Raw genomic sequence first — 57671 nt, 5'->3', positions numbered from 1 at the left:
TCTTTGCCGATGATTGGATGAAGACGATGCTCGACGCCAGGAAACAGAACACAGACACGCTGAGGACACCGGATTGGTACAAGACTGCGACACGCTGGACCCAGCTCACTTTCGTCGAGGATGATCCGGAAAAATACGACCCCGCCTTCTGGATCGATGTCTTCAAGCGAACGAAATCCAATGCCGTCTGCCTCAGCGCCGGTGGTTACGTCGCCTACTACCCGAGCAGGGTTCCTTATCACTACGTCAGCAAATATCTGGGAGACAAGGATATCTTCGGCGCTCTCGTCGATGCGGCACGCAAGCTCGACATGCATGTGATGGCCCGTGTCGATCCGCACGCCATCCACGACGATGCCGCCAAAGCCCATCCGGAATGGGTCATGGTCAATGCCGACGGCACGCCCCGCCGACACTGGGCCTATCCGGATGTCTGGGTCACCAACGCCTACGGCGACTACAACACGGTCTTCATGCCCGAGGTAGTGAAGGAGATCGTCCGCGAGTACGATATCGACGCGATCTTCGCCAACCGCTGGCAGGGCCACGGCGTCGATTACAGCGAAGACAGCGCACGCTGCTTCAAGAACATATCCGGCTACGATCTGCCGCGGAAGGCGGATGCGGACGATCCGGCCTGGCAGGCCTGGCTGCAATGGCGTCGCCAGGTCCTGACGGGCGTCATCGCGCAATGGGATGACGCGATCAAGGCGATCCGGCCACATGCGAGCTTCATTCCCAACATGAGCGGGGCGTCGCTGATGGAGTTCGACCTTTCCGTCATCACGAAACATTGCCCCTTCCTCGTCGTCGATCACCAGGGTCGCAAGGGGCTGGAAGTAGGCTGGTCGGCAGGCCGTAATGGCAAGCGCATCCGGGCGACCTTTCCGGATCGCCCGGTCATGCTCATCACCTCGATCGGTCCAGAAGAGGAATATCGCTGGAAGGATGCCGTGACGTCGCCGGAAGAAATCCAGCTCTGGATCAACAACGGCACGACCCACGGGCTTTATGCCTGGTTCACGAAATTCAACGGCGTAGTGCCTGACAGGCGCTGGGTGGAACCGGTCGCCGATGCCTTCAACCTGCAGGCTGCGGTCGAACCGGTGCTGGAAAGCATGAAGCCGACCGCGGAAATTGCCGTGATCGATCCCTCGACGACGCTGCGGCACTGGGCGCCGGAAGAGCGGCACGGCGCAGAAAAACATGATCTCGGCTTCTACCATGCGCTGGTCGAAGCCCGCCTGCCCTTCGAGCTTCTCTCCGATCAGGTTCTGACCAAGGACAACCTCGATCGTTTCAGAGTAATCATCCTCGCCAATGCCTCCTGCCTGTCGGACGCGCAGAACGCGGCGATCCGTGCCTATGTGGAGCGTGGCGGCAGCATAATCGCCGCCTATGAAACCTCGCTGCGCGACGAGAACGGCAAGATGCGGCCGGAATTCGGCCTTGCGGATGTCTTCGGCGTCAAATTCGTCTCCGGCCCCCGCGGCATTGTCAAGAACACCTATCTTGCGCTTTCGGGAGACCATCCGATCGGCGAAGGGTATGAAGGAGCGAGCCGCATCATGGGCGGCACGCGGCTCATCCATGTCCAGCCGGTCACCAGCACCGCGACGCCCTTTCTCTACATCCCCGACTTCCCGGACCTGCCTATGGAGGAAGTCTATCCACGCAAGGCACCGGAAGGAACCGCCGTCATCGCCCGCGAAACCGGCAGGGGCGGTCGGGCGGTCTATATTCCCTGGAATATCGGCGAGATCTTCTGGGAGGTGTTCGCGGTCGACCACGCGCGACTTATCGCCAATGCCGTGCGCTGGGCGCTCGGCAAGATGCCGCGCGTCATGGTCGAAGGGCCTGGAGTCATCGATATGGCGCTGCGCGAAAACGACAAAGGCATCGCACTCAGCCTTTTCAATCTCACCAACCCGATGATGATGAAAGGGCCGATCCGCGAAAATTACCCTCTGGCAGGCCAGACAGTTTCCGTGGAAATTCCCATGGGCAAATCGGTAGCGAAGGCTTGGCTCGTTATCGCCGACCGCGCAGCGGATTTCGGCGTCACGGATGGCCGCGCGATTGTGGAAGTGCCTGGCATCGAGCGGCTGGAGGTGCTGCATCTCACCTGGACTTGAGATGCTCGACTGAAACGGAAGGCGCTGCCGGCCTGGAGGGGTCGGTGGTGGGTGGAGATCCGAAGGAAGCGCCGGTCCCGCGCTCTCAACGGGAGGAGAAACATTCCGATGCTTGGCTATATCTTCAAGCGCGTGCTTTACATGATCCCGACCCTGTTCGGCATGTCGCTGATTTCGTTCCTGATCATCCAGTTGCCGCCGGGCGACTATCTGACCTCGATGATTGCCACGATGAGTGACAGCGGCCAGGCGGTCGATCCGGCCGAGATCGAGCGGCTGAAGGAAATCTACGGTTTCGATGATCCGTTCTACATCCAGTATCTGAAATGGATATGGGGCATTCTAAGCCGCGGCGATTTCGGCCGATCCTTCGAATGGAATCAACCGGTTGCTGACCTCATCTGGGCTCGCATGGGATCGACTCTGGTGATCTCGCTGCTGAGTCTTCTTTTCGTGTGGGTCGTCGCACTTCCGATCGGCATCTATTCAGCCGTGCGGCGCCATACCGTTGGCGATCACATCTTTACCTTCTTCGGCTTCATCGGCCTTGCGGTTCCGAATTTCATCCTGGCGCTGATCCTGATGTATGTCGCCTACAAATATCTCGGCCAGAGCGTCGGCGGCCTCAACTCCCCAGAATTTGCCGAGGCGCCATGGAGCCTTGCCAAGGTCGGCGATTTCCTGGCGCACTTATGGATCCCGATCATCATCATCGGCGCCTCCGGAACTGCCGCACTGATCCGCATCCTGCGTGCCAACCTGACCGATGAACTGCACAAGCCCTATGTCATCACCGCCCGCGCCAAGGGCCTGCCGGAATACAAAGTCATCCTCAAATATCCAGTGCGCATCGCGCTCAATCCTTTCGTTTCGGCGATCGGCTGGGTCCTGCCGCATCTCGTTTCCGGTGTGACGATCACGGCGATCGTGCTCAATCTTCCAACGGCCGGGCCGCTTCTTTTCCGCGCGCTGGTTTCCCAGGACATGTATCTCGCCGGCAGCTTCATCCTGCTTTTGAGCGCCCTCACCCTTGTCGGAATGCTGCTTTCGGATCTGCTGCTTGCGCTGCTCGATCCGCGCATCCGGTTCAACTGAGGAGGCCGGCATGGGTGCACGCGATACTCTCGGAAAACACATCGATCCGGCACTGATGGTCGTCGATGGACCATCGATCAGCCCGCTCAAGCAGGGCAAATCAGTCTCGATAGCGACAATCGGACCTTGGCGGCTGATCGCCGGCAAACTGATCCGCCAGAAGGTGGCAATGGCGGCGGGCGCTGTCATCCTTTTCCTCTATCTGGTCGGTCTGTTCGCCGAGTTCTTGGCCCCTGCCCTGCCCTCGACGTCAAAGCCGCAATATACCTATGCGCCGCCGCAAGGGATCAGTCTCTTCGTGACGCAGCCGGACGGCAGCACAGAGTTCAATCCGCATGTGAAGGGTTATAAGATCGAAATCGAAAAGGTAGCGCTGAGACGCACATTCGTCGTTGATGACAGCAAGGTCGTGCCGATCGGCTTTTTCGTCAAAGGCCCGGCCTATGAACTGTGGGGACTGATCCCCATGGATCGTCATCTGATCGGCCCGCTTAACCCCAATGATCCTATGTACCTGCTCGGTACGGATCGTCTCGGGCGCGACGTCTTCTCGCGACTGATCTACGGAACGCGTGTCTCAATGTCGATCGGCCTCGTGGGCGTCGCCGTATCCCTGGTTCTGGGCGTGGTCTTCGGCTCCATCTCCGGTTTCTATGGCGGCTGGGTCGATACGGTCATCCAGCGGATCATCGAAGTGATCAGCGCCATGCCGACCATCCCGCTCTGGCTGGGGCTGGCGGCGGCCATCCCGCTTACCTGGTCGCCGGTCAGCGTCTATTTCGTCATCACCATCATCGTCTCGCTGCTCGGATGGACCAGTCTGGCGCGCGAGGTGCGCGGGCGTTTCCTGGCGCTTAGAAGTGAGGATTTCGTCACCGCCGCAAGGCTCGACGGTTCGAGCGAGGCGCGGCTGATCTTCCGGCATATTCTGCCGTCGCTGACGAGCCATATCCTCGCCGTGGTGACGCTCGCCGTGCCCACCATGATCGTCGCGGAGACCTCCCTCTCCTTCCTCGGCATCGGGTTGAAGCCGCCGGTCGTCAGCTGGGGCGTGCTGCTGCAGGACGCCCAGAATATCCGCACGGTCGCGACCGCGCCCTGGCTGCTGATCTGGCCATCGCTCGCGGTTATCGTGGCCGTCCTTTCCTTCAACTTCTTTGGCGACGGCCTGCGCGATGCGGCCGATCCCTATGACAATTGAGGAGGAAGCGATGAACGATCTTCCCGATGACGTCGTCCTCTCGGTAGAGAACCTCTCGGTCGATTTCCGCTTGCGCACCCATATTCTGCATGCGGTGGAAAAGGTGAGCTTTCAGCTGAAACGCGGCCAGACGCTCTGCCTCGTCGGAGAAAGCGGTTCCGGCAAGAGCGTTACGGCCCGTTCGCTGCTGCAGATCATCGACCGCCCTGGCCGGATCGTCGGTGGACGTATCCTGCTCAAAAACGGCGACGCAATCACCGACATTGCCACGCTTTCTCCCGACAGCAACGCCATGCGCGCGATCCGCGGTCGGCGCATCGGTCTTATCTTTCAAGAGCCCATGAGTTCGCTTTCGCCGGTCCACACGATCGGCTCGCAGATCGTCGAAGCGATCCGCCTGCATACCAACCTCGACAAGAAGGCGGCGCGCGAGCGGATGATCGATCTGTTGCGCCAGGTCGAAATCCCCAATCCGGACAAGATGGCCGATCGCTATACGTTCGAGTTTTCCGGCGGCATGCGCCAGCGCGCGATGATCGCCATGGCGCTTGCCGGCGATCCGGACATCCTGATTGCCGATGAGCCGACGACTGCGCTCGACGTCACCACGCAGGCCGAAATTCTCGATCTCATCAAGCGCCTGCAGGTGGGGCGCGGTATGGCCATGCTGCTCATCACTCACGATATGGGCCTGGTGGCCGAAGTGGCGGATGAAGTCGCCGTCATGCGTTTCGGCCGCATCGTCGAACATGGAACCGTCGATGCGATCTATCATGCGGCCGGCCATCCCTATACCCGCCAACTGCTTGCTTCGACCGTGAAGCTCACTCGTCAGGCGAATGTCGGCAAACCGGCGGTGATGCTGTCGGCCGAAGCGCCGTCGCCTGTTCTGTCTGTCCGCAATCTCGGCAAGACTTTCGGCTATGCGGGCAACAATACGCTCAGGGCGGTCGACGACGCCAATTTCGACCTCTATCCGGGTGAGAACCTCGGCATCGTCGGGGAGAGCGGTTCCGGCAAGACCACACTCGGCAGGCTGATCCTGCGCATTGTCGAGCCAACGGCCGGGACCGTTTTCTACCGCAACAAGAACGGCAGCGAAATCGAGGTCACCAGGCTTGGCAAGAAGGGACTTCGGGACTTTCATCGCGAAGTCCGCCTTGTCTTCCAGGACCCGTTCGCTTCCCTCAATCCGCGCATGACGGTCAAGGAGGTGATCGGCGACCCGCTGATCGTCAACGGTCTTGCCAAGGGCAAGGAACTGGAGGACCGCGTTGCCGAGCTGATGCGCCTCGTTGGACTCGACCCGATGGGCATGGAGCGTTATCCGCACGCCTTTTCCGGCGGCCAGCGGCAGCGCATCGGCATCGCTCGGGCGCTCGCGCTCGAACCGCGCATCATCATCGCCGATGAGGCGACCTCGGCGCTCGACGTCTCCATCCGCAGCCAGATCCTTGACCTTCTGCTCGATATCCGCAGGCGGCTGAACCTCAGCTTCATCTTCATCTCGCACGACATTTCCGTGGTGCGCTATTTCTGCGACCGCGTGGCCGTCATGCACCGCGGCAGGATCGTCGAGCTTGGCGAGGCCAAGCAGATCTGCACCGCGCCGCGGGAGGCTTACACAAAAAGCCTCATCTCTGCGGTTCCTAACCCCGATCCTCGCGACAAGCGCATGATGCACCGGCAGCGTTTCGTCGCGCCCATCAATTCATAAGGATGTTCCAGTGCCGAAATTCTCAGCCAATCTCTCCTTCCTCTATCAGGACCTGCCCTTTCTCGACCGTTTTGCAGCCGCAGCGAAAGACGGTTTCGGAGCACTGGAATATCTCGGCCCCTATGCCGAGCCGAAGGAAAAAGTCGCGAATGCCTTGAAGGCAAGCGGTCTCGAACAGGCGCTTTTCAACGTGCCCTCCGGCGATTGGGCCGGCGGCGAGCGCGGCATCGCCTGCCTGCCTGACCGCGTGCAGGAATTTCGCGATGGAGTGGCGCTGGCGCTCGATTATGCCAAGGCACTCAGTTGCCGGCAGCTTAACGTCATTTCAGGTCTGGTGTCGAAGGACGCCGACCCCGACGTGCTGGAAAACACGCTGGTCGAGAACCTGAAATATGCCGCGCCGCGCTGCGCCGATGCCGGCGTCAAGCTCTTGATCGAGCAGATCAACCTACGTGACATTCCCGGCTTCTTCCTGTCGACGACGAAGCATGCCGAGCGCATCCTCGATAAGGTCGGCTCCGACAATCTCTTTATCCAATACGACTTCTACCACATGCAGATCATGCAGGGCGACCTGATCCCCACCTTTACACGGCTGAGGGAGAAGATCGCTCATGTGCAGATTGCCGACAGTCCCGGCCGCAACGAACCCGGCACGGGCGAGATCAACTACGGCTTCATCCTCTCCGAACTCGACCGCCTCGGTTACGACGGCTGGGTCGGCTGCGAATATAAACCGAAGGCTGGTACCAGCGGGGGCCTCGGCTGGATGAGGCCCTATCTAAAATGAGGTTGTCATGAATATCGGATTCATCGGATTGGGCGTCATGGGCCGCCCAATGGCGGAACACCTGATCGATGCGGGTCACACGCTGCATCTCAGCCGCGTGAAGGAAGCTTCCCAGCATCTCGTCACCAAGGGCGGCAGGGCGGCAGCCAGTGCAAAGGCCGTGGCCGAGGCCTCGGATATCATCATCCTGATGCTGCCCGACACGCCGGATGTCGAGGCGGTCCTCTTCGGCGAAAACGGCGTCGCCTCTGGCCTGTCCAAAGGCAAGCTGGTCATCGACATGAGTTCGATTTCGCCGGTGGAGACAAAGCACTTTGCGAGACGCATTGAAGCGCTCGACTGCGATTATCTCGACGCGCCGGTTTCCGGTGGCGAGGTGGGAGCCACGGCCGCGTCGCTGACCATCATGGTCGGCGGCAAGGATACGGCCTTCGAACGGGCCCGGCCGCTGTTCGAGAAAATGGGCAAGAACATCACGCTGGTCGGCGGCGTCGGCGACGGCCAGACGGCCAAGGTCGCCAACCAGATCATCGTCGGCCTGACGATCGAAGCCGTTTCGGAAGCCCTGCTTTTTGCAAAACGCGCCGGCGCCGATCCGGCCAGGGTCCGCGCCGCACTGATGGGCGGCTTTGCGGCCTCCCGCATCCTCGAAGTGCATGGCGAGCGGATGCTCAAGGAGACCTTCGAGCCCGGCTTCCGCATCCGCCTGCACCGCAAGGACATGACACTCGCCGTCGATGCCGCCCGGGCGCTCGACCTTGCCCTGCCCAATACCGCCGCGACCCAGCAGCTCATGAATGCCGCGATCGCCAACGGCGATGGCGAACGCGACCATTCCGCCCTCATCCGCACGCTCGAACTCCTCGCCGGAGGACCGCGCTAAGACCAACGCTTTTTAGGACTGCCGGACGATATCTTCGCTTGCTTTCAGCCGGAGGCCTCTTTCTCCGGCCGGCGAAGCTATGCCCGAACTGAAGAAGGATAGGACAATGCTCAGAAACGATATTCAATTCCCTTATGGCGCCGTTTATTTCCGCAAGTCGAACCCGCCGCGGGAAGATTGGGAACGCGACTACAGCATCGCCGCCGAGGATGGGCTCAATATCTTCCGCCACTGGTTCATGTGGGGCGCGATCGAGGTGGCGCCCGGCGTATACGATTGGGAGGAATACGACCGGCAGCTCGATCTCGCGGCGAAGAACGGCCTTAAGACGGTCATCGCCGAACTCATCCACGCGGTGCCGGACTGGGCGGTTCGCAAATTCTCTCATGCCCTGCAGGTCAACGCCGACGGGACGAAGCTCGGCTCCTGGATGGGTGTCTCGGCCGCGACCGGCGGCTTTTCCAACAATGGTGGCGGTGCTGGGGCGTTGACGCTCAACTGCCCCGAGGTGAAGGAAGCTGCCGGCAACTTCCTGACGGCGCTCGCCACCCGCTACAAGGATCATCCCGCCATCTACGGCTACGACGTTTGGAACGAATGCAACTATTCCGCGGACGTTGATTACTCCAGCTATGCCAAGGCCACCTTCCGCACATGGCTGGAGAAGAAATACGGCTCGCTGAAAGCGCTCGCGAAGGCCTGGCACCGTTACAGCTATGCCGAATGGGACGACATCGAGCCGCCGGTGCATATGGCGCCCTATTCTGAATGCATCGACTGGTTGCAATTTAAGCGCGACAATTTCTACGATCAGATGCAATGGCGCATCGACACGATCCGCGCCGTCGACAGCAAGAACGTTATCGCTGCCCACGGTATTTCCGGCGCGATCCCCAATATGGCGGCGAACGGCTGCGACGACTGGCTCGCCGCCTCCAAGGTCGAAATCTACGGCTTCACCTGGATTCAGGCGCGCAAGGGCACCGAGCCGTGGAAGTCTTGGTACGGCGTCGATATCAACCGCGCCGCTGCCCGCGGAAAAACCTTCTGGCATGCGGAGCGTCAGGGCGGGCCGCTGTGGCTACAGCCGCAGGTGATCGGTCGCGACAAGGAAGACGGACGCGTCGCCGAGCCGGAGGATATCCGCATCTGGAGCATGACCTCGCTCGCCGGGGGTGCGCGTGGCGTGCTCAACCTGCGCTGGCGTCCACTGCTCGATGGTCCGCTCTTCGGCGCCTTCGGCGCCTATGGCATGGACGGCTCACGCACACCGCGTTCCGACATGCAGAGCGCCATGGCGAAATGGGCGAACGATCCGGCACAGGCGTCACTCTGGGAAGCGAAGCCGGTACGCGGCGAAATCGGCATCCTGGTTGTGCGCGAGACGCAGGAATGGGACTATCTGCTCAATTACGACAGGAAGGAAAAGCCCTATCCGGAAGCCATGTGGGGCGCCTATCGGGCCTTCCTCGACAACGGGGTGCAGCCGGACTGGGTGCATATCGACGATATCGATGCCTACGACTTTCTCTATTTCCCCTACCCGATCATGTTTACCGCCGGACAGGCCGACCGGCTGAAGACCTGGGTCGAGAATGGCGGCACATTGATCACCGAAGCCTGCCCCGGTTATTTCGGCGATCGCGGCCATGTCGGTCAGGTGCAGCCAAACATGGGCCTCGATGCTGTCTTCGGTGCCCAGGAGGAAACCGTCGAATTCATGCCCGATATCGGCGATCGCATCCATTTCAAGTTCGGCGAGCTTGCCGTCGATGGCGGCGGTCTCCTGCAGTCCTATCGTCTCAACGGCGGTACGGCCCGGGGCAATTTCACCGACGGCCGCCTCGCGATCGTCGAGAACAATTTCGGCAAGGGGCGCACGCTGCTGATCGGCACCAACCCGTCCGTCGCCTATTACCTCAGCAACGGCAAGGCGAATACGATCTTCTTCGCCGAGCTCCTGAGGTGGAGCGGCCGCGAGCGTCATGTGATGCTCTCCAACAAGACGCTCTTCGCCCGCATTCACAAAGGTGAGAAAGGCAGCTTTCTATGGCTGGTCAATCCGACCCGTACGACACAGGCCACCGACGTGGCGCTGGCGGATCGCCATGGCAGCATCTGCTCCGGCAAGGCCGTTTGGCCGATTGGCCACGAACATGACGGCGGCCAGGTCGAAGTTCCCCCGCGCGATGTGGTCATCCTGCCGCTTGTGGGGGCATGATGCGCCATGTGGCCCGTAATCGAATTGCCTCGACAGGCTGCCTTGAGGGGATGCGAAGTGCGAACTTTCCCATAGGGCGTGGGAATTCTAGATGATCCCCCACGCCCGGAACCTCCCCCTGCCCGTCAGCTCGCGCAGGTTCAGTTCACCAGCGATCTTGAGTGCGCCCTGCGGAGTGACATCAAGCGCCTCTGCAATCATGCCGGCCGAGACCATCGGACGGGAGAGGACGAGCTCGATCAGCTTTGGCAGCTTGGACGATTGGCGACGGCCATCGAGTTTTCTCCGCATCTGCTGCTTTGCAAGCAGCAACCGGTCATGCTCCTTCAGGCCCAGTTCAGCCGCCATGCCGATTCCGTCGAGGATCGCGAGCAGTCGCGTGTTCCGGTCGCGGCTGGCGCGCCGCTCGCGTGAAACGTTTTTAAGGCCCAGGTTAACCGCAACAAGATGCGCGATAGTGATATCCGCCTTGCGGAGCAAGGAGGCCGCCAGCAGTCGGCCCAGCCAGGGCGCATGCTGGAGGACCTGCAACTGGTTCCAGGCATCGAGCAACAGTACAGCTCGCAGCGCCGCTGGCAACCCGTCCGTTTCGATCAGGATAGCGCGCCACTCCTCGAGGCGCTCGTCCTCATCCCAGCCTGGCTCATAGACGAGCGGGGCACGCTCCTGCCGCGGCAACTGTGATGGCCGAAGGGCACCGGAAAGAACGGCCTCGGAGCGAGCAAGAACGGCATCCATCTCCGCCAGTTCCTTCGCCAGCGGATCGTCATCCTCGGTGATCGATTCCCCGAATGCCTCCCCTTCCGCCAATGGAGCAGGCGGGGTCGCAGCGTCGTTGCCCCCTCCCCTGCCCCGGAGACTTCTGAGGCCATCGGGGCTCAGCGCCCAGCCGGGCGGATGGCTGGAAATGCGCCGACGGGTGCGCAGCACGTCCTGCGCGATGGTGAGCTCGTGCGTGGGTGCGCGAATGCCCATGCCGGCATCGTGCAGGACCAGATCCTCAAGGTGAACGAGTTCGCCGTCAATCCATAGCGAGGCGCAGGCGTCCGCAAAGTCGGTGCGGCTGATGCAGCCCTCGCGCAAGTCGGACCGGTTAAGGCGCTCGTCGAGGCGTACCAGGGCGGCGGTCGCCGTCGCTACGGGCGTGACAAGGGTCTGCAGCGGCAATGTCGAAAGATCGTAACGCATTGTTGTTGTTATAGATGATCTTCGTTACGAAAGCGATATGGCAGTTTGGTTTCGTTACCGCTGCATTAACCATAATTCATGCTGATTGTCGGTAGGTGCGGATTAAGGGCTTCTTCCTCGAAACGTGATGCCGGAGCGGAGCTTGATGCGGCAAATAACGAATCGATCGGCAGAGTATTTTCATCGCGATTTTACCCTGCCGATTGCGTGAGGCAAGCGGCGCATCGATTGGGCGGATCGCGACGCCGAGACGCCCCCTCCCCCACCTCGCTCGGAGGCGCCCGGCAAAAGCCGACGAGGCGGTCGAGCTGACGCATTTGGCGGCTGTGCCCTCAGGGGCATTTGCTGTCTGCTGTTGCCACCGGTGCGGCCGCATCAGGACACTGAGACTGAAGACGACACCGGACCTCTGTTGGTTGGATAGTCGGTAGCCGTGTTCCCGCAACCGCGGCAGCCGGCGAAATTGAGCAATGCTTCGTCTTGGCGGATTCCATCGACGGGTAATATCCATTGGTGCTGTTCTGTCCCGCAGTCGATCAACCTCCCTCCGCTTCGGATGGGCCAGATCGGATGCGTGGATTTAGGCGCGGGGACTGTGATCTGGTATCTTACTAAGGCAACTGGATCTCCGTGCGCTCGCTCCGAAGCGATGCAGCAATCGCAACGGGAGACGATCGGTCGGCTGCTGGCAGCCGGGGTAAGCAGAAGCAGAAAGGGGGCGAGAGTGCGGAGTTCGTCATCTGGTGGAGAGGTTACGGCAGCGTCAGTACCTTCGTCCCCATATCGAGTTGACAGCTGTCAACTCGTTTTTCTTCTCGCTCCTTGAGGAGATACGCTGCTGCGTGAGTCCTTGTCGGACAGAGTTGTCGGAGGGCTGCTCTCGTATCTTTTTCTATCGAGATCGCTGCCGATCCTTCATTGATGCGGCGGGAAGATGCCGGCCGGATAGCTGCCTGTCGTCCTCGATCAAGGCCATCATTTCACGAGTTGACAGCTGTCAACTCGCCTTTTCGGTCGCTCTATACCCTCGCCTCATCTTGCTGCGCGCGATTGCCGTTAGCCTGCGCTCGGCCTCTTGCATTGAACAGAAGAGTTCGATGCAAGTTCGGCCTTTGGTGCCGATGCGGCCCCAGTTGCGGGTCAGTGCCGTGCCTTCGAACAAATCAGGCTCGACGGTGAGCACATAGAAGCGAGCCATGTTGCGAACTGGGTCGCGGCGGGTAAGAAGAAGAGGTTCGGTATCCATGGCAGCAGAATCGCAAAGCCAGATTCCATCGTCCAACGAGATGATTGAATCGATCCGGCCCGACCGATTCATCCTGATGATGGATCGCCCCAGACAACCGAAAGGCGCCACGCTCCCGGGAGCGCGGCGCTGGAGTGTTCACCGAAGCCACCGTTCAGTGATCGATGCCAGACCCGCCCACGGCGACGATCGCGAACGGCATTCCTTCCACGGGAATGGTACGACTCTCGGAAAATGTTTCGATATCGATGATCCGCACCAGGCTATGACGCGGATCGGTGATGGCGATTACGTCGCCGGCGACTGCAAGCCGCGGCCGCGGGTCGCGCCAGTGACCATCCTTGCTATAAGGCTCGGTCACCCTGACCGTCCCGACGATCGAACCATTCAGCACGTTGAGCAGATGCAGATCGCCGTCCTCCGTCAGGATATAGGCGTTCTTTGCGCGGGCGGGGTCGAGCGCGAAATCTACCCGTCGGGTCGGCAGCTCGACCAACCGATAGGGTTCCTCCGCGTCCGGATCGATGACGACCAGCTTGTCTTCGCCGAAATTGCCCAGAAAGAACTGCATCGATTTGCCGCCGAGCAGGGTCGTCACTTTGCTCTTCGGAAGAGCGCCTCCATAGGGGAGCATCTCAAGCTTCGGGCCGGCGCTGCCGCCAGGGCGAGCCAACAGGACACCTTCCTCGCAACCGAAAGCCACCAGCCTCGCCGACAGAGCTTCGCCATGCAGGGCGGTGCAGGGGGTAACGTCGCCAACCTGCTTGCTACTCTCATCGAGAACACGCAGGCCCAGCCGCGGAGGCAGTTCGTCCGGCTTCACCTCTGCCTTGGTAGCCGGGACGGAAACCAGCGTGTGCCTGCCCATGGTCACCGCGACGCCATGATGCGGCGCAGTCGCATCGACGGCGCGGATATCCGTCTTTCCCTCCAGCAACGCATCTTCGCCGACGACATCCGCCCGTCCCTCGCGATCGAAAAACAGGATCATTCTGTCATCATGGGGCACTGCATGCACGGGCCGCCGACCTTCGAAGCTCACCGGCAGCATCTCCGGCGCCTTGATATCCACGTCTCGGTGCTCGCCATGGTCGGAAACTGCGATGCCGGTGCTGATCGCCTGCACCATGTCGGCTTCTGTCTGAACCGCGAAAACCGTTCTGCCCGATGCACTTGCGGTCAGGGCTGCGAAACCTTTGAGGTCGAAATTCCCGAGCCCGGTGCCGGTCTCCAGATCGATGGCACGGACAACCGGTGCCGTGTGATCGGCAACGAACAGCCGCCAGACCTCGCGTTCTGCGTTATCCGCGCCCGCAGGGGAGGCGGCGAGCCAGAACACTGCTGTCGAGGCCAGGGCGATTTTCTTCCATCCCTCTCTCGTACGTCTCATCGAAAACTCCTTATGGTATGTAATAACATTACGTTTATAGCGAATGGAGGGAGGGTTGTCTACTCGGGGAGGCGCGAAATCGAGAGAAGGGGAGGGGGCTTAGCGAAGCATGGGTTTGAGCGCTCTGGCCACGGCCCTGAGTGGCTCCAGATAACGCTCGGCCATCTGTTCAGCCGGAACGCTGGCTGCCGGGGCACCGATGTTGAGCGCTGCGACCACCCGGCCACGGTCGTTTTCCAGCGGTACGGCGATGGAGCATAGGCCGAGCTCGAGCTCCTGGTCGATAACGGCGAAACCCTGAGCGCGAACGCGGATAAGCTCCTCCATCAACCGGGCTGGGTCCGTCTTCGTGCGCGGGGTGAAGGCCTTCAGCACGGTCTGCCTCAGAAGCGCCCGTGCCTCCTCTTCCGGCAGGGCCGCAAGCAGCACGCGCCCCATGGAGGCGCAATAGGCGGGTAGGCGGCTGCCAGGCATCAGATTGATCGACATCACCCGCTTCTGTGAAGCACGGGCGATATAGACAACCTCCGTGCCATCCAGCACGCTCGCCGATGCGCTCTGCTGCACTTCCTCGGAAAGCTTGTCCAGAAAGGGCTGGACGATATGGGGTAGGGGTGTCGCGGAAAGATAGGCATGTCCGAGTCGCAGAATCCTCGGTGTCAGCGCGAAGAATTTCCCGTCGTAATCGGCATAGCTGAGCTCGGCGAGCGTAAGCAGGCAGCGTCGTGCTGTGGCCCGGTCGAGGCCGGTTGCCTTGGCGACATCGCTGATCGACAGTTTCGGCGTCGTCTCGCCGAAAGCCTCGATCACCTTCAGTCCCCGCGCAAAACCGCTGACAAAATCAGTTTCCCGCATGATGATTCCTCGATCTCTCTCCGTTTGATAGACGTTTGCCTCCGTCCCTCGTCTGCCTCAATGGCCCTGGCCATCTTGTGCGATATATGAACAAATGTCAAATATCGCACAAATTCCTTGCTGCTGATCCCGCCGCGATCTATGTCTGATCGAGGAGGCGCGGAGGACCGATTTTCCGGGCCTGAAGCGAGGCAAGGAGAAATCCCCATGGACAAGACAATCGGGAGTCTGGCGGAAGCCGTCTCCGAAATCGGCGATGGCGCGACCGTCATGATCGGCGGTTTCGGCGGTTCCGGTGCGCCGATCGAGCTTATTCATGCTCTGATCGACAAGGGTTCGAAGAACCTCACGGTCATCAATAACAATGCCGGCAATGGCCGCATCGGCATTGCAGCGATGATCGACGCGGGCATGGTCAGGAAGATGATCTGCTCGTTTCCGAAATCCTCTGATCCGCGGGCGTTCACGGATAAGTATCTTGCGGGCGAGATCGAGCTCGAACTCGTACCCCAGGGCACGCTCGCCGAGCGCATCCGCGCCGGCGGCGCCGGCATTCCGGCCTTCTACACCCCGACGGCCTATGGCACGGAGCTTGCGGAAGGCAAGGCGATTGCTGAATTCGACGGCCGGCATTATGTGCAGGAACGCTGGCTGAAGGCAGATTTTGCGATCGTCAAGGCGCATCTCGGCGACACCTATGGCAATCTGACCTACAATAAGGCCGGCCGCAACTTCAATCCTCTGATGTGCATGGCCGCCGCCAGGACGATCGTGCAGGTCTCGAAGATCGTGAAGGCCGGAGAGATCGATCCCGAGCACGTGGTCACGCCCGGTATCTTCGTCGATCGCGTTGTCGAAGTCGCGAACCCGAGCCAGGAGGAAGAGCTCATCCGCGCTGGAGTGGCCTACGCCGCCCCAGAATCCCAGGGAGCCCAAGCATGACCGTCAACACCCGTGAAGACATCAAGCTCTCCAACGCGCAGATCGCCTGGCGCGCCGCCCAGGATATCCTCGACGGAGCCTATGTGAACCTCGGCATCGGTTTTCCGGAGATGGTCGCCCGCTACCAGCCGCCGGGCCGGCAAGCAATCTTCCACACCGAAAACGGCATCCTGAACTTCGGCGAAGCGCCGCCGGCCGGTGAGGAGGACTGGGACCTCATCAACGCCGGCAAGAAAGCCGTAACACTGAAGCCTGGCGCTGCCTTCTTCCACCATGCAGACAGCTTCGCCATGGTGCGCGGCGGCCATCTGGACGTCGCGATCCTCGGTGCACTGCAAGTGGCGCAGAATGGAGACCTTGCCAATTGGCGCGTCGGTTCCAAGGGCGTGCCTGCCGTTGGTGGGGCCATGGACCTTGTGCACGGCGCCAAGCAGGTGTCCGTCATCACCGAACACGTCACCAAGAACGGCGATCCGAAACTGGTCGAAAAGTGCACCTTTCCGCTGACCGGCGTCGCCTGCATCACCCGTGTCTATACGAGCCATGCGGTCGTCGATATCAAGGACGGCCATTTCGTGTTGCGCGAAAAGCTCGCCGACATGACGATCGAAGAACTGCAGGCCATGACCGGTGCGAAACTGCATATCGAGGGGTCGGTTGCCGACCTCGTCGTGCCGGAACTTTGAGGAGAGACCCGTGACTGAAGCCTATATCTGCGATTACATCCGCACCCCGATCGGCCGTTTCGGCGGTTCGCTCTCCTCCGTCCGCGCCGATGACCTTGCCGCGATTCCACTTAAGAGCCTGATGGAACGCAACACATCGGTCGATTGGGAAGCCGTCAACGATGTGGTCTACGGCTGCGCCAACCAGGCCGGCGAGGACAACCGGAATGTCGCCCGTATGGCCGTGCTGCTTGCCGGCCTGCCGGTTTCCATCACCGGCACGACCATGAACCGGCTGTGCGGTTCCGGCATGGATGCCGTCATTACTGCCGCACGCGCCATCAAGGCGGGCGAGGCGGAATTGATGATCGCCGGCGGTGTCGAAAGCATGAGTCGGGCGCCATTCGTGATGCCCAAGGCGGAGACCGCGTTTTCGCGCAATGCCGAGATCTATGACACGACGATCGGCTGGCGTTTCATCAACCCGCTAATGAAGAAGCAATATGGCGTCGATTCCATGCCGGAGACCGGCGACAACGTGGCGATCGATTACAAGGTCTCCCGCGAGGACCAGGACGCGTTTGCTGTACGTTCGCAGGCCAAGGCCGCAGCCGCCCAGGCAAACGGCCGGCTAGGGAAGGAAATCACCTCCGTCACCATCCCACAGCGCAAGGGCGACCCTATCATCGTTTCCAGGGATGAGCATCCCCGCGCGACGAGCATCGAAGCGCTCGCCAAGCTCAATGTCATCAACCGGATTGAGGGCGCTACCGTCACCGCCGGCAATGCTTCCGGCGTCAACGATGGCGCAGCCGCCCTGATCATCGCCTCGGAGGCCGCGGCGAAGAAGTATGGCCTGACCCCGATCGCCCGCGTCATGGGTGGTGCGACCGCCGGCGTTCCGCCACGGATCATGGGCATAGGCCCGGCGCCGGCAACGCAGAAGCTCTGCGCGCGTCTCGGTCTTTCGCCGAAGGATTTCGATGTAATCGAGCTTAACGAAGCCTTTGCCTCCCAAGGCATCGCCGTGCTCCGCGAACTCGGGCTTGCCGAGGATGCGGAGCACATAAACCCGAACGGCGGCGCGATCGCGCTCGGCCATCCGCTCGGCATGTCCGGCGCACGCATCTCCGGCACGGCGGCACTCGAACTGTCGCTCCGCAAGGGCCGCTATGCGCTCTCCACCATGTGCATCGGAGTAGGGCAGGGCATCGCCGTCGCGCTCGAACGGGTCTGATCCGATCGCGCTCTTCTGATTTCCTGGTGGCCCGGCAGCAATGTCGGGCCATTGTTTTGTGGTACTATTCGGCATGAAGAAGCGCCATCGTATTGCGCTTGAGCTCATCCATTCGCCGCGGTGAAAGCCGCAGCGATCAACGACCAAAGCCTGAATGAATGGCTGGCCAGACGATTGCCGCTGTCTGACAGATCGTCGCAACCGAGAGTTCGGCCTTTGGTCCGGCATCGACAGATCCCATATCAGGTGAGCCGTAGATGGTGTCGGAGCCGCGGGGTTTTACATGAATAACGAACTACAGGGCCGTGCTGCGCATGCCGCAGAGATCCGCGAACGCGCCGCAGCGGAAATGCAAGCGATCGGTATTGATGAGATCTTCATCGGCAATCTGGTCGACACGTTTTACGGCCGGGTGCTGGCTCATCCGGAATTGGGGCCTGTCTTCGACGCGAGGCTTTCGGGGCGCTGGCCGGAGCATATGCAGAAAATGAAGAGCTTCTGGTCTTCCGTCGCCTTGCGCACGGGCGCTTATGGCGGAAAACCGGTCCAGGCGCATCTCGGCGTCGCCAATCTGACTCCGGAGCTTTTCCCGAAGTGGCTGGAGCTCTTTGCCGCGACGCTTGACGACATCGCCCCAAACGAAGAAGCAAAGGCCTGGTTCATGGCCACGGCGGAGCGCATCGCCAAGAGCCTGACGCTTTCGCTCTTCTACAATCCGGCACTCGACGACCCCGCACTCAAGCGTGCCTGATTGCCGATGCCTGTCGTTTTTAAAGACTGCGGCCGACATCCAGCGCTTCTTGAGCCTCGTCCAGCGACATCTCGAATACCCTTTTGCCGATATCGAAGCTGAAGCCCGCCCGGGCAAAGACGGAAAGCTCCTTTGCCTTGCGCTTTTCATCGAGCTCGCCTTTGCGGAACGGCCCGAAGGCGCGTTTGCGCGCAAGGACGAGAGCTGCATGAAAGTCGTCCACCTCGGCGATGGCAGCCGCGACGGTGCTTCGGGCGACGCCCTTCTGTGACAATTTCTGGGCGATTGCTCGTTTGGACCTGCCGCCGCGCATGCCCGAACGGCTGCTGATCTCGGCATAGGCCGCATCATCCAGCGCCTTGTTGTCATAGGCAAACTTCACAGCGGAGTCCGCCAATGCCCTGGCCTGTGCTTCGCTGATGTTTTCGAATTTCTGCCGAGCCTTTCGCCATATGGCGTCAAAGAGCTGCTTTTCCGTATGCATCCGCCGCTCAAGGCGATAGATCGTCGAATTGCGGGCCCATGACAACATCCGCGGCGTCGGAGTGTCGGGTTGCGGCGTTTCCTCGTCCAGCTCCAGCTTGCCCTCCAGCCCCTTCGCCTGTTTTTTGCGCCTTTGAGCGAAATCTACATGACCCGGCTGTGGTAAAACAGCAGCGGCCATATCAAACGGTGGAAACCGGCACCAGGGGCTCCTGGTGAACGACGATCGGCGCGTGGTACGGCACCCGCGTATAGAGATCGAGGACATCCTGGTTGACCAATCGGACGCAGCCGGAGGAGGTAGCCTTGCCGATCGAGTCCCATTCCGGGGTGCCGTGCAGCCTGTAGAGCGTATCCTGTCCATTCTGGAAGATGTAGAGTGCCCGCGCGCCAAGCGGGTTCTTGATCCCGGGCTCCATGCCGCCGTTCTCGACCGAATATTTTTCGAGATGCGGCTGGCGCGCGATCATCTCGGCCGGCGGCTTCCAGCGCGGCCAGTGCTGCCGCCAATGAATGATGCCTTCGCCCTGCCAGGCAAAGCCGTCACGACCGATGCCGACGCCATAGCGCATCGCGGTCCCTCCGGGCTCGACAACATAGAGGAAACGGCCGGGCGTATCGACGACGACGGTGCCGGGCGTCTCGCCGGTCGGATCGGCCACCCGCTGGCGGAAATATTTCGGATCCATCTTCTGATAGGGAATGGCGGGGATGAGATGATCGCCGTCCTCAAGGGCCGCATATCTCGTCTGCAACTCGGCTTCCGTCGGAGGACCGATCGGACGGCTGACCTTTTCGGGAAGAGGAGCCCGCTGGGCAGATGATGTCGTGGCGGCGCAGCCTGCGAGCGTCGCGGTCATTGAAACCGAGGCGAGAACGAAGGCTCGCCGCGACAGCCGATATTCGCTGAACATGGATCGAAAAACTCTCTGAAATCGGAACTTGAAAGCTAGTAGCCAGGTCCGGCACGGACCGGCAAGGCATGGCCCGATCACATCGCCGTCACCTCGCCGTCATTCGTCAGGAAGTGACGGAAGCGCCACAGTTGCCCTTGCAAAGCGGCAACCGATCGTGGGGCTTCGTAAACTTAACGGTCGCGAGATATAGCAGGTCGCCTGCGCCTCTGCAGGTTCATACCCGAGCAACATTAACCCACAAGCACATCGCGGCCGCGCAATGCTCGACACCAGGGGCCATCTCCCGTTTTTTGGCCATAGGATGAAGCTCGTCGATGATCATCACCCGCGGCGAGCGGCCGCTACCCTTCAATAGCTTGCGCATCAGATACTTGGCTGCTTTGGCGTTGCGACGGGTTTGGGCCAAATTCTCCAAAACTAAGCCGTCCTGATCCACAGCGCGCCAGCGCCAGTGTTTCTTGCCGCGGATCGAAACGAGATCTCGTCGACGTGCCATTTGTCGCCGAGCCGACTGGACGAGCGACTTTGGATCCGCGGCTTGGGGATGACTTCGGCAAGAAAGCGAAGCGGTCATCTAGGAGCGTTTTCTTCCAAGTCCAGAAGATAAGGATAAGCGATTGGTTGCTGGCGCCTCCGGAGGAAATGTCGCTATCGCTTCGAACGGATGCATGGATTATATATGCCAAAGTATCTATATGTTGCTGCTTCGTGAGAAGGGCTTTCGACTGGGACGACCTGAGGTCGACACACTCGAAGGCTCCAGGCATGCGAACATGAAAGAGCTGCGCGTCAAGGTGTTGGAGGCGCAATGGCGGTGCGCCTTTGCCTTGGATCCGGAGCGAAAGGCGGTTGTTCTCTGTGGTGGCGCGAAGAGCGGTGTGAGCCAGAAGCTCTTCTACAAACGGCTGATCGATCTGGCGGACAAACGGTACGACGAGCATTTGAGCGGGTTGGAGAAGAAACATGGATGATCTCGGCAGCTGATACAGACGCTACCTGAGGATGAACGGCGCGCCGTTGCGAGGCGTGCCGACGAGCTCGTCACGGCGCAGAATCTGCGCGAATTGCGGGCGCTTGCTGGAAGGACGCAGGAAGACGTTTCTGCGGCGACCGGGGTCAAGCAGACCAACGTCTCAAGGCTGGAGAGGCGCGCCGACGAAACGTAGGCGCGGCGTGTGTTGGCGGAGGAGGCTGCCTCGACATACGTGCGGGCGCGGTCGGTGAGGTCCTGCAGATGCGCCGGCAAGGGCAGTGCTTGCTTCCGCAATGGGCAGGGGGAGGGGAGGGCCACCTGGGGTGGTGTCGGCCGCGAACTCACCGGGGTGGGGAAGATCGACTGCTGGCGGTTCGGGGGGCGTTTCTTGGCCGTTCATGTCGGCGCCTCCCACGGGTTGATGACCGCCGCGTCCGTGTCTTCGAAATCCCTGACGTTGCGGGTGACGAGGATCAGGTCGTGGACGATCGCAGTGGCGGCGATCAGCCCGTCGATATCGCCGCGCGGTCGGGTCGCGGCGAGACGGCCCCATTCGACGGCGATCTAATCGGTCACCGGCAGGATACGGTCGGCGTGGTCGTGACGCAGCTTGCGCAGCCATTCAGCGAGGTGCGCTGCAGCCTTCGGGTCCGATTTCTGCTTCAGGGCGATGCCGCGCATAATCTCGCCAAGCGTCAATGCGCTCAGGTGAACGCTGAGCGGGTCGACCGAGCGCAGCCAGGCAACCGCCTGCGGCGTGCCGCGCCGCGCCTCCGAGACGATATTGGTGTCGACGAGATACATCAGAAGGCCACGTCGCGGCTCGGCGACTTAGAGCGCGTGTCGACCGCATCGGTGAACTCGTCGTCCCAGGCCGGACCGCCGAGCAGATCGTCGACCAGCGTCGGCCGCCCGGCGCGCAGGGCGTCATAATCGCGGGCGGACAGCACGATGGCGGTGCGTTCGCCGCGCACCGTAATTTCCTGCGGCCCTTCGTGGCGCGCCTTCTGCACCACCTTCGAAAACTGGTTCTTGGCGTCCTGTAGCGGCCACTCCATGCATTTTCTCAAATCTAGCTAGACTGTCTAGTCTTTATACGCAACTTTGCCGGCGGGCGAAAGCACTAAATTCCGCCGAGCCAGTGCGATTTTTCCCGATTCGCCGGACGGTTCTCCATAATGGAAAGAACGTCCGATAAGGCAACATTATCAGTCATTTAGCTGACCCCCTACAGCATTCGCGCGGCCCGCCCGCTTCTACGCGCCGTGTTGTTGTAGTAGCTCGATGCCTGCTGCACGGATCGATGCCGGGACTGCTCCATCGCTTCGGGAAGCGGAATGCCGCGATTGGCCGCTTCGGTGAGATAACCAGAGCGAAGCCCATGCGCCGAAAACTCCCCAGCCTCCAGCCCGGCCATCACAACGCGTTGCTTAACGATATCATTGACCGCCTTCGGATCAAGCGCCCGGCCCGAAACATTGCCCCAGCGATCGATCGCCCGAAACATACTGCCGCTGTCGATTTTCGCGGCCGCCAGCCAGGCGTTCAGGGCCTCGACTGGCCGGCCGGTGAGATAAACGACTTCGTCATGATCGGCGCCCGAGGTTTTGGTGCGACCGAGATGGATGGAAAGCGAGGGCAGGGCGCTTCCGTTCTCACCCGTGACTGGCGCCTCGACGGAAAGCTGCTCTTTGCGCAGGCCGGCCACTTCGCTACGGCGTCGGCCACCGGAGGCGAAAGCGACCATCAAGATCGCCTTATCCCTCACATCACGCAGGCTGTCGGTCCGGCACGTGCCAATCAGCTTAGAGAGGACGTCTGATGTCACGGCCTTGGCACTCTTGCGCCGTTTCGGGCGTGGCGTTGCGCGCACCGCCAGCCGGACGGCTGACTTGAGGGCAGGGGAGGTGAATGAACCCTGCAGCCCACGCCATTTGGTCAGGGTCGACCAGGTGGCGAGCCGCCGGCGGACGGTATCGGGTGCATGGGGGCCGACCGTCCGCAGAAATCCTTGGATCCGGAGCTTATCCTCGACATCTGCTGGCATCCCGTGTTCCGGATCCGTCAGGCGCTTTTCCGGATCCCAAAGGTGGTGAGCGACGAACTTCAGCAGCAGCGCTTCAGGCGCAGGCCAAGAAAGGGAACGTCCGGTCGCGGCGAGCGACCAGGCCTGCAGGTAAGCAAGATCGGAGGTCAGCGCGCGCAGCGTGTTGGCACCCATGCCCTCATTGACGAGATGGCGAAGGGTCTCGATGTCCTGATCGGTCAGCAGTTCCGCCAGCTCATCCCGTCGGTCCATGGGCAGAACGGAGGCAATCGTGTCGAGTGCTGCTATGCGGCCCGAGAGCTCCGTATGGTGATCAATGTTCATGCTCGGAGGGTCCAAACACCGCCACACCTTCTGCGCGGCCGGCTTCTGCCAGTCGACGGTCGAGCGTGGCAAGAGGGAGCTGTTCCAGAAGCGCGAGAGCAAGGTAGGCAGCGTCGTAAGCGCTGAGACGATATTTCCGGGACAAACGGATCACCTCCGTGTCATCGGCCGGACCGGTGAGTTGCAATGGCAATCCGCGAAACCGTGCCAATGCCGAATGGACAAAATCGGCTGAAATCCGGCCGCGCTTTTCCGCGCTCAACAGAATGCTGCGAATCTCGTGGCGCAGCAGATCGGGAGCCACCGCGTCTTCTTCGGCCAAGCGCCCCATCGCCTGTTCGGCAGTCGTGTTTTCTTCGTCCGGTAACAGCCAGGCGCCGGCGATCGAGGCATCGACGACAAACGCCATCAGCGGCGGCCCTCCTGCTTCCAGTCCTGGATTTCCTGGCTGGTGACGGGCTTGGCCTGGGCGCGCAGCGTCCGCACCGCTTCGATCGCCGCCAGCCGCTGCCGGCGTTCGTTGATGGCGACCAGACGGGCGACGGGATCGTTGCCGCGGGCAATGACGATGTCTTCGCCGGCCTCAACCCGCGCCAATAGCTCGGACAGATGCGTTTTGGCCTCGGCGACCTTGACGGTGACGGTCATGGTAATTCCTCTTTAGATAATAGCTTGTGCCGAGAATAGGTTTGACAGCGAGGTTGGTCAAGGGGTGGACTATATCACTTCCGATAAGGGATACTTATCGGTGGTTAGAAGCCCAACCCTCAATAATACCATGTGAGGAACCATAATATTCGTATAGAGTTCGTTTAGGAAATCATTTACCATGATTTCAATGGCTTACGATTTGACGAAAATCAGCATGACAGCCCTTTTGGAGCCAGCATTTCGTGCCGGCACAGAATTGGCGCGTGTTGACGAGCGCGTCGCCCGCTCACCGGTCGGTCAGGGATGGATCGAACGATCCCACTTCACCGACGCCTGCGCCTCGCTGTGGATTGACGGCGAGCTCGTCCATCTCGAGGACCTCGTCCTCCACGACGCTACCCGCGATATTCGCACACCGACCCATGAGCTGACAATCGCCCGCGACGTGCTGCGCACCCGCCGACGCATTGCTGTGCAGTCGCCGGATTGGGCGTTATCGACAGAGGGTATCCGAACTTTGCGACAGACGTCGGAAAACACGTCGGCCGGGGCTACCGAGACGGGCACGGCCCGCGTCATCCGGCCCGCGGTCCTGATCGATCTGAAAGGGGAGGGCGAGGAGGGTGACGACATCGAGAACCTTCCTGGTGTCGACTATGCTGCCATCGATGCCGTGCTCGCCCGATCGGAGGCGGCGATCGCAAACGCCACACGGCACGGCCGCGGCGGCGGGGCTGAAAAAGATCCGATGATCTATGATCTTGACTGGGACGAGGATTCCAGGCTCGACGAATGGCGCGGCGTGCTGCGCCAGGCAGAAAACCTGCCGGCTGTGCTGCAGGCGATTGTTGCCCTCGACGCCTGGAACGAGCTGTCCGTGCTTCAGCACGCGCCCTGGCTCGGCCGGCTATTGTGCGCCTCGATCCTGCGCCAGGCCGGCATCACCACCGGCGCCCATCTCGCCGCCATCAATCTTGGCCTGAAAACCATACCCGTCGATCGGCGGCGTCATCGCGACCGGGAGACCCGGCTTCTCGCCATCGCCCACGGCCTGATCGCGGCCGCCGATATGGGCATGAAGGAACATGACAGGCTGGTGCTGGCGCACACCCTGTTCGAGCGAAAGCTGGAAGGGCGCCGGGCGTCTTCGAAATTGCCGGAGTTGGTCGAGCTGGTGATGGCAAAGCCGTTGGTGTCGGCCGGGATGGTGGCGAAGACGCTCGAGGTGACGCCGCAGGCGGCGCGGCGGATCGTTTTGGAACTCGGCCTCAGAGAGATGACGGGGAGGGGGAGGTTTCGGGCATGGGGGATAATATAAACATCATCTTCCCTCCCCCTTCGGCTTAAATGACCCTTCTATTGACTGAAGGTTCTTACTGCCGTTATCGGGCATGCCTTTGCGCGCAATCGAACGCAATATACTCGAATTAAGACTCTATTGGGGGCGCCATGCACGAGACATTCCGCGCATTAACCGAAAACCTGCATCCGAAATTTGAAGCCCTTATGGCCCAAGCGCCGGTCACAGACGCGATCTTGCGTCCGGACTTCAAGGGATCGGGGATCTATATGTTTTCGGAAGGCGGAGATAGCCTCTATGTCGGCCGCACTCGCGATGTGCGCAAGCGCTACGGCCAGCATACCCGCGGATCCAGCGGCCACAACAGCGCTCCATTTGCCTTCAAACTTGCGCGCGAAACAACCGGATTTCTGAAGTCGGACTACCGGCCAGGAGAGACCTCGCGCTCCGGGCTGCTGCTGAAGCCCAAATTCGCATCGGCATTCGCCGACGCGATCGAGCGCATCAGGCGCATGGAGTTCCGTTTTGTTGAGGAAGCGGACCCAACCCGCCAGTGCTTGCTTGAGGTCTACGTCTCGGTCGTGTGCGGATCACCATACAACGATTTCGATACGCATTGAGCTGCATTTCATCCCAGCGCAGCAACAGTCGCCTTCCTCTCGTCCTCCAGATCCTTGAAGTGTTTATCGAGATCGGCAGGAAGGGCCTTATCAGGGGCTGGCAGCGACAAAAGGTGCCGCCAACGCTTGTCTATCGCATCAAGCGAAACTTCATCGATCAGTCCCCGCTTGGTCTGGCTGACAAACAGCTGTCGTAGCTCGGGGGGAACATCTCTCTTTTCCTCCAGACGTTTCGTAATCCATAGGGTTACATCCACCAATTCCAATCCAGCGCTTTCATCGCCGGCTGTGAAAGTCGGCGGGACTTCTGGCATCATTGAATAATCGAATTTTGGCATCCCCGGACCGAGATCGGTGTTGTGCTTGACGGCCCGAAGGCTCTCGTACCAGCTCGCAAGTTCGCCTTGCGCCTTGTTGAACTCGGTCTGGCGATCAACCGTGATCTTGCGGATGGAGCGCCCCTTCTTGTTCGACTGCACGGCCATGACCTGCATGACTTGTTGAAATCCGACTAGGTTCGGCGAAATCTGCAGGGCCGTGTCCTTGTTACCGACACCATAGTCAATCTCGAACGGGTTGGCTGCTGCCCATTTCAACGCGCCTGACACCAGTTCGCGGGAGCGTGCGTCGGGAAGCCGATCGACGCGAGAAAGGAGAGTATTGCAGATTGTGACCAGCGCGGACGCGCTCTTGGCCGAATTGGTTTCCTTCCGTGCCGCCCAAGCGTCTTTCCTCAGCTGATCATCGAAGAGGAACGCGACTTTTATTAGCATCGGGTAACGAAGGGGGGTGAAGTAATGATGCCAAGACACGGCCTTGTTCATTCCGGAGTCGAACACCTGATCGTAGAAGCTGATCACCGCATGATCCTCCTTGGCAACCTTGAGCAGGGAGAACCGTAGGTCGTGTTTCTTGCTGAAATCTGCAATCCGTTTTGCTACCGGGATAAGGCGGCCTACACCCAGTTCTGCGGCGTGGATGCGCTCCACACCTAGTTCCTTCCTAAGATCTACCAGCAAAGGCTCCGCAATCACATCGAGATTGGCCGGGCAGCCAAGCACCCCATAGAACAGCTTGGGTTGGTTTACATCGAACAGGTTAAGACCGGTGTTTCCGCTTTCATCGATAAAATAGTACATGGCAGGGTCTCCGGATTAAGTCGCGCAACCGCTGCAATGGTTGCATTTCAGGCAAGAAGCAACCTCAAATGTCAGTCTTTATCAACAGGTTTTTCGTGTCTTCGGGTTGGCGATGCCATCACGTTTAGTGAGCAATTTCATGTTGGTCATCGTATTCGGCGGATGGACTATCTGGCTCCGGACGGGGATATTCCCGGCATGGATGTGACGAGGGCGATATGGACGGTCGAGATTTTCTGCAAATCGCCGACAAACTGGAGGAATCATCCAGTAATTTCGAGCGACGTTTCAAGGCAAAACTCAAGAGGGTTTTGGATGCCGCTGTAGCGATCCATGAGGCGTGGAGCGGATCGAACTTGGGCTATCAAGCGAATGTTTATTACGACGGCTTTCGAAAGCCGCCGGCAGGTGCCCAGTTCAGCGTCATGCATGGGATCGGCGAGGACTGGCTGTCGGATACTTTGGGAGACTGGGGAGAGTTTAGTGCTGCCCAGGTGAAGACGGCAGTCTATCGGCTCGCCGGCAATCCAGAGATGGCGGATTGCGAAAGCGCATCTGGGGAGTCGCTAAGGGAGTTCAATCGAGCGAAGGGGGAGGTGTTGTCGGGGATGAACATCTTATTGGAAGGCCGGAAGGACGCATTCCTGAGCTCCTTGCTTAAGCAAGTGCACGGCGTCCAGATAGCCAGTGCCCAGCAGCTCTCTCGCGCCTTCCTAGGAGGGGGCCAGTTTATGACGCAGGACACGCGTGCCTTGAACGGTGGCGCGCGAGCCGCTCCCCACCAGCTTATAATTGCAGAAACTACCGCGCTTAATCAGCCTGCAGAGTGTGGCAAGCAACTTGCCGAGATCGTGCGGCAAATCGGCTCACACCTTGTCCGGGCTGAACGGAAGACCCGGGTCTCATCTCTAGTCGGGACAAACGTCTTCATTGGGCACGGTCGCTCATCATCGTGGCGTGAGCTCAAGGATTTCATTGAAGACCGCCTGCATTTGCCTTCGGACGAATTCAATCGCGTCCCCGTAGCAGGTATGAGCAACATCACGCGCCTGAACGAGATGCTTGAGGCTGCCGCGTTTGCATTCTTAGTCCTGACCGCAGAGGATGAGCAGCGCGATGGCAGGTTGAACGCACGTATGAACGTGGTCCACGAGGTGGGGCTGTTTCAGGGACGGCTTGGCTTCATGCGAGCGATAGTCTTACTCGAAGATGGTTGTGAGGAATTCTCGAACATACAGGGGCTGGGGCAGATCCGCTTCCCAAAGGACAATATCGTTGCGGCCTTCGAAGAGATCAGAATGGTCCTTGAACGCGAGGGTCTGGTTGGACGGTTAGCGTCATCGTAGCGGCACGAACATAGCGTTTTTGGGGTTTAACATGGGAAGATGTCCGGTCTGCAAGAATAGCTGTGATGAAGGTCGTGGAGATGACGGCCGCCAGTTCAATTGTCCGCGTTGCGGCCCGTTCGTTGCAACCGGTTCGTCCCTGGCCATGTTGACGTCGCGGCTCGCGGCGCAAAAGACAGCCCCCGCACGGCTGAGCCATGCGATCCGTCGACGAACTAGCTCGGACTCATGGTTCGAGCTTCAGAGTCGGGACCTTGATTCGCTGATTGCGGAGAAACTGCCGCCAGTCGCCAAACAGCTCATCAATCTCATCTCGTACTTCGAGGAGTTGGCTGGAGACGATCATTTCGAGGCGGTCGAGGTGACTGAGCCGGAGTTTTTGGCTGGCATAGTCGGCGTTGTGGACGGTGACGCAGTTGACGTGCTTTTGAACGAGGCGACGAGGCAAGGCCTCATCACATATGAACCAGAGGACCATTACGCGCTAACTCCTCATGGTTGGCACGAATTGGACAAAACACGCAGCGAACGGAGACCCGATATGAACAAAGGAAAAAAGATTTTCATCGGCCACGGGCGCTCTGCAGACTGGCGAGACCTCAAGGATTTCTTGGGCGATAGACTGGGCCTCGCATACGATGAATTCAACCGCGAGTCGGCTGCGGGTATTGCGACCTCAAACAGATTAGAGGAAATGCTCGAAAACGCGGCCTTTGCTTTCTTGGTGATGACGGCAGAGGACGAAAGCGCAGAGGGGCAGAAGCAGGCTCGGATGAATGTCATCCACGAAGTTGGGCTGTTTCAGGGAAGGCTCGGGTTCCGTAAGGCGATTATTCTTTTGGAACACGGGTGCGAGGAGTTTTCGAACATCGTCGGCTTAGGGCAAATTCGATTCGAAGCCGGCCGACTGCGAGACAAATCGGAGGAAATCCGCCAAGTCCTCGAGCGGGAAGGTATTGTCCGCGCCTGAACAGCTACAATAATCTCCGTTTCGTACCCGGCGTTTGCGCAGTTTGGCAGCTCGATTTCAGGGGGGGTAAGGGTATGCTGTTCGAGAAAGCGGTAGCACGCTCGTTTTCTATCGTGGACCGTGCTTTGCGCCGGTCCTTCCCGGCTGACTACCATAAACGATGCATGTACGCGGCCTTTGGCATGCAAACGCTGCTGTCAGACTTTGGACATGATGCATCGATCCAGGGTGGTGATGCAGTCACCTTCATGGTGTCTAGATCTGGACACCAGGCTGGCATGCAAGGTTTCGCACATGCGCAAGAAGGCCACGCGCACTACTGGGTGGTCGCGGCCGGATGGCTGATTGATATCGGGCCCCACTATTTGCCGCGGGACTCGGGTTATCCCGCAGCTGAGGTGCCTCTGGTTTGCTGGGAAATTGCGGGCGGCCTGCCTCCGTTTCTGCGATATCGCGTCCTCGAAGATTTCGGCCCTCTTACTGGATTGGCTGCGACCAACGAGATCCATGAGCGCATGGAATTGTTCATCGGACAATGCCGCAGTAAGGCGGGGAACCTGATTGGCCAGCCCAAATTGCCGACGTGGTTGCTGACCAGCCGAGAGGCGGTTGAAAGAAGTGCTAAACAGGGAGATGTTTGGGCGAAAGGCGCGCTTCGCTTCGCCTCCATGCCCGGAGTTGAGCAAAGTTTACCGTTCTAGATGCATTCTTCGACGTGAACGCAATTTTTCATGTTCAATCGGAAGCTGTCCCTTTTCAGCGCGATGCAAACGAGGAAGTAATACTGGATGTGAGTCGTGGGGGGCATTCAGTGTTCATCTCAGAAATCTTTGCGCAGGGTTTTCGATGCTTCGAACCCGGCTCGCCGTTGCAACTCAAACTGACCCCTGGCCTCAACATCCTTGTCGGTCCGAACGACGCTGGGAAAAGCGCGATCATCGATGCCGTCCGGTATACTCTATGGACGCGCGGAGACGACTATCTGCGACCTGATGAGTTGGATTTTCACGTCGATCCCACAGGGGCGCGTACCTCAGAGTTCACAATCACCTGCACGTTCGACGCACTGACAGCGGACGAGGAATCCCGGTTTCTTGAATGGTGCACAAACGAGAAGGGGACCCTCCGTCTCCACATCTGTATCCGAAGCGTGCGTCGCCTTTCACCGGGCGGAGGCAGCATTATCGCGACCCAGCATCGAGCTGGGAAGGATGGCGAAGGCCTACCGGTCGACGGAGAGCTGCGTGAATACCTCAAAGCGACATACCTGAAGCCCCTTCGAGATGCTGAGCGCGAACTCAGGGCGGGTCGCCGGTCCCGTCTTTCCCGCATCCTTGGCGCCATGCCGGAAATGGGGCCAGAAAGCAAACCGGGTGTTATTGGGGGAAACGCGACATTGCTTGATACGCTCAAAGCTGCCGACAAGGATGTCAGCGACAATACCGCCGTCCGCGGCATCGCGAGCAACGTCAACACCGCCTTCCTCGACAAGCTATCTTTTTCCGATGATCCGCTGGTCGCCACCCTTGATCTCGGCGCGCATGGTTCATTCGATCAGGTGCTTGAGCGTTTTGAACTCTATCTAAATGCCAAATCGGGCGAAGGTCGAGTTCAGCGAGGGCTTGGCTACAACAATCTCCTCTTTATGGCGGCTGAGTTGCTGTTGCTGCAATCCCACCCGGATCAAGTCCCGTTCCTGTTGATCGAGGAGCCCGAGGCGCATCTCCACCCACAGCATCAGACACTCTTCATGGAGGTGCTTGCTGCGCGCGCGGCGGCTGGGTCCGGCGACGCCCAGAAGCAGGTGCAGGTCTTGTTGACGACCCATAGTCCGCAGCTGGCAGCTGGCGCAGACCTCGAGACCATGACCATGATGGTCGGGCATCAAGCATTCCCTCTGGCCGCCACATATACCCGCCTCGATATCGGCGACTACGAGTTTCTTCGGCGGTTCCTCGACGCAACCAAAGCCAATCTCTTTTTCGCCCGGGCCCTGATAGTTGTCGAAGGCGATGGCGAGAACCTTCTTCTGCCAGCGCTTGCGGAAAAGCTGGGGCGACCACTTAGCCGGTACGGCGTTTCAATCGTCAATGTCGGGCATAGGGGGCTCTTTCGGTACAGTCGCATTCTCCAGCGCAAGGTCGGGCCGGCAGTGGGTATTCCGGTCGCTTTGATCCCGGATCGGGATATCCCGCCCAAGGAAGCCAAAGCATTGGTTGGCAAACGAATGACGGAAGATGAGCTGGACGCAGAGGTTATCGAAGCGCGCATGAAAACGCTTCGCCGTGACGTCGGCGATCCGGTCGACGCCTTCATTGCTGACTGCTGGACCCTTGAGTTTGATTTGGCTTTGCAGCCACTTCTGGCTGAAAGCGTCCATCAGGCGGTCCAGCTCGCGAAATCTTCCACGCGGAAGCCCGAACGGCGAGAGAAGATCATTGAGGCCGCGAACAAGGAATATCAGCAGTGGAAACACGACGGTCTCACCAACCTGGAAATTGCAGTGAAGATCTACGATCCAGTCTTCAACAGCAATGCGTCAAAAGCTGAAGTAGCTGAAGAATTGGCGGCCATCCTCCGGGCGCGGCCGGATACACCTGCTGACATGCGCGATCGTCTGCCTCCGTATCTTGTTCGCGCTATCGATTTTGTGACTCAACCTTATGAGGCAGGAAAGCCTCCCTTCGGAAATGACGTCGAGGAGGATGACGTGGCCGAACCGGCTCCAGTGGAAGGGGCGCGGTAGTCATGCTCGAAATCGCGCCGATCACGCCCCAACTCCTGGCCGAGCTTGGCGCCGAGCTCGGCGGCTGTGACTTTTCGGACAAGAGCCGTTCAGACTTTCTCGGAAGCATGATTTCCTGCGACGTGCAGGCTGCACCCGGAAACGGGAAAACCACTCTACTGGCAGCCAAGCTCGCTCTTCTCTCGCGAAGCTGGGACAGCCGCCGCCAAGGCGTATGCGTTATTTCGCACACAAATTCGGCGCGCACGGAAGTTGAGCAGCAGATTTCGCGCCACCCGACGGCTTCGCGACTTATGGCCTATCCCCATTTCACCGGAACGGTGACGGCGTTCGTCAACCAATTCCTGGCATTGCCTTACTTGCACGGCCTTGGCTGGCCGATCCGGCGCATCGATGATGATGTCTTCGCCGCGGAAGCGGCACGAGCGCTACCCCACTATTGGGAATTGAAAGCACAGGCCAAAAAAGCGCCTGCAATGGTGGAATCATGGGTCCGAGGCTTGGATCTTGACGTAGATTTCGTGACCGGTTCGGAACTGCCCGAAACTCTCGCGGTACGTCGCCGAAAACGGCAGCACGGTGCTGATACGTCCTGCGGCAAGGCGCTCGCTCGGCTGAAGGCGCTCATGGTAAAGAAGGGGCTCTATCGTTATTCAGATATGACTGTACTCGCGTTGCGTGCCCTCAAAGATAATCCGGAAATTGCAGAACGCCTGCGCTCCCGCTTTCCTGTTGTGATCCTGGATGAAGCACAAGACACGAACGGCGAGCAGATGAAGCTTTTGGAGCTCCTATTCGGCGGCGGCGGCGCAGCGTTCCAACGTCTCGGCGACAGCAATCAGACCCTCTACGAGGATGATGCGACCGTAGCGTCATACTGGACGCCCGGCGCGGATTGCATTCCGTTCAACGAGAGCCGCCGGTTCGGTCAGCCAATAGCCGACTTCGCGAGCCGGCTGACCACCAAGCTTCCCCAAAAAATACAAAGCGTTGGCGGCAAGCGAACCTCGATGGTCGTCATCGTGTTTGATGAGAAGACGATTGCCGGCGTGCTTACCGCCTTCGCTGAGGAGGCCAAGGCGCATTGGCCCGATTCCTTTTCGCGGCAGGAGATCTGGGCCGTAGCGTCACGGCACAACGTCACGGGGAAGGTCAAGGGAGCCTGGTACCCGAAGAGCCTTGTCGATTACCATTCCACATATCGCGGTGAAGCCGGTACGCCGAAAGAGGCAAATCTCCTTTGCAGGCAGCTTCAAAAAGCTGCGCTCCATCACGCGGCTGCTCGTCCACCGTCCGAAGTCATGGATCTGTTCTGTAGCGCTATCGCCGAGCTTTTGCGGCTTTACGATTGGACCGGCTCAAACGGTGGACCGATTACGGCAAGAAACCTTTGGGTGACTCTCGGTCGTCGCGAGGCTGAACTGCCTCGAAAAATCAGGTCGCTCCTCCACAGGCACATATTAACTGGCAAAGCTGCTTGGGAGAAGGTCGCCTGGGAGACATTTTGTGCAGCGTTGCTTGCGCTGTTTGATCCAGCCGACGGGCAGGCTGTTTCGGCGGGGGTGACGGAGTATTGTGGCTTCGTTCGGGGTAAAGAGGCAGAAGCGGTCGGGCCGGCAGCGCGAGCGACGAAGCAGGTCACGATCGGGGAAGCAACCATCCGCCTCGGTTCTATCCATTCAGTCAAGGGGAAGACGGTCGACGGGATTTTGGTCTTGGAGAGCGAGGTTTGGAAGGGGCACGCAAAAGACCAGTCATGCCTGGACCTTTCGACTGTCTTGTCGAGAGCGTTTGGGATCGAAGGGGCAACGCCCCTGTCTGAAATAGGGGTGGCAGCGGCCACCAATGTCTTCGTTGCCGTGACGCGGCCGCGTGAACTCCTGGGCCTCGCTTTGAGAAAGTCAGAGTTTGAGGCGGTCGCCGAAAAGGCTGAAAAAGAAGGTTGGAAGATCGTCGATCTTGTAGAAAGAGCGCGGATAGCTGCCTTGTTATAACTTAGATCATGGTCTGACGGGGATGTTGCGGCAAGCCGACCGTAACACGTTCTAAGCATTGCCATGGGGCGGGACAGGATCACTGGGAAGCAAAGTCAAGCCCTATAAAATCTAAGTTGGAATATTGTCTACCTAGGATAATCGCTGCGAATTACACCAACTTTCATCTTTTTGCTTTGACATTTAGGGCGTTAGGTTGACTTTCGCATTGCGCGCATCTCAGAATCAATCCACTTATTATAAGTAGCATTGACAAATCTTTCGTTGGCAGGTGTTCGCAGAATGTCCTTCAAGACGATCTATCTCACTGGTGCGCCTGCGGCCGGAAAAAGTTCCACAGCGCGCCTGCTGGCGGAAGCTGTCATACCTCTTGTGCTATGGGAATACGGTGCGCGGCTCACAACGTTTGTCCGTGACCGCGGCGCTGTTCTTAGTGACCAAAGTGATCTTCGGCGAAAATCCGCTAATATTGTTCTTCCCGAAGATGTCACGGCAGTTGATGAACTGTTGTTGCAGTTCATCGAAACACATCGCGCCAGCAGTCACGTTCTGATTGATAGCCATCCAGTGACAAAAGAGGACTACGGCTATCGCATCACGGCATTTTCGCTTGAGCAGGTCGGCAAGCTGAACCCTGATGAGATCTGGGTTTTCTACACATCGCCAGAAGTAGCCATACAGCGCATCGGAGATGATGCCAGCGGCAGACCGATGGTTGATATTGAGCAAGCAAGATTTCACACCACTCTGCAGGCATCGTTGGCAGCAACTTACGGCGCGATCACGGGCAAGCCTGTCTATTTGTTTGATACGAACATCGAGCAAACGGCGTTGGTGACGCGGCTTGCCCGACGCCTGGCCTGACCTACACGCTAAAATGCCGGGAACATTCATATTAGTCGAAGCTGGAGTGCGATGTTTGATGCGCGAACAAGTGGACTTGCATAAAGCCATCAATGCTGTGTCGGACGTCGTGCAAAATCGTCCCAGACCGTTAAGAGTGTTCGACCAGATCCATATGAAGACGGCCGATATGGTGATTCAAAGTGAGATTGTCGCCGATTGGGCAGACGGCAAACGTCTGGCTTTCATCGGCGACGGTGATGCGGTCAGCGTTTGCGTCGCATATCTCAGGGCTCGCGAGGTTCTCAGTTTCGGCCCTTCGAAGATCACTGTATTTGATTTTGACGAGCGTACCGTCAATGCTGTCAAGCGTTTCGCTGATAAGGAGCGGCTCGAACATCTGGATGCCGAGCTATATAACTGCCTAGACGCGTTCCCTGATCGCAACAAATACGACTGCTTTTATACGAACCCGCCTTGGGGTGCATCCAACAATGGGGAAAGTGTGAACGTTTTCATGGAGCGAGGATTCGACGCGGTGCACTACGAGGGTGACGGCATGGTGGTTATTGCCGACGACGATGAACTGGCTTGGCCAAAGAGGGTGTTGGCGAACGTCCAGGCGTTCGGATCCCAGCGTGGCTTTTACGTCTCCCGCATGCAGAGGAAACTGCATGAGTATCATCTCGATGACGCGCCAGACCTTCGTTCCTGCAACCTTTTTGTCAGCGCCCTTCCAGGCAATAGCGCTAAGCGCAGCCCGAGCATTGCGGCAAGTCAGGAACGGTTGACGAACTTCTACGGCAATTCAAAGGATCCTAAGGTAAAGTATGTCAAGGAACGAAAACGGCCTGACTACGGTATGGCTCCAGACGACGAATATGAGCTGGTGATGTTGGAGGACGGGAAGTGAGCAACATAATTCATCCAGGTGCGGGCATACTTTTCATGAAGGTCGGCACACACGCCCAGGAGACTCTCGAAGACATCATCAAGAGGAAATCGGAGGAGATTAAGCAGACGGGTTATGGGATGTGGGGCTACGGTGGCAACACCTGTCACCCGACTTCCATGGTCCAGCCTTTTGCGCGTCGATTCGCAGAGGCGGGCGAACCAATTCACTTGTGCATGGAAGCGATGACGTCAAATCACTTCGCAGAGCCGCTTTGCGCAGCGGAATACTCAGCTGATGGTGTGACCTGGCAGACCATTCCAGATACAATTGAAGTCCGTGGCTCGCGTTATGCGCTGGTTATCGCAGACCTGAGGGAAGATGTATTCGACTTGCCGCTCGATATGACACGAGTTCCCGTGGGGCCAAGCGCTGGTCGGCTGGGCAGTCGATACATAAATGGCCGCGTCGACAAGGCTTGCTTGGAGGTTCTTGATGGGCCAGAGCGCAGCAATGAAGCGATGGAGCAGCCTAAAGAGCGCCCTATTAATCTCGTAGCCGAGTTGAAAGCCCCATACGCTGTTTTTCTACGGAACTATCGCTGAGATATCGTCGGCCGCGACAAGCAGCCTAGGGGTCACAGCCCGAAGGTTCGCGATGTAGCTTTTTAGGCCAGCCACTATGGTTGCAGCTGGAACAGATGGGCTTGAGCATGAAAAGCAAATCGCAGCCGCACGATCAGCTGATGGCTCAGCGCAAATCCGGCCTCGTATGGTGGCGTTGTCAAAGACATTGAGGAAAGCCAGCAAGAGCTGCTCCAAGCAACCAACTGTCCCATGAGAGCTTGAAGGTGCGATTTCTTCCAACGCTTGGATAGCTCGCTTGTCGCCGGTCAGCAACAACGGCGCCGATCGCAGGATGAGTACAGCAAAGAGTTGACTCTCGCCGGTGTCCAATTGCAGTGACAGTTCGATTGCGCGAGTTTCAAAATCCGCAGCGAGATCGACTTCCTCAGAAGAAGGCTCGATTATTGTCAGCCGTGATACGAGTCCATCCCATTCTGTTTTCGCTCCCTGTTGGTCGGCAAGGACCTTCGAGCGTCCGAGGCGGCTGGAAATTGAGTGGCGAGCGACAGCCAGTATGCCCGGTGAACGATCGCTGATGGTCGCGATTTCTAGGAACTCCTGCCCACATCGGTAGGCGCAGATCTTTACGACAACATCGTTGTCAACGAGTACACCTTCAGTCATCGCTTCCCAACATTATATTGTGAAGATACTCGGCGGATTCCTCGTTAAGCTGCCCCCAGTCCAGTTGCTGATTTGCGATTGAATTCACTTCGTTCCAAACCGGCTTCGACTCAGTGTAAATGTGTCGCAGTGAAGCAATTGCTGTTGGCCACATCTTTTCGCGATAAGCTAGACATAAAGCCAGCGTTCCTGGCTCAATTCCATATCGTGGGGCCGCTTCCAGCACCGCCTTCGCAAGAGCCCTAGCCCCAAATTGAGAGATATTAGTCCGAATGTCTGGGGACGGTGTTGATGTCAGGAGCGTCAAAGCGTATTCGTCGGCTTCCTGTTCCTGCGGATCCCCATCTTCGAATTCTGTGGACTCTTCCAAGTCAACGATTGCTGAAGCGCCTTCCAGATGGCCGAGCATTATGTGGCCAAGCTCGTGAGCCAAAGTGAACGCGACTGGTGCTGGATAATTTGCATCTCTCCCGAGCAAAATTGCATGCCGGCCACGATCCTCGACCACCATCGCATGCATCGACTTTGTGTCGAGCGGAAACACGCGGAGGTGGATCACTGGGATGCCAATCGCCCAGCACGTGGCCAGCAAGGTTTGCAGATCGACATAATTGGCGTTTGAAAGCACCGCCTGGCGAAGCGAAGTCGCCGATATCGAGTTTATCGGGTGCGTCGCCATCGTTGCATGAAGTAACAGGCGTCCTACTGAGACGCCAAACGAGGTCATCGCGTCTTGCTGATTGAAGTCGTGAACGGAAAGGTGCTTGAATCGAGCTTTATCTTTCCAGATGAACTCGACGCGTTCTCCCAGCAGAGGTTTTGGGCTTAGTCCCAGCTTCCTTGCGAGTGCAAATCTAAGTTCTGCGCGACTTGACGGGCTAGCCGCCATGTCATCGGACCACCAAGCTGGCCACGCTGCTCGAATTGCGCGATCACCAAGGCCGGCCTTGCGCAACTCATTCAATAAATTTTTGGTATCTGGATCCACCGTTATCTCAAGCTGCAGTCGTTTCCCATATTACCTTAACATGGCGCGTAACGCCTGTGGACCAGGAACCTAAAACAGCGAAGGTTGGAAGTCGGGCTGACCTTCGACACCGACGCCAGCCCGAAGTTCCCTAACCATATCGAGCCATTCCGAACTTGTGTTGCAGGAGGTGTCGGCATAGATGGCAGCCCTTTTTTTTGTCAATCTCACAGGATCGACAAGGCGAATCCAATAGCTGCCTGCAAGGGTTGCTTCCAAATTGGCTTCGTATTGGGCTTCGCCAGAAGGCTTCGTAGCCTGCGTCAGTAAAGCCGTTACCTGAGAAGCGCCGACCGGAGCACCATTCGGTCCCGCATTTCGGTAGGCGTTATGATCGAACGGTATGCCACGCTTGATTTGCAACTCGTCCTGCGACCAACACATAAGTGCGTAGTGCTTGGTCTTGCGGGTGCCGCTGTCGCTATCGCCGCGACTTGTGATAAGGGCATGAGGCGGCAATGGTCGTTCCACCCCATACAGATCAACAAAGCGCCGCCACACCAGAAGGCTACTGGGGGATGAGTCCGCCACCTTCGGCCTGCTCTTCATGATTGAGAACACGACTGGAACGTCCTTCTTCATCCGGGCAAGGGCGCCAATCGACGTCGATGGTGCATTGCCAACCCCCCAAAAAAAGAGGCCGTCGCCTGCACGTCTTTCATTCTCTTTGCGAGCAAGAATGGAATTGAGTTCCTGTCCCGCCTCAGCCTGCATTCGCGACCAGCAGACAAAGTCAGCCGCACATAGGGACTGCACCTTCTGTTCAGCATTCTGGGACGAAGGGATCTGGGATAGCATCATCATACATTCCGTTTCTCAGTCGGAACTTGCACGGGACTGGCGCAGGCACAACCACCATTCGAGCCAGACGTGTTCACGTTAGTGGAAAAACAAAAATACATGTGAAAAACGCCGCTAGGAGGTTGCTATATTCCGCATTCGGTGAGCCATGCGAGTGGTTCCGTGAGCGAGTTATTGGCGTGAACAAAAAGTGAACATACATTGATTTCCGGCCGGTGGCAATCAGTGGTAATCGCGAAATGCTCGAACTCAGGAGCTCAGGGACGATGATCTTTCAAAGGCGCCGCAAGGTTTTCGAATCTCATGTGTTCGTAGTTGATGCACTTGGGTTCTCTGACAAGATTCGCCGCGCCGATCGCCGATCCCTTCTTGATCTCTGGGGCGAAGTGGATCGCCAATACGCCGCGTTTAAGTTGAAACTGCCAAATCTTGTGGCACTTCAATTCGGCTCGCGCATAATCGGAACGCGCGAGTTTGAGACGCTGCGCCTGAATGATATGTTTATTGTCCATTCGCGGCGGGAGATGCCAGATCCAGCTCTGCGATACCTCGTCACTGCGTCTATTTTGTACCAGCAAATGTTGGCACTCAAATATATTCCCCGGGGAGGGTTAGGATTCGGCGATATCGTCCGCGGCGATGGTCTTTTAGTCGGCGGAGGGTTTCTCGACGCCTACGACCATGCGGAAAAAAGACCCTCAAGTGTAAAGGATATCTGCGCCATCGCTATTTCTCCACACTTCATGGCAACCATTGGATATTCAAAAAAAGCGCTGAGGCTCGTCTGCTTCTATGAAGGTCACTTCTTCCTCCATCCATATCATTTGGTTGATCCTGACCTCGGCCCCTTCAGCCCCGGCCGCGTGTTGGATTGCCTAGAGGCAGCAGAGACAAATGAGGAAAAGCTCAACGCAACTAGGAAGTTTCTTTCGGAGCTGGAAGACTACGACGCCACTATGCTGCCAGGATCCTGATCCGAAAAGTTTGCAAAGAAGCGGTCTTAGCGACCGGGATCAGCTCCATTGCGGCTTAGACAACCGGACTTCCTCTTCACGAATACCACCGCTCCAGCTATGCTCTTTGATAGCCTATCACCACTCAGGGCATTCCAATTCATTTCTCCCTTGCGAGAGACGTCCAAGCTTATCTCCATCGTTTTCACTTACAGCGAATTGGACAGGACGATATGCGCCGCTGCAACAGATCAGCTGATATTCACGACGCAGTTGACGCACTATAGGGTGGCAATTTGCTAAGCGTCGAAATTTCTAGCAGATTCTGACCGATGGAATGGGCCGCTTTGTCAATGATCGAGACAAAACGGTGGAGAGCCTGGTCAAGTGGGAGTTGCGCCAGCATTGAGAACACAACGTCCCCTCCAGAACCTGCACGATGTAGATAGTAATGTTGGATGAAGTTTGGATGGCAGCTTTCACTCAGGAACGCATAGTCGTCCTCGGCTTCCGGATTCTCATCCACCCAATGCTTGATTTGCGTCAGGATGTTGACGCTGGAGGGTTGCTCGATGTTCAAAGCTTCGAGCCAATGCCCTCTGCGGCTACCCAGGAAAAAAGGGGTCAGTTTCGTGCGTGCGGCTGCCCAGTCAGGTGCGGCGCACCTCATTTGCTTCAGCAGATAATGGATGGATGCGCCGTACTCGAAGATCAGCCGTCCGACGAGGCAAAAACTCACGAATTCGCCCTCCTGCCATTGATTTAAGGCCGCGCGGCAAAGCCCGTCAATTGTTCTTTCGCTATAGTAGACATAGCTCGCGACGGATGTTTTGAGCGCATACTCGTCGCTAGGAGTCTCCGGGTTCCACTTGTTGAATTTTTCTGAGATGTCGGCGGCTAGCTCAAGGTCGGCTACCTTATCCGTCGCCACTCCCACCTTCGCAGGCAACTGCTGGATCGTGTCGACGTAGGCACCAACGCGTTCTCGCCAGAACGAGGGGCGTCCGTCTATAATTTCCATGGTTCTCAACCTTTTTCGAGACCAGATGGTCAATTACGCCGCGCTAAATTTTGCTGCACTGGCCGCCGGCGTTTGTATAATGGCACTTAACGCAAGAGGCGGTTTGAAGATAGGCGCGCGTCACCCTATCGGGCACGGCAGCACTTGGCGGTTAGCGTTCGATGTTTATCGCTGCAGTTTACTAACTTATTGGTATTCAAGGAAACTTCTGGCTTATCGGCCATGGTTTACGGATCGAATCCCATCAACAGGCTTACCACGAACCAGCGAGAGGGTTGCCAATCAAGGGTACTGGTTTGAGGTTCCCTTTTTGATCTCCCACCGAAATCGAAGGAAGCATCTGCTTGTGAGATCGACGAAACCACTTCACCGCGATGCTGGCGAGGTCGCCGATCATCGGCAGATTCTGCCAATCCGCGAACCGGCCGGCCGTCGCTTCAGGCTCCGATTGGTAAAAGAACGAGCCCGAATGGTTGAGATCATTGATCGACGACGCCATTGCCGAAATGGGTCGTTGGAACATTTTTGACGGCACGCCAAGCGGACTGGCCGTCTCTGAAAAAGCAGGGGCCATGAAATCGATAGCCCAGCCGTCGGCCTCGGTCCAGCAATGGAAGTTTTCGCCGGCGCCGGTGACATAACCGTCGTCGCGGTGATCGGCAAAAAGGAGCATCGATCCATCAAGATTGTAGGCGGCGAGACCGCCTTTGGGCGTCGCTTGTATCTTGTAATGATGCTCAAGGATAAACGCACCGAAGGTGCTGAAGTACATACAGGCATATGCGGGATTGCCGCCTTCGTTGACAACGAGGCTGTTAATGACCCGGTAGATCCTATGATAGTCCGTTTGTTTGATCAGCATGGTAAGGGTGCTTTCAACGCTCGTTTGGGCTAGGCGTTAGGTCTTCAGGGGCGAGTTTCCAGCTCGTCTATGTCGCCACGGCAATCACCGGGTCATCGACGCTGCGACCGGCTGCTGACAGTCTCGGGAACAGCCAGGCTATGACCGCAGGATCGAGCAAGCCCTGTGCGAACATCGATTCCCAATTGTTGAGAGAATCCTGAGCATAGTCCCGCGCATCTCGATGCTCGCAGATGGCTGCGATCAATTCAGCTTGGTTGGTGGGGATAAAATTCAGGGACCCGACGATCTTTCGCGGCGCGCGCACGAACTTGACCCACTGTTTTCCCAGCCAGTTCAGCACGCCAGTCCGCTTGATCACATTTTCCAGGTGGTATTCGATCGCGGGCCTGTCCGGGTGCGTGAGGGCAACCAGGATTTCGAGGTCTACGATCACGGTTGCATCCATGCCGGAAAACTTCGCTGCGTACAGACGTTCGTCCATGCATGTATCATAGTATGGATGGAGGATGCGCGCTCCCACGGCATGGCCCCTGTAGTTCTGGCCACGCTTCAGGTTGCAATCACATGCCGGGACCAGATTCTTGGAGAAGATCGCAAATGCCGGGTGATCTTCCTTTGGCAGAACGTGATCCAGCGTGTGTGCGTGCAAGGAGCCACACATCGAACATGGTAATGCGAGATTGTCCTCGCGGATGTCATCGATGGGGTGGTGGCTGGTGGGCAAATCTTTGTAGTGCTTGCGCAGCCATTTATCCAATGGATCCGGGATCGGGACCTGCACGACCGCCTGCGCGTTCCCCGAGACGCTGTCATACTGCACGTAGCCGGTCTTCAGGGCTTGTCGGAATGCCTGTAAGCCCGGATAACTTCCAAGCCTGTGGTTGTCGACGAGAGCATCGACGCCTGCGATGTCATCGAAAATCGGAAAAGAGATTTTGCGCATCAGCCGATCTTTGCCCGAAGTTCGTTCAGGAATTCCAGCGACAACTCATTGCCGTAGTTTTCGAGGACCTCATCCCAGGTCATCCCCGATGACTGGATGTTTCTCTCCAGCTCCCGCGCGAGATATGAAGGTTCGTCTTCTCCAAAAACGAAGTAGGAAATTTCTCCGACGTCTGCACCGAACGTTGCAAGGCGAGGTCTCTGGACTTCAATGCGTCTGTCGGCATCAGCCCTGAGGATCGAGATCTGCTCCCTGAAAACCTCTCGGAGAAAATAGGCAGAGTGCGTCGCGATGATGGCTGCGGACCCGGTCTGCGCCAGCAGGCTGTCCAGGATTGAAACGAAGCGCGCTATAAAGTTCGGGTGCAGATGGGTCTCGGGCTCGTCGAAGAGTAGAAGAGAGCTATTGTCGATTTCCAAGCTCACATAGGCCGCAAACTTGAGAAAGGAGATTTCGCCGCTACTCAGGCGAAGCGCGTTGCCATCGGAGAAACGAACCGGATCGCGCCGGGTGTTAAGCGACGCAAAACGTCTGAGTTTTTCCTGTTCACCGCCCTGGTTCAAAGAGCTTAATGGAATAATGCCGTCGTTTGTCCAGACCCAGATGGACTTCGGGTCACCCAGCGCTTCGAGTGCATTGAGGAAAATCTGCCATCGGCTGCGATCCTTGATCGCCTGGTTCGACCGGGCGACGCTGACGATCGCGCTGATCAGACCGCCGGCTTTTCGAGTCGGGGTGGATCGCGTCAGGGCATAACGTGAATAGCGAACATATTGCCGGCGTCGCGCCGTGCCCGGAAAGATAGAGAGCGCCTCTTTCGTTGGGGCAAACGCCAGCATCCGGTTGAACTGAGCCCGCTCCCCCGTTTGTGGATCAATCAGGCCGCCGCCTTTTATGGCCCGCTTCGCGATAGTGCTGAGCGCTTGACTTTTCCCAACACCATTTTTCCCGATGATGATCGCCATCCGCTTTGGCAAGAAGCCGGTATGGTCGAAGTTGAATCTGAGCTCGTGCTCGTTTTCAAAAGCCGTGAGTTTGAACGACACGGCGATCGTCGGCGACATCCGACCGATTTCCTCATGGCCGAGACCTCGCAGGATCGGTCCTGCGTTCTTGTAGGCAAAAAAAGCTTCCGCGGTACGCGTTAAGGAATACTGGAAAACCGCAGTGTTCGGCGCGTCGCGCACAATCGGAGAGTTTGCGGAAAACTCACCCAACGCGACGAGATCGCAGGTTTTTAGCAGAATTTCGCGAGCACCAGTGACGTCAGCATCGGCAACGAGCCCGCGATAGGCATCGAGGTCGGGCAGTAGCGTGAAGAATTTCGGAAAGTCGTCCCCGGGGACAACCGACTTGTCTGGAGCCGCACTCTTGATGAGATCAGCGCCATTCACCTCGTCATTCGAGTTTTGGAGAAAGCCGATCATGCCAGAAAATTCGGCTGTCAGGCGAGCAGAGTCCCGGCGAACGAAAACATTGATCCGCGTCTTAAAGCGGAAATCGTCGAAACTGTCTCCAGACGGGGTGATCAGAATAGTATTATTTTCGATCGATCGGGCGTCGGAGGGCGTCTGCGAAGAGAAAAAGAGCTTGAACTGTTCTGTCGGAGTGTCCGAAGGCGAGACCGTCATATGATTTCCATGTCATTGTCGCGGAATCCACTGATTGCTCGCGTGGCACGCATGATACGTATTTTGGTCGTGCAAGCAAACTAGCCTCGCCCGATGGTAGCAGCCTTGTGCACAGGGCTCGGGGTGAGTAATGCAATCGTTCCGTTCGAACTCTCTTGTGGAACAGGCGGCTTGCAATAGTTCGCCTCACTTTCCCGGCGTTGCAGCGGCTGAGGAGCTGCACTACCATTGAGGGTACAGTAAAGGGTCCGCATTTCTTTTGCCTGGAGGCGACGTGGATACGCTTTTCAAAGAAGATCTCGAAATCTCGCTTCCGCCCCAATTCGCGATCGCTGGTAAAATCCATGGTGCCTCCGTCAGGAAACTCGGCCATCCCTGCAGCAAGCTGATCGCTTCAGCGAACGAGTTTACCGAAAAACGGGTTCGGGGATTGTTTCTTCGCAGCCCCGATGGGCGACGCGAGGTTGCGGTCATCTCTCGCAAAACCGATGTGGATCTGCCCGCCGACGAGATACTTCGCCATCCGGCGGCCTCGAGCCTTGCGGAATTCCGAAGAGACCCGACCCCGGGCGTCTGGATCAAACCCGCCGCCGCCGATGCCACAAGCATCCCGATCGAGAAACTCGAAGCCGGGTGCGCGGAGATACGCGAATCCTGGCGAGGGGCGTTCACCTTTGCCGAAGAGCGCCTAGTTGGAGACATAGTTGTCCAGCCCGGTCTCAGGAAGCCGCAAATAGGGGCGATACATGCCGCCCTCGGCCATTGGACCGCTTCTTCTGCCCCGGCAACCATCGTCATGCCAACCGGCACTGGCAAGACCGAGACGATGCTAGCGCTGATGGTCGTTGCCGAAGTCGAGCGGCTTCTTGTCGTGGTGCCGAGCGACGCCTTGCGGACGCAGATGTCGGAGAAGTTCCTGAGCCTCGGGGTGCTCAAGGACAGCGGCTGTCTCGCTCCGGACGCGAAATTGCCCGTCGTTGCGACCCTCGATGAAATCCCCAAGTCGGTCGAAGAGGTCGACGGCATCTTCAGGCGGGCCAACGTCGTCGTCACGACTATGGACGCGGTTGCCAAGGCAAACGGGGAAGTCCAGTTGAGGATGGCGGAGCTTATCAGCCACCTTTTCGTCGACGAAGCACACCATATCGCCGCCAAGATGTGGCGGGAATTCAGGGGGCAGTTTGCGAGCCGCACCGTCCTGCAGTTCACCGCGACGCCGTACCGAACCGACGGGCGACGCGTCGATGGCAAGTTCATCTACAACTACCCGCTCGCCAAGGCTTATGCCGAGGGGTACTTCAAGAAAATCCACTTCAAACCGATTTACGGTCTCGACCGGGACGACGCCGACCTGCGGATCATCCAGGCCGTCAAGGCTGCATTGGTTCAAGACGAAGCAGAGGGCCACGTTCATCTTGCGATGGCGCGTTGTCGGATAATCGATGCCGCCATCAAGCTGCATCGCCTCTATTGCCAGCTTCTGCCGGAGTACAATCCCGTCATCGTTTACAGCAGCCTCTCCTCTAAGGCGAAGCTGGAGGCGCTCCGGAAGCTGAGGTCTGGAGAGAGCAGGATCGTGGTGTGCGTAGACATGTTGGGTGAGGGCTTCGACCTTCCCGAACTCAAGATCGCGGCGCTTCACGACAAGCATCAGAGCGAAGCAATTACCGTTCAGTTCGTCGGGCGGTTCACCAGAATGCGGAAAGACCTCGGCGATGCGACGGTGATCGCCAACGTCGTGGCCGCCGGCATGCGGGACAGTCTTCAGGCACTCTATAATGAAGACGCCGATTGGAACCATCTGCTCGAAGGTCTCGGAACCCGTAACACCGCCCGCGAAGAGCGGCGGCAGGAAGTGTTCGAGGGTTTCGATCAGCCGCCGACGGATTTTCCACTAGATCAGGTGACACCTCGCCTCGGCGCGGTCGTGTACGAGACCACTTGCGAACGATGGGATCCAAACAGGATCGTGGATGCCTATGGACCTGGCTCCATTATCGAAGGTCCGTCGATCAACTACGCCGAGCGGCTTGCGGTCTGGGTTCTGAAAACCGAAGAGAAGCTCAAGTGGACGTCGATGCGCCAGCCCGTAAATTCGGCGTATCACCTGTACGCATGCCATTGGGATGATGAGCGGCAGCTTCTCTACGTCAGCAGTTCGAACCTGAGCGATCTTCACGCCAGGCTGGCCGAAAAGGTTGCCGGCGCCGATGCGAAGCGAATTCGCGGAGACGACGTCTTCAGGGTGCTGGACGGCTACAAGCGTTTAATCCTAAGCCATCTTGGCCTTTCGGAAGCGGTCCGGAAGCCAATCAGGTATTCCCAGTTCATGGGCAGCGACATCGCTCCCCAGCTTACCGACGACCCCGCCAATCGCGGTCGGATGAAGACGAACATCTTTGGCCAGGGTTACACCGCGAGTGGCAAGTCGACGATCGGTTGCTCCACGAAGGGAAAGATCTGGTCTTACGAGTCGGTGCATGGCTTTGCAGGCTGGATGGAGTGGTGCAAGGTCATCGGTGCGAAGTTGCAGGACTCATCAATCCAGCCCGACGGTATTCTGCGACGGCTAGTTCAGCCCACCAAGCTCACTTCGATGCCAGACAAGCACGCTGTAGCCATCAACTGGCCCGAGGCGGTCCTCCATGTCGATGATGACAGGGTGGATTTGGTTTTCGGCGACGTCTCGGTTCCGTTCTACGATTGCGATATCCGCATCCTATCCCAGATCCCTGGTACCGAGATCGTAATGAGGGTCGGAGGAGATGACAGGTTCGTCGATGTCGCGATGACCATAGACGGTTCCGGTGCGCACTATAGGCCCACGGCCGTGAGCGGCGTCCGTATCGGTAAAAAAACAACGGATTTGGTCACATGGTTCAAGGACGATCCGCCGCATATCTACTTCGCGGATGGAAATATGCTTTTGGCGTCCGAGTTGCTCAAGCTGCCCGACGACCACGCTCCGCCGTTCGATCCCGATCGCTTGGTTGCCCGGGACTGGAGCGGCGTCAACATCAAGAAGGAATCGCAGGGCAGAAACAAGGACGCGACCAGCATCCAGCGCCGCGTCATCGACGAACTGCTGCAGAGCGGTGGGTTCGATGTCGTATTCGATGATGACGGCTCTGGCGAATCTGCGGACGTCGTGGCCATCAAGAAAGAGGGTGACGTCATCACGGTGGCGATGTTCCATTGCAAGTACTCGAGCGATCTTACCCCGTCCGCCAGGGTCGATGACCTCTACGAGGTATGTGGCCAGACGCAAAAGGCGATCCGTTGGAGGGAACGGCCGGATCTCCTGTTCGCCCGGTTGAGAAAACGCGAGACGGCGATACAGAAGAAGTTTGGGCTTTCAAGGTTGGAGAAGGGTAGCGTTATCGACCTGATCCAATGGCACAACCGCTGGAGCGAATTCGACTATCGTTTTGAGATGACCGCGGTCCAGCCCGGGTACTCGAAATCGGAGGCAATCCGACAGCAGGATAAAGGGCAGCTGGAAATTCTCGCCGCAACACAATCCCTGCTAATGGACACGTGGGCCATACCATTCACGTTCCAATGCAGTCCTTGAATTGAAGACTTTGAACCTGCGGGTAATGAGAAAGCGTCAGTCTTCGATAGTACTGGATATGGGCGGTCCAGCTCCCGCTTAGATAGGAAATTTGAATGGCCGGGAATGAAGAAGGCGTCTTTCGCAAAGCTAAGGCGGAATTTCAAGCTCTGCAGATTTTGCAGGTGCTAGTGCTCCCTGTCGCATGTGGTCGCTCCAATGACAGCATTTTGGGCGTATGCTTGGACAAATGTGGTATGTACGGAACCCCAGAAGAAATTCGGGCGGTCATAAGTTTTCTTGAGCGATCCGGCTTGGTACGCACAGACAAGGTCGATGATTATGTGATCGTCGCGATCACAGACGCGGGCGAACGAGTTGCTGAGGGTAAGCAACTCGTTGATGGAGTGGCTCGCCCTACGCGAAAATAGTGTAGTTGATGGTCAGGCTTCATCAACTCCGGCGTGAGAGGCGCAAGACCGGTTGTCTCCAGCAAAATCAAATGGATACATCATTTCAATGATGCCGAGACTACGGGTCTTAGGTCCGTATCCTTTCAAGAGCTGGTACCCTGTTCCATGCCGGCATCGCTCTCCGATCGAGGGCGCATTGCCCGCTCGCCGATCGGTGTGAACCTAACCGCTATCGCTTCACCGCGACGCATTTCACCTCCGCAAGCAAGCCAGGATGTGCCAGTTCGGATACGCCGATACGAGTCCACGCGTAGGTTCCTTTTGGAAAGACTTCGTTCTTTGCCGTCCGGAAAATATCCATGTGCTTCGACATCTCCACATGATAGCTCGTCATCTCCACCACGTCGTCGAAGGTGCAGTCTGCGGCCTCAAGGACGATGCGGAGGTTCTCCCATATGGCCCTGAACTGTTCTCGCGGGTCCTCAATCACCTGCAAGTCCCTCGTGCGTCCGACTTGCCCGACGACGTAGATCGTATCGCCAACCTTAACCGCCGGGGCATATCCTGCGCGGGCGACGATTTCGCGCATTTCCTCTGGAATTATGACTTCTCGATCCATTGGCCTGAACTTTCCTGTTAAATATAGGCGGCCCAGGTAGTGAAGAGCGGCGCCGCCTTGGAACCACGAGCGATTACCTAATGCGAGAGAATAAGACTTGCAATAGAAACCGAACGGTTCCATATTGTCTCTATGGTTAGACGCAGTCAGACATCCCCGACCGTTGGACGCCCTCGCGAATTCGAACTCGACGACGCAGTTCGCAAGGCGATGGGCGTGTTCTGGGACCGTGGATATCACGATGCGTCTTTGCCCGACCTGCTCGAAGGCATGGAGCTATCGAGAGGTAGCTTTTACAAGGCGTTCGTGGACAAGCGGGGCGTCTATCTCCGCGCGCTTGATGTCTATATCGAAGACGCCATTCGTAAGCTTGGCGAAATCCTTCACGCCAATCCGTCGCCGAAGGCCGCAATTCGAGAAGCCTTTTCTCGGCAGGTTGAGGATTCGTCAGGCAAAGAAGGCCTGCGCGGTTGCTTTGTCGTATTGTCGGCCGTCGAAATGCTTCCCGCGGACGAAGAGGTTTCCGCTCGAATTGCACGACTGTTCCGGCGACTGCAGGATCTTTATGCGGCCGCCATCATAAGGGCCCAAGCCCTCGGTGAGATTGATCCCGGGCTGGACGAGCGAACTCTGGCGAGGTTCCTCGTGTGTCAGATCCAAGGAATGAGAGTTTTAGGAAAAACTGGAGCGGATCGCGACGACACCAGGGCGATGGTCGACTTCGCGCTGAAGCCGCTCGACTGACTTCAATTAGGAACCATTAAGTTCCGAATGCACGCATTTTGCAACCCGCTTCAGCGGCTTCGCTTCTCGATATGGAGAGAAAGTTGTCACAATCCCATGACGCCAAGGATAGTCTCGATCCGCGCAGGTGGACGGCATTGGCCATCTTATTGACCGGGGCTTTTCTGCCCCCGCTGGATTTCTTTATCGTCAACGTGGCGCTGCCCTCGATCCGGGAGGACTTTCAGGCCTCCGCCTCGACGATGCAGCTGACTATTTCAGGCTATGCCACCACCTACGCAGTCATGCTGATCACCGGTGGCAGGCTTGGCGACCTTTATGGTCGACGAAACGTCTTTCTGGCTGGAATGGTCGCATTCGCCGCCGCCTCTGCCTTGTGCGGCTTTGCCTGGTCCCCCTCGGTCCTGATCGCCGGCAGGATCCTCCAGGGGTTTGCGGCAGCAATCATGGCGCCGCAAGCTTTGGCGTCAATCAATGCAATTTTTCCCGACCACGAAAAGTCGAAGGCACTCAGCTTTTATGCCCTGACATTTGGGGTGGCATCAATGGCTGGCCTGTTTCTCGGTGGGGCGCTGATTGCACTGGATGTCTTTGGCCTCGGATGGAGAGCCATTTTCCTTATCAACCTTCCCGTGATCGCAATAGCCGCGCCGGCCGCGCTGGTAATGTTGCGCGAGACCCGATCGGAGCATGCGAGGAAGCTGGATATGGGTGGAGCGACGCTGATCGCGGTTGCGTTGTTTGCGCTGATCTCGCCGCTGATTGAGGGCCGTGAACAAGGGTGGCCGATCTGGTCGATCTTGATGCTATCGGCTTGCCCGCCACTTCTTCTGCTGTTTTGGCGCTACGAGCAAAGGGTGGGGGCCGCGGGGGGAGATCCGATTGTCGAACCTCGACTGCTCCAGGTTACGGGATTGAAGCGCGGGCTGCTCTCAGCCCTGTTCTTCTATGCCTTCGCGGCTTTCTGGCTGACATTTTCGGTCTACCAACAGGGCGGCCTTGGCCGTACGCCTTTCGAGGCTGGAGTTGCAATCCTTCCCGCGGCCCTCGGGTTCGTTTTGGGACCATTCGCGAGCGGGAGCATCCTGCGCGTCTTCGGCAGGTTCGCCGCCGCCGCAGGCATGACCCTGGAAGCGGCTGGATTGTTCGGGACCGCTGCCCTGATCTCGTTCGGGGCACCAGAGTTCTTATTCGTTGCCTTGTTCCTTATTGGCGCCGGTCAGGGAATTGCGCTCCCAAATCTGGTGAAGACTGTCGTTCAGCGGGTTGACCCGACGCGGTCGGGTTTGGCGTCGGGCCTAGTCAATTCGATGCTCCAGATAGGCGGCGCTTTGGCAACAGCGCTTATCGGCGGATTGTTTTTCTCAATCCTGGGTTCAGCATCCGACGGGAGATCCATCGGCCATGCCTACAGCGTCGCAGCCGTCGCGATTGGTATTTGTCTCCTCATTGCAGGTTGGCTTTCCGCTGGCCTGCCATCGGACAAAGAAGTCCACCGATGAGTGCGAACGTTGAGCCATCGGCTCTTCCTTTGAAGGTTTGACCATTCCCACTCCCAGTCGGCCACCGTCGGACAGTCCATTTCTCGGCCGATCAACATGCAACATTTTGAGGTAAAATTCCATGAACAACATTCCCACTCCTCCGCTTGCGGGAAGGCGAGCGCTCGTGACCGGTGCGGCACGCGGTATCGGTGCAGCCATCGCGTTAAAACTGGCCGAAGATGGCGCCGACGTCGCGATCACCTATGAGAGGTCGGCGGACAAGGCCGAAGCCCTCGTCGCCGAGATCCGAGCGATGGGCCGGAAAGCCATTGCCATTCAAGCTGATGCCGCGAGCCCAGACGCTGCTAAAGCTGCGGTTGAGCTGACGGTCGCTGACCTCGGCGGCCTCGACATCCTGGTCAACAATGCCGGCGTCCTGTTTGCAGGTGAATTCTCCACACAGCCACTGGAGGAAATCGACCTGCAGCTGAACGTCAATGTGCGCGGCGTGTTTCTAATCACGCAGGCGGCGCTAAAGCACATCCCGGACGGAGGCCGCATCATCAGTACCGGCAGCAATGCAGGCCTGGCTGTCCCTTTCGCAGGAATTGCGGTCTATGCGGCGACCAAGTCCGCTCTGGAAAGTTTTACACGTGGTCTAGCGCGCGAACTGGGACCGCGGGAAATTACCGTCAATCTGGTCCGGCCTGGCCCGATCGACACCGATATGAACCCTGCCGATGGCGCTCTGGCACCTGCGATCTTGCCGAGCCTGTCAATTGCCCGATACGGTCGGACCCGAGAGGTCGCAGAGGCCGTTGCATTCCTTGCAGGCCCGGGCGCTGGCTACATCACCGGCTCGGGCATACTCGTCGATGGCGGCATAAGCGCTTGAACATTAAGCAAGGCGGGAGCTGCCGATCGGCCAGCCAAGTTCTCGCTGCGAAATTGGAGATAGAGATGGAATATACACGCCTTGGAAATACGGGCCTTGAGCTTTCCCGGCTCTGCCTTGGGTGCATGAGCTATGGCGAGCCCGATCGTGGAAGCCACCCCTGGACGCTAACGGAAGAACAAAGCCGCCCCTTTATCCGCAAAGCGATCGAATTGGGGATCAACTTCTTCGATACCGCCAATGTCTACTCGGATGGAACGAGCGAAGAAATCCTCGGCCGCGCTATAAGGGACTACTCGACGAGAGACGACGTGGTCATCGCCACAAAGGTCAACGGTCGGATGAAGCCCGGACCAAATGGGGCCGGCCTGTCGCGAAAAGCCATTCTTTCCGAGATCGATGCCAGCCTAAAACGTTTGGGAACTGACTATGTCGATCTCTATCAGATCCATCGGTTCGACCATCATACGCCGATCGAGGAAACGCTGGAAGCGTTGCATGACGTCGTCAAGGCGGGCAAAGCCCGCTACATCGGTGCGTCGTCGATGTACGGGTGGCAGTTCTCGAAAATGCTCGCTGTCTCGCAGGCGAACGGATGGTCACGGTTCGTCTCCATGCAGAACCACCTGAACCTGCTGTATCGTGAAGAGGAGCGAGAGATGCTCCCGCTTTGCAAAGCCGAAGGTATTGGCGTTATCCCGTGGAGCCCGCTCGCACGTGGCCGTCTGACCCGCGATTGGAGCGCGCAGAGCGATCGCTCCGAAACCGACGAGATCGGGAAGGGCCTTTACACCCGAACCACCGAGGACGCAGACAGACGCGTGGCGGAGGCGGTTGCCAAGATTGCGCAGGAGAGGGAAGTGCCCAGAGCACAGATTGCGCTGGCATGGGTTCTATCTAAATCCGAAGTGTCGGCTCCCATAATCGGCGCAACCAAGTTGCAGCACTTGGACGACGCTGTCGCCGCGCTTTCCATCAAGCTCACCGACGCTGAAATACAAGCTCTTGAGATCAACTACATTCCCCACTCTGTCGTCGGGTTTTCCTGACGACAGAGTGTTGGTTCGACTGGTCTGGCGGCAACAGGCTGAAACACGTGAATATGGAGAAAGCATTTGAAGACAATCGGTATACTTGGCGGAATGTCCGCAGCCTCGACCCAGATTTATTATCGGGAACTCTGCAGGCTGACACGCGAGAGCCTTGGAGGACTTCATTCTCCCGAGCTGCTCATACGATCGGTCGACTTCGACGAAATCGAAAAGTTACAGGCATCCTCCGAGTGGGACGCGGCGGCAGATATCCTCAATGAAAAAGCCATTGCTCTGGAGCGCGGAGGTGCCGACCTGCTTATCATGGCGACGAATACCATGCATAAGGTGGCGGACAAGATCCTGAGCGGGGTGTCGATCCCATTGGTACACATCGCGGATGCAACTGCGACAGCTATCCTTGATAGCGGTTTCCGTAGGCCGGGGCTAATGGCAACCGCTTTCACGATGGAACAGAATTTCTACACCGACCGGCTAACCGCGCGAGGACTGTCACCAACCGTTCCTGATGCCGATGATCGAGCGGAAACCCACCGCATCATCTATGACGAGTTGTGTCGCGATGTGGTTCGTGAGGATAGTCGCGTGACGTATGAACGGATCGCGCAGGGACTGATCGATCAAGGCTGCGACTGTCTTATCCTTGGATGCACCGAGGTAGGCATGCTGTTGAACCAGCGTAATGTCGGCGTCCCCGTCTTCGATACGACCCTAGTTCACTGTGAAGCCGCCCTTCGAGCTGCTTTGCAGTGACATGCTGCCTATCTGGCGACTGGTTTGCGGGAGTGTGCCAGAGCATCGGTTAGCCCTCCTCACCAAGATGCTGGTGGACCCACTTCGCCTCTTCCGACGCCGTGCGTCCAAAATGCCTTCTGAAATCGCGGCTGAATTGGGCAGGGCTGACATAGCCGACCGACGCAGCTACGTCTGCAATGGTCCCGCTCTGGCGGGCGATCATAAGTCGCGCCTCATGGAGCCGCATCGCCTTTACATATTGCATCGGACTTGAGCCGGTCAGGTTCTTGAAATGGACGTGATAGGAAGGAACGCTCATGCCCACCTCTTTGGCCAGATCCGCCACGGCGATTTCGGTAGCGTAATTCTCCCGTAGCCACGTCACGCTCTCGACCAGTTTTCCCGAGGTTCCTTTGCGCTGAAGGGCCGCGATCACCGCGTCACCCTGCGGCCCTGACATGACCCGGTAATGCAGTTCACGAAGGATGGAATTCCCGAGCACGGCGACATCGACCGGGTTGCCGAGTACAGTCAGCAGGCGATACAGGACGTCTCCGATATTGCGATCCATTTTGCTCGAGAGCAGCCCTCGCGGTTTGGCGCCTGAGAGACCTGCGAGTTCTTCCACCTGCAGAGCAATCTCGGCCGCCATCCGCATATCGAACTCCAGATAGACGGCAAGTAATGGCCGTTGTGGACTTGCCTTTGAAGTCATCCGGAATGGAACGGGTACCGAAACAGCGAGATAATGGTCCTCGTCATAGAGGTAGACTTCGCCTTCCAGGATGCCTTGCTTGCTCCCCTGCAAAACGAACACTGCCCCCGGCTTATAGAGAACCGGAACGTCATCTAGTACCGCTTCAGTGCGCAGGATACGGAGACAACTGATCCCGGTCTGATTGTAACCGAGGCGAGGAGCCAGTTGTTCGGCCACGGCGACAAGCCGGTCATGTGCGACGGACTGTTCTTCAAAAATCATAGGATTAGTCAAGCCAATTAGAGAATCCGCAATCGAGTTCAGCTGGCCTTCAGATTATCTGTCATCCACGGTTAATCAAGGAGTTTCAGAAATGTCGAGCAAAACGTTTTTCATAACAGGGGCGAACTCGGGCTTTGGATTGGCGATCGCCACCGCCGCAATGGAAGCCGGTCACACCGTCATCGGGACCGTCCGCTCCGAAGCCTCGCGCGAAGCGCTGGCAAAGACCCTCCCGCAACTGCGCCCGGTCCTCTGCGACGTCACAGATTTCGACAGCATCCCTGACGTCGTCCAGCAAGCGGAGGACGAACACGGGCCAGTCGACGTGCTGATCAACAATGCCGGATACGGTCACGAAGGCGTGCTCGAGGAATCGCCACTTGAAGAGATGCGACGTCAGTTTGATGTGAACGTGTTCGGCGCCGTCGCTGTGGCCAAGGCATTTCTTCCGAGGTTCCGTGAGCGCCGCCGTGGCTTTATCGTGAACGTCACGTCGATGGGCGGTATGATCACCATGCCCGGCATCGCATATTACTGCGGCAGCAAGTTCGCTCTTCAGGGCATTTCCGAGGTCATGCGCTCGGAAATGGCGCCGTTTGGAGTTCACGTGACAACGCTTTGCCCTGGCTCATTCCGGACAGACTGGGCTGGGCGTTCGATGGTCCGCACAGACAGGTCGATTGCGGATTACGACAGCCTGTTCGATCCGATTCGCGAGGCGCGTCAGGCCGTAAGCGGCAAGCAGCTCGGTGATCCTCAAAAACTGGCCGCCGCTGTGCTTACTCTCATTGGATCGGACAATCCTCCGCCGCAGCTCCTTCTTGGCAGCGATGCCCTCAGCCACGTGACGGCGCGGATCGAGCGTTTGCAGCAGGAACTCGCATCGTGGAAAGCTCTTACGGTCTCCACAGACGGTTAGAAGCAAGACGAGCTTTTTGCTATTGACGATCTGCCTACTAGAAGGTAGACAGATTCCATGAGCAACCTTTCGAATACTTCCGACGAAATCCTGGCCTCTGCGCGCAACCTCATCATGAGTGGGGGTTACAACGGGTTCAGCTATGCAGATATCTCGGAAGTGGTCGGCATCCGCAAGGCCAGCATCCACCACCACTTCCCCAGCAAGGTCGATCTGGTGCGTGAGCTGGTCAAGCGTTATCGGGAAGACGGGCAGGCGAGCGTTGTCACTCTCGAACAGAACGTTCCAGACGAATTGGACATCCTCAAAGTCTATGCGAACCACTGGGCCAAATGCATCGAGGATGCGAGCAGGCCCTATTGTGTGTGCGCCTTGCTTGCCAGTGAACTGCCATCCCTTCCGCCGGAAGTCGCAACCGAGGTGACGAATTTCTTTCGCTTCATTTCATCGTGGCTGACGACGGTCATGGAACGTGGCTACAAAAGCGGGACGCTCAATCTCACGAGCGAACCGCATGTCGAAGCCGAAGCGTTTCTGGCGACGGTATATGGGGCGATGCTCTCGGCGAGAGCCTACGGGAAACCGGAGGTCTTTTCGACGATACTTTCACCTGCTCTCAACCGCCTTACGCCGACTGTCTCTCACTAATCCTGCGTGGCTAGCCTGCTCAGGTAACTCGCGTCCATCGAAACTACCAACTAGTAGGAAGATAAAAATGAAAAATGCTTTCCCCGCTTTGGCCTTCGGGCTGGCCAGCGTCTTTTCTGTAACAGTCCTTTCGTCACCCGCATCTGCCGAAGATAAGAAAGCCGCGCCGATCCATGTCCGCGGCAGCATCGTCGACTACCAGGGTTCAACGCTCAAAGTGAAGACGCGCGAAGGCGAGACAATCGATGTCGCGCTTGCCGACGACTGGAAGGTGGCTGGGGTCGCGGATGCCGAGGTCACAGATATCAAGCCGGGCGATTTCGTGGGTATCGCATCCTTGCCAAGGGCGGACGGCGGCGATGGAGCGCTTGAGGTCCTCATTTTCCCGCCGGCAATGAAAGGCACAGGCGAGGGTAGCTACGGTTGGGATCTGAAGCCCGACAGCAGCATGACCAATGCGACGGTCGCGGATGCCGTTAAGGGCGTTGATGGCCGGACTGTCACCGTGACCTATCATGGCAAGGAAAAGAAGATCGCCATTCCGGATGGGACACCTGTCGTCACCATCGCTGGAGCCACCAAGGATGATCTCGTTCCCGGCGCCGTTGTCTTCATCACCGCCGAAAAGGCTGCAACCGGCCCGATCGCTCACCAGGTGGTGGTCGGCAAGAATGGCGTGGTTCCACCCATGTAAGCCACGCCGTCACTGGCCGGAGCAGCCGCCATACTGCTTCGGCCGGTGACTACAGATCGAGGTTGTTTGAACTGCAGCCGTAAATGCCACAGATGAAAGACGCTGAGATGAGCGCAAACGCTTCCAATGACAATGTTCAATATCCTCGGAAGATCTTCATCCGCCGCCACTCCGTTGTAACTCGGCTTACGCACTGGCTGAACGTGCTTTGCCTGAGCTTCCTTTTTCTGAGCGGACTGCAGATCTTCAATGCCCACCCGGAGCTTTATTGGGGTCATTATGGCGCGAACGGCGACCCCGCCGTTCTGACGATCGGCTCCGACGACGATGCAGGCACGCCAAGCGGCTTCTTGCGTGTCGCAGGGCTACAGATTCCTACAACTGGCGTTCTCGGTGTTTCCAATGTTGATGGGGAGCCGACTGCGCGAGCTTTCCCATCCTGGGCCACAATCCCCTCGTTCCAGGATCTCGCGGCTGGACGTCGCTGGCATTTCTTCTTCGCCTGGCTGTTTGTGATCAATGGTATTCTCTATCTTGGATTCAGCCTGCTGAGCGGACATTTCAAGCGAGACCTGGCGCCGAAGGTGAACGAACTCTCGCCTCGCCACCTCGGCCGCGAGGTTCTCGACCATGCTCGTCTCCGCTTCCCCGAAGGGGAGGAGGCCAGGCATTACAATGCACTTCAGAAACTGACCTATCTGGCGGTCATTGTTATTCTGCTGCCTCTCATGGTCCTGACGGGTCTGACCATGTCACCCGGGGTGGATGCTGCTCTCCCCGCCTTAGTCGGGGACTGTCAGGAATTTTGTGTCTGAGGCCATGATGATGGAAAGGAGAATCATCACATGGCCATTGAGAAGGAACTTTTGGATCAGCTTCTCGCG

General features: G+C 58.2%; 54 protein-coding genes and 4 pseudogenes. 35 read left to right on the top strand and 23 right to left on the bottom strand.

Annotated elements, in window-relative coordinates:
• Positions 1-26 precede the first annotated feature (26 nt).
• The 7 genes from J2046_RS10765 (at position 27) to J2046_RS10735 (ending at position 10042) form a co-directional block, all read left to right on the top strand.
• Positions 27-2135 (top strand): alpha-amylase family protein, encoded by a 2109-nt coding sequence (locus tag J2046_RS10765; protein ID WP_210052147.1) that lies wholly within the window; start codon positions 27-29, stop codon positions 2133-2135.
• A gap of 108 nt (positions 2136-2243) precedes the next feature.
• Positions 2244-3230 carry an ABC transporter permease gene (locus J2046_RS10760; protein WP_210051680.1) on the top strand — a complete coding sequence of 329 codons (987 nt, stop codon included), beginning with the start codon at positions 2244-2246 and terminating at the stop codon, positions 3228-3230.
• A 55-nt stretch (positions 3231-3285) separates the two neighbouring features.
• Positions 3286-4431: an ABC transporter permease gene (locus J2046_RS10755; RefSeq protein WP_210052145.1), complete on the top strand. Its 1146-nt coding sequence runs from the start codon at positions 3286-3288 to the stop codon at positions 4429-4431.
• Positions 4432-4441: 10 nt separating this feature from the next.
• Entirely contained in the window at positions 4442-6148 is a 1707-nt protein-coding gene (locus J2046_RS10750; protein ID WP_210051679.1) for an ABC transporter ATP-binding protein, read from the top strand.
• 10 nt (positions 6149-6158) lie between these two features.
• The gene (gene otnI / locus J2046_RS10745; RefSeq protein ID WP_210051678.1) at positions 6159-6938 is read left to right on the top strand and encodes a 2-oxo-tetronate isomerase; all 780 of its coding nucleotides are present in this window, start codon (positions 6159-6161) and stop codon (positions 6936-6938) included.
• 7 nt (positions 6939-6945) lie between these two features.
• Entirely contained in the window at positions 6946-7821 is an 876-nt protein-coding gene (locus tag J2046_RS10740; RefSeq protein ID WP_210051677.1) for a 2-hydroxy-3-oxopropionate reductase, read from the top strand.
• Between the two features lie 106 nt (positions 7822-7927).
• Positions 7928-10042, top strand: coding sequence for a beta-galactosidase (locus tag J2046_RS10735; protein ID WP_210051676.1), 2115 nt, complete (start codon positions 7928-7930; stop codon positions 10040-10042).
• Positions 10043-10129: 87 nt separating this feature from the next.
• On the opposite strand, the gene J2046_RS10730 is transcribed toward J2046_RS10735, so the two are convergent.
• The 4 genes from J2046_RS10730 to J2046_RS10715 all read right to left on the bottom strand — a co-directional run bounded on the left by J2046_RS10730 (position 10130) and on the right by J2046_RS10715 (position 14721).
• Complete coding sequence (locus tag J2046_RS10730; RefSeq protein ID WP_210051675.1) at positions 10130-11230, bottom strand: RHE_PE00001 family protein; 1101 nt, start codon at positions 11228-11230, stop codon at positions 10130-10132.
• Positions 11231-12227: 997 nt separating this feature from the next.
• Positions 12228-12476 carry a WGR domain-containing protein gene (locus J2046_RS10725; protein WP_210051674.1) on the bottom strand — a complete coding sequence of 83 codons (249 nt, stop codon included), beginning with the start codon at positions 12474-12476 and terminating at the stop codon, positions 12228-12230.
• Between the two features lie 154 nt (positions 12477-12630).
• A complete protein-coding gene (aztD, locus tag J2046_RS10720) occupies positions 12631-13866 on the bottom strand; it encodes a zinc metallochaperone AztD (RefSeq protein WP_210051673.1) in 1236 nt (411 codons plus the stop codon).
• Between the two features lie 99 nt (positions 13867-13965).
• Positions 13966-14721, bottom strand: coding sequence for an IclR family transcriptional regulator (locus J2046_RS10715; protein WP_210051672.1), 756 nt, complete (start codon positions 14719-14721; stop codon positions 13966-13968).
• 207 nt (positions 14722-14928) lie between these two features.
• Here J2046_RS10715 and J2046_RS10710 point away from each other — a divergent pair, with 207 nt between their 5' ends.
• From J2046_RS10710 to J2046_RS10695, 4 genes are all read left to right on the top strand, one after another.
• Entirely contained in the window at positions 14929-15663 is a 735-nt protein-coding gene (locus J2046_RS10710; protein ID WP_037145864.1) for a 3-oxoacid CoA-transferase subunit A, read from the top strand.
• Positions 15660-16349, top strand: coding sequence for a 3-oxoacid CoA-transferase subunit B (locus J2046_RS10705; RefSeq protein WP_210051671.1), 690 nt, complete (start codon positions 15660-15662; stop codon positions 16347-16349). Before J2046_RS10710 ends, J2046_RS10705 begins: the two co-directional genes overlap by 4 nt.
• Before the next feature lie 10 nt (positions 16350-16359).
• The gene (gene pcaF, locus J2046_RS10700; RefSeq protein ID WP_210051670.1) at positions 16360-17565 is read left to right on the top strand and encodes a 3-oxoadipyl-CoA thiolase; all 1206 of its coding nucleotides are present in this window, start codon (positions 16360-16362) and stop codon (positions 17563-17565) included.
• 283 nt (positions 17566-17848) lie between these two features.
• On the top strand, positions 17849-18316 hold the full coding sequence (locus J2046_RS10695) for a group III truncated hemoglobin (RefSeq protein WP_210051669.1): 468 nt from the start codon (positions 17849-17851) through the stop codon (positions 18314-18316).
• A gap of 19 nt (positions 18317-18335) precedes the next feature.
• Here the strand turns inward: J2046_RS10695 and recX are convergent, their stop codons facing one another.
• The 3 genes and pseudogenes from recX to J2046_RS10680 form a co-directional block, all read right to left on the bottom strand.
• Positions 18336-18890, bottom strand: coding sequence for a recombination regulator RecX (recX, locus tag J2046_RS10690; RefSeq protein ID WP_210052143.1), 555 nt, complete (start codon positions 18888-18890; stop codon positions 18336-18338).
• A 91-nt stretch (positions 18891-18981) separates the two neighbouring features.
• Positions 18982-19713 (bottom strand): L,D-transpeptidase, encoded by a 732-nt coding sequence (locus tag J2046_RS10685; protein ID WP_210051668.1) that lies wholly within the window; start codon positions 19711-19713, stop codon positions 18982-18984.
• Positions 19714-19975: 262 nt separating this feature from the next.
• Positions 19976-20247 (bottom strand): annotated as a pseudogene (locus J2046_RS10680) (DDE-type integrase/transposase/recombinase); the annotation flags it as partial.
• A gap of 137 nt (positions 20248-20384) precedes the next feature.
• On the opposite strand from J2046_RS10680, the gene J2046_RS10675 reads away from it, so the two are divergent.
• Both J2046_RS10675 and J2046_RS10670 read left to right on the top strand, forming a co-directional pair.
• Positions 20385-20687: a type II toxin-antitoxin system RelE/ParE family toxin gene (locus J2046_RS10675; RefSeq protein ID WP_210052140.1), complete on the top strand. Its 303-nt coding sequence runs from the start codon at positions 20385-20387 to the stop codon at positions 20685-20687.
• 9 nt (positions 20688-20696) lie between these two features.
• Complete coding sequence (locus tag J2046_RS10670; RefSeq protein WP_210052139.1) at positions 20697-20882, top strand: helix-turn-helix domain-containing protein; 186 nt, start codon at positions 20697-20699, stop codon at positions 20880-20882.
• Here the strand turns inward: J2046_RS10670 and J2046_RS33795 are convergent.
• The 6 genes and pseudogenes from J2046_RS33795 to J2046_RS10645 all read right to left on the bottom strand — a co-directional run.
• Positions 20873-21007 (bottom strand): annotated as a pseudogene (locus J2046_RS33795) (integrase); the annotation flags it as partial. The gene J2046_RS10670 and the pseudogene J2046_RS33795 overlap by 10 nt on opposite strands.
• A 78-nt stretch (positions 21008-21085) precedes the next feature.
• Positions 21086-21493: pseudogene (locus J2046_RS10665) on the bottom strand (PIN domain-containing protein).
• A complete protein-coding gene (locus tag J2046_RS10660; RefSeq protein WP_210051667.1) occupies positions 21493-21747 on the bottom strand; it encodes a type II toxin-antitoxin system Phd/YefM family antitoxin in 255 nt (84 codons plus the stop codon). The pseudogene J2046_RS10665 and the gene J2046_RS10660 overlap by 1 nt, the downstream one beginning before the upstream one ends.
• Before the next feature lie 170 nt (positions 21748-21917).
• On the bottom strand, positions 21918-23060 hold the full coding sequence (locus tag J2046_RS10655) for a site-specific integrase (protein ID WP_210051666.1): 1143 nt from the start codon (positions 23058-23060) through the stop codon (positions 21918-21920).
• Positions 23050-23469, bottom strand: a complete 420-nt coding sequence (locus tag J2046_RS10650; RefSeq protein WP_210051665.1) for a type II toxin-antitoxin system VapC family toxin — start codon at positions 23467-23469, stop codon at positions 23050-23052. Before J2046_RS10650 ends, J2046_RS10655 begins: the two co-directional genes overlap by 11 nt.
• Positions 23469-23708, bottom strand: coding sequence for a type II toxin-antitoxin system Phd/YefM family antitoxin (locus tag J2046_RS10645; RefSeq protein WP_210051664.1), 240 nt, complete (start codon positions 23706-23708; stop codon positions 23469-23471). The genes J2046_RS10650 and J2046_RS10645 overlap by 1 nt, the downstream gene beginning before the upstream one ends.
• A 181-nt stretch (positions 23709-23889) precedes the next feature.
• Between J2046_RS10645 and J2046_RS10640 the strand changes: the two genes are divergently transcribed.
• Together J2046_RS10640 and J2046_RS10635 are read left to right on the top strand one after the other, a co-directional pair.
• Positions 23890-25029 (top strand): RHE_PE00001 family protein, encoded by a 1140-nt coding sequence (locus J2046_RS10640; protein WP_210051663.1) that lies wholly within the window; start codon positions 23890-23892, stop codon positions 25027-25029.
• 131 nt (positions 25030-25160) lie between these two features.
• Positions 25161-25631, top strand: a complete 471-nt coding sequence (locus tag J2046_RS10635; RefSeq protein WP_210051662.1) for a GIY-YIG nuclease family protein — start codon at positions 25161-25163, stop codon at positions 25629-25631.
• 8 nt (positions 25632-25639) lie between these two features.
• Here J2046_RS10635 and J2046_RS10630 read toward each other — a convergent pair whose 3' ends face one another.
• Positions 25640-26770 carry a DUF3800 domain-containing protein gene (locus J2046_RS10630; protein WP_210051661.1) on the bottom strand — a complete coding sequence of 377 codons (1131 nt, stop codon included), beginning with the start codon at positions 26768-26770 and terminating at the stop codon, positions 25640-25642.
• Between the two features lie 218 nt (positions 26771-26988).
• Between J2046_RS10630 and J2046_RS10625 the strand changes: the two genes are divergently transcribed.
• The 8 genes from J2046_RS10625 to J2046_RS10590 all read left to right on the top strand — a co-directional run bounded on the left by J2046_RS10625 (position 26989) and on the right by J2046_RS10590 (position 36166).
• Positions 26989-28116, top strand: coding sequence for a TIR domain-containing protein (locus tag J2046_RS10625; RefSeq protein ID WP_210051660.1), 1128 nt, complete (start codon positions 26989-26991; stop codon positions 28114-28116).
• Positions 28117-28147: 31 nt separating this feature from the next.
• Complete coding sequence (locus J2046_RS10620; protein WP_210051659.1) at positions 28148-29086, top strand: TIR domain-containing protein; 939 nt, start codon at positions 28148-28150, stop codon at positions 29084-29086.
• Between the two features lie 74 nt (positions 29087-29160).
• Positions 29161-29787 (top strand): hypothetical protein, encoded by a 627-nt coding sequence (locus tag J2046_RS10615; RefSeq protein WP_210051658.1) that lies wholly within the window; start codon positions 29161-29163, stop codon positions 29785-29787.
• Between the two features lie 14 nt (positions 29788-29801).
• Positions 29802-31832, top strand: a complete 2031-nt coding sequence (locus J2046_RS10610) for an ATP-dependent nuclease (RefSeq protein ID WP_210051657.1) — start codon at positions 29802-29804, stop codon at positions 31830-31832.
• Between the two features lie 2 nt (positions 31833-31834).
• The gene (locus J2046_RS10605; RefSeq protein ID WP_210051656.1) at positions 31835-33826 is read left to right on the top strand and encodes a UvrD-helicase domain-containing protein; all 1992 of its coding nucleotides are present in this window, start codon (positions 31835-31837) and stop codon (positions 33824-33826) included.
• A gap of 282 nt (positions 33827-34108) precedes the next feature.
• The gene (locus tag J2046_RS10600) at positions 34109-34690 is read left to right on the top strand and encodes an ATP-binding protein (RefSeq protein ID WP_210051655.1); all 582 of its coding nucleotides are present in this window, start codon (positions 34109-34111) and stop codon (positions 34688-34690) included.
• A 58-nt stretch (positions 34691-34748) separates the two neighbouring features.
• Positions 34749-35582 (top strand): bis-aminopropyl spermidine synthase family protein, encoded by an 834-nt coding sequence (locus J2046_RS10595; RefSeq protein WP_210051654.1) that lies wholly within the window; start codon positions 34749-34751, stop codon positions 35580-35582.
• Complete coding sequence (locus J2046_RS10590; protein WP_210051653.1) at positions 35579-36166, top strand: hypothetical protein; 588 nt, start codon at positions 35579-35581, stop codon at positions 36164-36166. The genes J2046_RS10595 and J2046_RS10590 overlap by 4 nt, the downstream gene beginning before the upstream one ends.
• On the opposite strand, the gene J2046_RS10585 is transcribed toward J2046_RS10590, so the two are convergent.
• From J2046_RS10585 to J2046_RS10575, 3 genes are all read right to left on the bottom strand, one after another.
• A complete protein-coding gene (locus J2046_RS10585; protein ID WP_210051652.1) occupies positions 36149-36811 on the bottom strand; it encodes a hypothetical protein in 663 nt (220 codons plus the stop codon). The two genes, J2046_RS10590 and J2046_RS10585, sit on opposite strands and share 18 nt — an antisense overlap.
• Positions 36804-37799, bottom strand: coding sequence for an ImmA/IrrE family metallo-endopeptidase (locus J2046_RS10580; protein ID WP_325169745.1), 996 nt, complete (start codon positions 37797-37799; stop codon positions 36804-36806). The genes J2046_RS10585 and J2046_RS10580 overlap by 8 nt, the downstream gene beginning before the upstream one ends.
• Before the next feature lie 69 nt (positions 37800-37868).
• On the bottom strand, positions 37869-38639 hold the full coding sequence (locus J2046_RS10575; protein WP_210051651.1) for a hypothetical protein: 771 nt from the start codon (positions 38637-38639) through the stop codon (positions 37869-37871).
• 266 nt (positions 38640-38905) lie between these two features.
• Between J2046_RS10575 and J2046_RS10570 the strand changes: the two genes are divergently transcribed.
• Positions 38906-39613 (top strand): hypothetical protein, encoded by a 708-nt coding sequence (locus tag J2046_RS10570; RefSeq protein ID WP_210051650.1) that lies wholly within the window; start codon positions 38906-38908, stop codon positions 39611-39613.
• 241 nt (positions 39614-39854) lie between these two features.
• Here J2046_RS10570 and J2046_RS10565 read toward each other — a convergent pair whose 3' ends face one another.
• The 4 genes from J2046_RS10565 to J2046_RS10550 form a co-directional block, all read right to left on the bottom strand.
• Positions 39855-40613, bottom strand: coding sequence for a hypothetical protein (locus J2046_RS10565; RefSeq protein ID WP_210051649.1), 759 nt, complete (start codon positions 40611-40613; stop codon positions 39855-39857).
• 253 nt (positions 40614-40866) lie between these two features.
• On the bottom strand, positions 40867-41475 hold the full coding sequence (locus tag J2046_RS10560; protein ID WP_210051648.1) for a DUF2026 family protein: 609 nt from the start codon (positions 41473-41475) through the stop codon (positions 40867-40869).
• A gap of 67 nt (positions 41476-41542) precedes the next feature.
• A complete protein-coding gene (locus J2046_RS10555; protein WP_210051647.1) occupies positions 41543-42421 on the bottom strand; it encodes a hypothetical protein in 879 nt (292 codons plus the stop codon).
• Positions 42421-44052, bottom strand: coding sequence for an AAA family ATPase (locus J2046_RS10550; RefSeq protein ID WP_210051646.1), 1632 nt, complete (start codon positions 44050-44052; stop codon positions 42421-42423). Before J2046_RS10550 ends, J2046_RS10555 begins: the two co-directional genes overlap by 1 nt.
• A gap of 274 nt (positions 44053-44326) precedes the next feature.
• Between J2046_RS10550 and J2046_RS10545 the strand changes: the two genes are divergently transcribed.
• Positions 44327-47626, top strand: a complete 3300-nt coding sequence (locus J2046_RS10545) for a DEAD/DEAH box helicase (protein ID WP_210051645.1) — start codon at positions 44327-44329, stop codon at positions 47624-47626.
• Positions 47627-47721: 95 nt separating this feature from the next.
• Positions 47722-48036: a VpaChn25_0724 family phage protein gene (locus J2046_RS10540; protein ID WP_210051644.1), complete on the top strand. Its 315-nt coding sequence runs from the start codon at positions 47722-47724 to the stop codon at positions 48034-48036.
• Between the two features lie 211 nt (positions 48037-48247).
• Here the strand turns inward: J2046_RS10540 and J2046_RS10535 are convergent, their stop codons facing one another.
• On the bottom strand, positions 48248-48637 hold the full coding sequence (locus J2046_RS10535) for a RidA family protein (protein ID WP_210051643.1): 390 nt from the start codon (positions 48635-48637) through the stop codon (positions 48248-48250).
• A 210-nt stretch (positions 48638-48847) separates the two neighbouring features.
• Here J2046_RS10535 and J2046_RS10530 point away from each other — a divergent pair, with 210 nt between their 5' ends.
• The 5 genes from J2046_RS10530 (at position 48848) to J2046_RS10510 (ending at position 53565) form a co-directional block, all read left to right on the top strand.
• Positions 48848-49381, top strand: a complete 534-nt coding sequence (locus J2046_RS10530) for a TetR/AcrR family transcriptional regulator (RefSeq protein WP_210051642.1) — start codon at positions 48848-48850, stop codon at positions 49379-49381.
• 83 nt (positions 49382-49464) lie between these two features.
• Positions 49465-50883 (top strand): MFS transporter, encoded by a 1419-nt coding sequence (locus J2046_RS10525; RefSeq protein ID WP_233469688.1) that lies wholly within the window; start codon positions 49465-49467, stop codon positions 50881-50883.
• 121 nt (positions 50884-51004) lie between these two features.
• A complete protein-coding gene (locus tag J2046_RS10520) occupies positions 51005-51760 on the top strand; it encodes an SDR family oxidoreductase (protein ID WP_210051640.1) in 756 nt (251 codons plus the stop codon).
• Between the two features lie 65 nt (positions 51761-51825).
• Positions 51826-52809: an aldo/keto reductase gene (locus J2046_RS10515; RefSeq protein WP_210051639.1), complete on the top strand. Its 984-nt coding sequence runs from the start codon at positions 51826-51828 to the stop codon at positions 52807-52809.
• Positions 52810-52875: 66 nt separating this feature from the next.
• Positions 52876-53565: an aspartate/glutamate racemase family protein gene (locus tag J2046_RS10510; RefSeq protein WP_210051638.1), complete on the top strand. Its 690-nt coding sequence runs from the start codon at positions 52876-52878 to the stop codon at positions 53563-53565.
• 49 nt (positions 53566-53614) lie between these two features.
• On the opposite strand, the gene J2046_RS10505 is transcribed toward J2046_RS10510, so the two are convergent.
• Positions 53615-54526: an AraC family transcriptional regulator gene (locus J2046_RS10505; protein WP_210051637.1), complete on the bottom strand. Its 912-nt coding sequence runs from the start codon at positions 54524-54526 to the stop codon at positions 53615-53617.
• A gap of 91 nt (positions 54527-54617) precedes the next feature.
• Here J2046_RS10505 and J2046_RS10500 point away from each other — a divergent pair, with 91 nt between their 5' ends.
• The 4 genes and pseudogenes from J2046_RS10500 to J2046_RS10485 all read left to right on the top strand — a co-directional run.
• Complete coding sequence (locus J2046_RS10500; RefSeq protein WP_210051636.1) at positions 54618-55445, top strand: oxidoreductase; 828 nt, start codon at positions 54618-54620, stop codon at positions 55443-55445.
• Between the two features lie 57 nt (positions 55446-55502).
• Positions 55503-56093: a TetR/AcrR family transcriptional regulator gene (locus J2046_RS10495; RefSeq protein WP_113335449.1), complete on the top strand. Its 591-nt coding sequence runs from the start codon at positions 55503-55505 to the stop codon at positions 56091-56093.
• Between the two features lie 67 nt (positions 56094-56160).
• Positions 56161-56787, top strand: a complete 627-nt coding sequence (locus tag J2046_RS10490; protein ID WP_210051635.1) for a hypothetical protein — start codon at positions 56161-56163, stop codon at positions 56785-56787.
• Between the two features lie 107 nt (positions 56788-56894).
• Positions 56895-57575: pseudogene (locus J2046_RS10485) on the top strand (cytochrome b/b6 domain-containing protein); the annotation flags it as partial.
• Positions 57576-57671 lie beyond the last annotated feature (96 nt).

This window comes from Neorhizobium petrolearium, assembly GCF_017873175.1.
In the GTDB taxonomy this organism is placed as follows: Bacteria; Pseudomonadota; Alphaproteobacteria; order Rhizobiales; family Rhizobiaceae; genus Neorhizobium; species Neorhizobium petrolearium.
This window is presented reverse-complemented; position numbering and strand designations above follow the sequence as displayed.

Bases quoted from the DNA above. Each gene is read 5' to 3' on its own strand.
- J2046_RS10640 (WP_210051663.1), top strand. From the start codon at position 23,890: ATGATTTCAATGGCTTACGATTTGACGAAAATCAGCATGACAGCCCTT.
- J2046_RS10655 (WP_210051666.1), bottom strand. From the start codon at position 23,060: ATGAACATTGATCACCATACGGAGCTCTCGGGCCGCATAGCAGCACTC.
- J2046_RS10755 (WP_210052145.1), top strand. From the start codon at position 3,286: ATGGTCGTCGATGGACCATCGATCAGCCCGCTCAAGCAGGGCAAATCA.
- J2046_RS10740 (WP_210051677.1), top strand. From the start codon at position 6,946: ATGAATATCGGATTCATCGGATTGGGCGTCATGGGCCGCCCAATGGCG.
- J2046_RS10705 (WP_210051671.1), top strand. From the start codon at position 15,660: ATGACCGTCAACACCCGTGAAGACATCAAGCTCTCCAACGCGCAGATC.
- J2046_RS10710 (WP_037145864.1), top strand. From the start codon at position 14,929: ATGGACAAGACAATCGGGAGTCTGGCGGAAGCCGTCTCCGAAATCGGC.
- J2046_RS10730 (WP_210051675.1), bottom strand. From the start codon at position 11,230: ATGCGTTACGATCTTTCGACATTGCCGCTGCAGACCCTTGTCACGCCC.
- J2046_RS10635 (WP_210051662.1), top strand. From the start codon at position 25,161: ATGCACGAGACATTCCGCGCATTAACCGAAAACCTGCATCCGAAATTT.
- J2046_RS10765 (WP_210052147.1), top strand. From the start codon at position 27: ATGCTCGACGCCAGGAAACAGAACACAGACACGCTGAGGACACCGGAT.
- J2046_RS10530 (WP_210051642.1), top strand. From the start codon at position 48,848: ATGGGCGTGTTCTGGGACCGTGGATATCACGATGCGTCTTTGCCCGAC.
- J2046_RS10615 (WP_210051658.1), top strand. From the start codon at position 29,161: ATGCTGTTCGAGAAAGCGGTAGCACGCTCGTTTTCTATCGTGGACCGT.
- J2046_RS10660 (WP_210051667.1), bottom strand. From the start codon at position 21,747: ATGGAGTGGCCGCTACAGGACGCCAAGAACCAGTTTTCGAAGGTGGTG.
- J2046_RS10715 (WP_210051672.1), bottom strand. From the start codon at position 14,721: ATGCGGGAAACTGATTTTGTCAGCGGTTTTGCGCGGGGACTGAAGGTG.
- J2046_RS10735 (WP_210051676.1), top strand. From the start codon at position 7,928: ATGCTCAGAAACGATATTCAATTCCCTTATGGCGCCGTTTATTTCCGC.
- J2046_RS10540 (WP_210051644.1), top strand. From the start codon at position 47,722: ATGGCCGGGAATGAAGAAGGCGTCTTTCGCAAAGCTAAGGCGGAATTT.
- J2046_RS10520 (WP_210051640.1), top strand. From the start codon at position 51,005: ATGAACAACATTCCCACTCCTCCGCTTGCGGGAAGGCGAGCGCTCGTG.
- J2046_RS10500 (WP_210051636.1), top strand. From the start codon at position 54,618: ATGTCGAGCAAAACGTTTTTCATAACAGGGGCGAACTCGGGCTTTGGA.
- J2046_RS10625 (WP_210051660.1), top strand. From the start codon at position 26,989: ATGGACGGTCGAGATTTTCTGCAAATCGCCGACAAACTGGAGGAATCA.
- aztD (WP_210051673.1), bottom strand. From the start codon at position 13,866: ATGAGACGTACGAGAGAGGGATGGAAGAAAATCGCCCTGGCCTCGACA.
- J2046_RS10725 (WP_210051674.1), bottom strand. From the start codon at position 12,476: ATGGATACCGAACCTCTTCTTCTTACCCGCCGCGACCCAGTTCGCAAC.
- J2046_RS10675 (WP_210052140.1), top strand. From the start codon at position 20,385: ATGGATTATATATGCCAAAGTATCTATATGTTGCTGCTTCGTGAGAAG.
- J2046_RS10620 (WP_210051659.1), top strand. From the start codon at position 28,148: ATGGGAAGATGTCCGGTCTGCAAGAATAGCTGTGATGAAGGTCGTGGA.
- J2046_RS10630 (WP_210051661.1), bottom strand. From the start codon at position 26,770: ATGTACTATTTTATCGATGAAAGCGGAAACACCGGTCTTAACCTGTTC.
- J2046_RS10505 (WP_210051637.1), bottom strand. From the start codon at position 54,526: ATGATTTTTGAAGAACAGTCCGTCGCACATGACCGGCTTGTCGCCGTG.
- J2046_RS10560 (WP_210051648.1), bottom strand. From the start codon at position 41,475: ATGCTGATCAAACAAACGGACTATCATAGGATCTACCGGGTCATTAAC.
- J2046_RS10575 (WP_210051651.1), bottom strand. From the start codon at position 38,639: ATGATGCTATCCCAGATCCCTTCGTCCCAGAATGCTGAACAGAAGGTG.
- J2046_RS10585 (WP_210051652.1), bottom strand. From the start codon at position 36,811: ATGACTGAAGGTGTACTCGTTGACAACGATGTTGTCGTAAAGATCTGC.
- J2046_RS10570 (WP_210051650.1), top strand. From the start codon at position 38,906: ATGATCTTTCAAAGGCGCCGCAAGGTTTTCGAATCTCATGTGTTCGTA.
- J2046_RS10555 (WP_210051647.1), bottom strand. From the start codon at position 42,421: ATGCGCAAAATCTCTTTTCCGATTTTCGATGACATCGCAGGCGTCGAT.
- J2046_RS10750 (WP_210051679.1), top strand. From the start codon at position 4,442: ATGAACGATCTTCCCGATGACGTCGTCCTCTCGGTAGAGAACCTCTCG.
- J2046_RS10645 (WP_210051664.1), bottom strand. From the start codon at position 23,708: ATGACCGTCACCGTCAAGGTCGCCGAGGCCAAAACGCATCTGTCCGAG.
- J2046_RS10495 (WP_113335449.1), top strand. From the start codon at position 55,503: ATGAGCAACCTTTCGAATACTTCCGACGAAATCCTGGCCTCTGCGCGC.
- J2046_RS10600 (WP_210051655.1), top strand. From the start codon at position 34,109: ATGTCCTTCAAGACGATCTATCTCACTGGTGCGCCTGCGGCCGGAAAA.
- J2046_RS10760 (WP_210051680.1), top strand. From the start codon at position 2,244: ATGCTTGGCTATATCTTCAAGCGCGTGCTTTACATGATCCCGACCCTG.
- J2046_RS10535 (WP_210051643.1), bottom strand. From the start codon at position 48,637: ATGGATCGAGAAGTCATAATTCCAGAGGAAATGCGCGAAATCGTCGCC.
- J2046_RS10650 (WP_210051665.1), bottom strand. From the start codon at position 23,469: ATGGCGTTTGTCGTCGATGCCTCGATCGCCGGCGCCTGGCTGTTACCG.
- J2046_RS10685 (WP_210051668.1), bottom strand. From the start codon at position 19,713: ATGTTCAGCGAATATCGGCTGTCGCGGCGAGCCTTCGTTCTCGCCTCG.
- J2046_RS10695 (WP_210051669.1), top strand. From the start codon at position 17,849: ATGAATAACGAACTACAGGGCCGTGCTGCGCATGCCGCAGAGATCCGC.
- J2046_RS10595 (WP_210051654.1), top strand. From the start codon at position 34,749: ATGCGCGAACAAGTGGACTTGCATAAAGCCATCAATGCTGTGTCGGAC.
- J2046_RS10490 (WP_210051635.1), top strand. From the start codon at position 56,161: ATGAAAAATGCTTTCCCCGCTTTGGCCTTCGGGCTGGCCAGCGTCTTT.
- J2046_RS10565 (WP_210051649.1), bottom strand. From the start codon at position 40,613: ATGGAAATTATAGACGGACGCCCCTCGTTCTGGCGAGAACGCGTTGGT.
- J2046_RS10550 (WP_210051646.1), bottom strand. From the start codon at position 44,052: ATGACGGTCTCGCCTTCGGACACTCCGACAGAACAGTTCAAGCTCTTT.
- J2046_RS10515 (WP_210051639.1), top strand. From the start codon at position 51,826: ATGGAATATACACGCCTTGGAAATACGGGCCTTGAGCTTTCCCGGCTC.
- J2046_RS10605 (WP_210051656.1), top strand. From the start codon at position 31,835: ATGCTCGAAATCGCGCCGATCACGCCCCAACTCCTGGCCGAGCTTGGC.